Annotated in this window: 44 protein-coding genes and 4 tRNA genes (2 of these 48 cut by a window edge); 24 read left to right on the top strand and 24 right to left on the bottom strand. The window is 60.4% G+C overall.

The features are described from left to right. Positions 1-278: the 5' end (the start) of a Fe2+-dependent dioxygenase gene (locus tag KUV41_RS09490; RefSeq protein WP_222163741.1), read on the bottom strand. The gene continues 397 nt to the left of window position 1, outside the view; 278 of the gene's 675 nt are visible here — the first part of the coding sequence; it begins with the start codon at positions 276-278; its stop codon lies beyond the left edge, outside the window. Positions 279-408: 130 nt separating this feature from the next. Continuing rightward, complete coding sequence (locus tag KUV41_RS09495) at positions 409-951, bottom strand: hypothetical protein (protein WP_222485823.1); 543 nt, start codon at positions 949-951, stop codon at positions 409-411. Positions 952-957: 6 nt separating this feature from the next. Here KUV41_RS09495 and KUV41_RS09500 point away from each other — a divergent pair, with 6 nt between their 5' ends. Beyond that, positions 958-1,806: a hypothetical protein gene (locus KUV41_RS09500; RefSeq protein WP_222485825.1), complete on the top strand. Its 849-nt coding sequence runs from the start codon at positions 958-960 to the stop codon at positions 1,804-1,806. Positions 1,807-2,010: 204 nt separating this feature from the next. Here the strand turns inward: KUV41_RS09500 and KUV41_RS09505 are convergent, their stop codons facing one another. The 7 genes from KUV41_RS09505 to argF all read right to left on the bottom strand — a co-directional run bounded on the left by KUV41_RS09505 (position 2,011) and on the right by argF (position 9,211). Continuing rightward, the gene (locus KUV41_RS09505) at positions 2,011-3,384 is read right to left on the bottom strand and encodes a BCCT family transporter (RefSeq protein WP_261395992.1); all 1,374 of its coding nucleotides are present in this window, start codon (positions 3,382-3,384) and stop codon (positions 2,011-2,013) included. Between the two features lie 150 nt (positions 3,385-3,534). Further along, a complete protein-coding gene (locus KUV41_RS09510; protein WP_222485829.1) occupies positions 3,535-4,482 on the bottom strand; it encodes an alpha/beta hydrolase fold domain-containing protein in 948 nt (315 codons plus the stop codon). Between the two features lie 124 nt (positions 4,483-4,606). Beyond that, a complete protein-coding gene (locus KUV41_RS09515) occupies positions 4,607-5,059 on the bottom strand; it encodes a thioesterase family protein (protein ID WP_222485831.1) in 453 nt (150 codons plus the stop codon). Next, positions 5,059-6,012 (bottom strand): L-carnitine dehydrogenase, encoded by a 954-nt coding sequence (locus tag KUV41_RS09520; RefSeq protein WP_222485833.1) that lies wholly within the window; start codon positions 6,010-6,012, stop codon positions 5,059-5,061. The genes KUV41_RS09515 and KUV41_RS09520 overlap by 1 nt, the downstream gene beginning before the upstream one ends. Continuing rightward, the gene (locus tag KUV41_RS09525; RefSeq protein ID WP_222485835.1) at positions 6,009-6,917 is read right to left on the bottom strand and encodes a 3-keto-5-aminohexanoate cleavage protein; all 909 of its coding nucleotides are present in this window, start codon (positions 6,915-6,917) and stop codon (positions 6,009-6,011) included. Before KUV41_RS09525 ends, KUV41_RS09520 begins: the two co-directional genes overlap by 4 nt. 672 nt (positions 6,918-7,589) lie before the next feature. After that, positions 7,590-7,880 (bottom strand): hypothetical protein, encoded by a 291-nt coding sequence (locus KUV41_RS09530; RefSeq protein WP_206939376.1) that lies wholly within the window; start codon positions 7,878-7,880, stop codon positions 7,590-7,592. 410 nt (positions 7,881-8,290) lie between these two features. Next, entirely contained in the window at positions 8,291-9,211 is a 921-nt protein-coding gene (gene argF / locus KUV41_RS09535) for an ornithine carbamoyltransferase (RefSeq protein ID WP_206939374.1), read from the bottom strand. Between the two features lie 257 nt (positions 9,212-9,468). On the opposite strand from argF, the gene grxD reads away from it, so the two are divergent. Beyond that, the gene (gene grxD, locus KUV41_RS09540) at positions 9,469-9,819 is read left to right on the top strand and encodes a Grx4 family monothiol glutaredoxin (RefSeq protein WP_206939372.1); all 351 of its coding nucleotides are present in this window, start codon (positions 9,469-9,471) and stop codon (positions 9,817-9,819) included. Between the two features lie 221 nt (positions 9,820-10,040). Here the strand turns inward: grxD and rnt are convergent, their stop codons facing one another. Next, positions 10,041-10,706, bottom strand: a complete 666-nt coding sequence (gene rnt, locus KUV41_RS09545; protein ID WP_206939364.1) for a ribonuclease T — start codon at positions 10,704-10,706, stop codon at positions 10,041-10,043. A gap of 202 nt (positions 10,707-10,908) precedes the next feature. On the opposite strand from rnt, the gene KUV41_RS09550 reads away from it, so the two are divergent. The 6 genes from KUV41_RS09550 (at position 10,909) to KUV41_RS09575 (ending at position 15,967) form a co-directional block, all read left to right on the top strand. Then, positions 10,909-12,126 (top strand): argininosuccinate synthase, encoded by a 1,218-nt coding sequence (locus KUV41_RS09550; RefSeq protein WP_206939363.1) that lies wholly within the window; start codon positions 10,909-10,911, stop codon positions 12,124-12,126. A gap of 36 nt (positions 12,127-12,162) precedes the next feature. Continuing rightward, complete coding sequence (locus KUV41_RS09555) at positions 12,163-12,465, top strand: HlyU family transcriptional regulator (RefSeq protein ID WP_206939361.1); 303 nt, start codon at positions 12,163-12,165, stop codon at positions 12,463-12,465. 68 nt (positions 12,466-12,533) lie between these two features. Beyond that, a complete protein-coding gene (locus KUV41_RS09560; protein WP_222485837.1) occupies positions 12,534-13,208 on the top strand; it encodes a glutathione S-transferase in 675 nt (224 codons plus the stop codon). Between the two features lie 142 nt (positions 13,209-13,350). Continuing rightward, entirely contained in the window at positions 13,351-14,316 is a 966-nt protein-coding gene (locus tag KUV41_RS09565) for a sulfurtransferase (RefSeq protein WP_261395993.1), read from the top strand. A 278-nt stretch (positions 14,317-14,594) separates the two neighbouring features. Next, positions 14,595-15,758, top strand: coding sequence for a YeeE/YedE family protein (locus tag KUV41_RS09570; RefSeq protein ID WP_224852108.1), 1,164 nt, complete (start codon positions 14,595-14,597; stop codon positions 15,756-15,758). A gap of 14 nt (positions 15,759-15,772) precedes the next feature. Beyond that, complete coding sequence (locus KUV41_RS09575; RefSeq protein ID WP_206939357.1) at positions 15,773-15,967, top strand: hypothetical protein; 195 nt, start codon at positions 15,773-15,775, stop codon at positions 15,965-15,967. Between the two features lie 200 nt (positions 15,968-16,167). Here KUV41_RS09575 and KUV41_RS09580 read toward each other — a convergent pair whose 3' ends face one another. The 11 genes from KUV41_RS09580 to KUV41_RS09630 form a co-directional block, all read right to left on the bottom strand. Next, positions 16,168-16,458, bottom strand: a complete 291-nt coding sequence (locus KUV41_RS09580) for a hypothetical protein (protein ID WP_224907623.1) — start codon at positions 16,456-16,458, stop codon at positions 16,168-16,170. A 106-nt stretch (positions 16,459-16,564) separates the two neighbouring features. Further along, the gene (gene nth / locus KUV41_RS09585) at positions 16,565-17,200 is read right to left on the bottom strand and encodes an endonuclease III (protein WP_206939354.1); all 636 of its coding nucleotides are present in this window, start codon (positions 17,198-17,200) and stop codon (positions 16,565-16,567) included. 295 nt (positions 17,201-17,495) lie between these two features. Continuing rightward, positions 17,496-18,248 carry an electron transport complex subunit E gene (locus tag KUV41_RS09590; protein ID WP_222485839.1) on the bottom strand — a complete coding sequence of 251 codons (753 nt, stop codon included), beginning with the start codon at positions 18,246-18,248 and terminating at the stop codon, positions 17,496-17,498. Further along, positions 18,241-18,819: an RnfABCDGE type electron transport complex subunit G gene (locus KUV41_RS09595; RefSeq protein WP_222485841.1), complete on the bottom strand. Its 579-nt coding sequence runs from the start codon at positions 18,817-18,819 to the stop codon at positions 18,241-18,243. The genes KUV41_RS09590 and KUV41_RS09595 overlap by 8 nt, the downstream gene beginning before the upstream one ends. After that, entirely contained in the window at positions 18,816-19,808 is a 993-nt protein-coding gene (locus KUV41_RS09600; RefSeq protein WP_206939346.1) for an RnfABCDGE type electron transport complex subunit D, read from the bottom strand. Before KUV41_RS09600 ends, KUV41_RS09595 begins: the two co-directional genes overlap by 4 nt. Continuing rightward, positions 19,805-21,547, bottom strand: coding sequence for an electron transport complex subunit RsxC (rsxC, locus tag KUV41_RS09605; RefSeq protein ID WP_222485843.1), 1,743 nt, complete (start codon positions 21,545-21,547; stop codon positions 19,805-19,807). Before rsxC ends, KUV41_RS09600 begins: the two co-directional genes overlap by 4 nt. Continuing rightward, complete coding sequence (gene rsxB / locus KUV41_RS09610) at positions 21,534-22,100, bottom strand: electron transport complex subunit RsxB (RefSeq protein WP_222485845.1); 567 nt, start codon at positions 22,098-22,100, stop codon at positions 21,534-21,536. Before rsxB ends, rsxC begins: the two co-directional genes overlap by 14 nt. Continuing rightward, positions 22,097-22,687, bottom strand: a complete 591-nt coding sequence (rsxA, locus tag KUV41_RS09615) for an electron transport complex subunit RsxA (protein ID WP_222485847.1) — start codon at positions 22,685-22,687, stop codon at positions 22,097-22,099. Before rsxA ends, rsxB begins: the two co-directional genes overlap by 4 nt. A gap of 63 nt (positions 22,688-22,750) precedes the next feature. Beyond that, entirely contained in the window at positions 22,751-24,793 is a 2,043-nt protein-coding gene (gene metG / locus KUV41_RS09620; protein ID WP_222485849.1) for a methionine--tRNA ligase, read from the bottom strand. 129 nt (positions 24,794-24,922) lie between these two features. Then, positions 24,923-26,419, bottom strand: coding sequence for a tRNA uracil 4-sulfurtransferase ThiI (gene thiI, locus KUV41_RS09625; RefSeq protein ID WP_222485851.1), 1,497 nt, complete (start codon positions 26,417-26,419; stop codon positions 24,923-24,925). Positions 26,420-26,553: 134 nt separating this feature from the next. Beyond that, positions 26,554-26,835 (bottom strand): hypothetical protein, encoded by a 282-nt coding sequence (locus KUV41_RS09630; RefSeq protein WP_206939306.1) that lies wholly within the window; start codon positions 26,833-26,835, stop codon positions 26,554-26,556. A 389-nt stretch (positions 26,836-27,224) separates the two neighbouring features. Between KUV41_RS09630 and KUV41_RS09635 the strand changes: the two genes are divergently transcribed. From KUV41_RS09635 to KUV41_RS09655, 5 genes are all read left to right on the top strand, one after another. After that, positions 27,225-29,168 (top strand): TolC family outer membrane protein, encoded by a 1,944-nt coding sequence (locus KUV41_RS09635; protein ID WP_261395994.1) that lies wholly within the window; start codon positions 27,225-27,227, stop codon positions 29,166-29,168. A 183-nt stretch (positions 29,169-29,351) separates the two neighbouring features. Continuing rightward, positions 29,352-31,541 carry a type I secretion system permease/ATPase gene (locus KUV41_RS09640; protein WP_222163756.1) on the top strand — a complete coding sequence of 730 codons (2,190 nt, stop codon included), beginning with the start codon at positions 29,352-29,354 and terminating at the stop codon, positions 31,539-31,541. Continuing rightward, complete coding sequence (locus tag KUV41_RS09645) at positions 31,541-32,959, top strand: HlyD family type I secretion periplasmic adaptor subunit (protein WP_222163757.1); 1,419 nt, start codon at positions 31,541-31,543, stop codon at positions 32,957-32,959. The genes KUV41_RS09640 and KUV41_RS09645 overlap by 1 nt, the downstream gene beginning before the upstream one ends. Continuing rightward, positions 32,959-33,558 carry a response regulator transcription factor gene (locus KUV41_RS09650; RefSeq protein WP_222163758.1) on the top strand — a complete coding sequence of 200 codons (600 nt, stop codon included), beginning with the start codon at positions 32,959-32,961 and terminating at the stop codon, positions 33,556-33,558. The genes KUV41_RS09645 and KUV41_RS09650 overlap by 1 nt, the downstream gene beginning before the upstream one ends. Positions 33,559-33,946: 388 nt before the next feature. Beyond that, positions 33,947-44,218, top strand: coding sequence for a retention module-containing protein (locus KUV41_RS09655; RefSeq protein WP_222485853.1), 10,272 nt, complete (start codon positions 33,947-33,949; stop codon positions 44,216-44,218). A gap of 145 nt (positions 44,219-44,363) precedes the next feature. Here the strand turns inward: KUV41_RS09655 and mtnN are convergent, their stop codons facing one another. Both mtnN and folD read right to left on the bottom strand, forming a co-directional pair. Beyond that, positions 44,364-45,071: a 5'-methylthioadenosine/S-adenosylhomocysteine nucleosidase gene (mtnN, locus tag KUV41_RS09660; protein WP_222485855.1), complete on the bottom strand. Its 708-nt coding sequence runs from the start codon at positions 45,069-45,071 to the stop codon at positions 44,364-44,366. 179 nt (positions 45,072-45,250) lie between these two features. After that, on the bottom strand, positions 45,251-46,123 hold the full coding sequence (gene folD, locus KUV41_RS09665) for a bifunctional methylenetetrahydrofolate dehydrogenase/methenyltetrahydrofolate cyclohydrolase FolD (protein WP_206939061.1): 873 nt from the start codon (positions 46,121-46,123) through the stop codon (positions 45,251-45,253). Between the two features lie 202 nt (positions 46,124-46,325). Here folD and KUV41_RS09670 point away from each other — a divergent pair. The 11 genes from KUV41_RS09670 to KUV41_RS09720 all read left to right on the top strand — a co-directional run bounded on the left by KUV41_RS09670 (position 46,326) and on the right by KUV41_RS09720 (position 57,181). Then, positions 46,326-46,402 (top strand) — tRNA-Pro (locus KUV41_RS09670). A gap of 68 nt (positions 46,403-46,470) precedes the next feature. Beyond that, positions 46,471-46,547 (top strand) — tRNA-Arg (locus KUV41_RS09675). 53 nt (positions 46,548-46,600) lie between these two features. Beyond that, positions 46,601-46,675, top strand: a tRNA-His gene (locus KUV41_RS09680). A 236-nt stretch (positions 46,676-46,911) separates the two neighbouring features. Then, positions 46,912-46,986, top strand: a tRNA-His gene (locus tag KUV41_RS09685). 321 nt (positions 46,987-47,307) lie between these two features. Next, positions 47,308-48,648, top strand: a complete 1,341-nt coding sequence (tig, locus tag KUV41_RS09690; protein ID WP_206939052.1) for a trigger factor — start codon at positions 47,308-47,310, stop codon at positions 48,646-48,648. Positions 48,649-48,702: 54 nt separating this feature from the next. Then, entirely contained in the window at positions 48,703-49,341 is a 639-nt protein-coding gene (clpP, locus tag KUV41_RS09695) for an ATP-dependent Clp endopeptidase proteolytic subunit ClpP (protein WP_374107016.1), read from the top strand. An 84-nt stretch (positions 49,342-49,425) separates the two neighbouring features. Further along, positions 49,426-50,715 (top strand): ATP-dependent Clp protease ATP-binding subunit ClpX, encoded by a 1,290-nt coding sequence (gene clpX / locus KUV41_RS09700; RefSeq protein WP_206939049.1) that lies wholly within the window; start codon positions 49,426-49,428, stop codon positions 50,713-50,715. A gap of 302 nt (positions 50,716-51,017) precedes the next feature. Beyond that, positions 51,018-53,426: an endopeptidase La gene (gene lon / locus KUV41_RS09705; protein WP_222238555.1), complete on the top strand. Its 2,409-nt coding sequence runs from the start codon at positions 51,018-51,020 to the stop codon at positions 53,424-53,426. A gap of 176 nt (positions 53,427-53,602) precedes the next feature. Then, positions 53,603-53,875 (top strand): HU family DNA-binding protein, encoded by a 273-nt coding sequence (locus tag KUV41_RS09710; protein ID WP_206939045.1) that lies wholly within the window; start codon positions 53,603-53,605, stop codon positions 53,873-53,875. 184 nt (positions 53,876-54,059) lie between these two features. Next, a complete protein-coding gene (locus tag KUV41_RS09715) occupies positions 54,060-55,880 on the top strand; it encodes a SurA N-terminal domain-containing protein (protein ID WP_222485857.1) in 1,821 nt (606 codons plus the stop codon). 284 nt (positions 55,881-56,164) lie between these two features. Beyond that, positions 56,165-57,181, top strand: a complete 1,017-nt coding sequence (locus KUV41_RS09720; protein WP_222485859.1) for a CobW family GTP-binding protein — start codon at positions 56,165-56,167, stop codon at positions 57,179-57,181. A gap of 111 nt (positions 57,182-57,292) precedes the next feature. Here KUV41_RS09720 and KUV41_RS09725 read toward each other — a convergent pair whose 3' ends face one another. Beyond that, positions 57,293-57,671: the end of a UDP-2,3-diacylglucosamine diphosphatase gene (locus KUV41_RS09725; RefSeq protein ID WP_222485861.1), read on the bottom strand. It continues 401 nt past the right edge of the window; the window shows 379 of its 780 coding nt (coding positions 402-780); its start codon lies off the right edge, out of view; the stop codon is at positions 57,293-57,295.

Below are 57,671 nucleotides of genomic sequence, written 5' to 3' on the forward strand. Positions count from 1 at the left end.
TAGGTCATGCCCTGCTGATAACGACTGAACATCACCGGCTTCATGCGTCGGGGCCTGGCGGCGATCTGAAACAGCGTGTGGTTGGCCAACGTCTTCATGACATCGTCGCGCAGGCTGGCGATGGCAGGGTCCTGGCCGCTCGCCTGCTGATTCTGTTTCACCGTGCGTGCGTGCCAGCCCGCTGTTTCCTTGCCGTCGCGGAAACGGGCTTCGCCCAGGGTCTGGCGAATGCGTGCCAGCAGCTCGTTGGAGAGCACTTGGTCGATACATAGAATCATCGTTGCCCCTCGCAAATGGTGAATTGTACCCTAGTGTTAATCATTTGCATTACACTTGGTCACATGTCGCGTCCAGGATCGTCATGGACCATTGGCGGAACCTGCCGCCACCCTTAGCGCGCGTAGCCCCCTAGATGGCAACAGGCGCGTAAAACCGACAGCAGCCACAACGAGGATGTTCATCATGACCCAAGAGACCCGCACCAAACTGTGGATCGGTGTAGGCACCAGCCTTTTGCTCGGAACCGGCGCCGCCTGGGCCGATCATCATGGCGACGAGGAAATGACGCAAGACGGCGTTGTGCACGAAGCGGGGCAAGCTGGCCACGGCGGCGAAGGTGGTGAAGGCGGAGAGCACGGCCACGGCGGCGAAGGTGGTGAAGGCGGAGAGCACGGCCACGGCGGTGAAGGTGGCGAAGGTGGCGAAGGTGGAGAGCACGGCCACGGCGGTGAAGGTGGCGAACACGGCCACGGTGGTGAAGGTGGTGAAGGTGGCGAGCACGGCCACGGCGGCGAAGGTGGCGAAGGTGGCGAACACGGCCACGGTGGCGAAGGTGGTGAAGGCGGAGAACACGGCCACGGTGGTGAAGGTGGTGAAGGTGGCGAGCACGGCCACGGTGGTGAAGGCGGCGAAGGTGGAGAGCACGGCCACGGCGGCGAAGGCGGCGAGCACGGCTCCTTGGCTAGTGACCCCTACGCGGTATTTGCCTATTTAACTGCTACTGCCGGCGGTGAAGGCGGTGAAGGCGGTGAAGGCGGTGAAGGCGGTGAAGGTGGTGAAGGCGGTGAAGGCGGTGAAGGTGGTGAAGGTGGTGAAGGCGGTGAAGGCGGTGAAGGTGGTGAAGGCGGTGAGGGTGGTGAAGGTGGTGAAGGCGGCGAGCATGGCCACGTAGACGCGGCCAATCCTGGTATCTACACCACAGAACTCGCCCTGATGCTGGGGCACCTTCAGGTGGCCAAGGAGCTCTACACCGAAGGCGCAAAGACCGCTTCCTACCCGCATTTCGGTCATCCCTACCATGAGGTCTATCCGGGCATCGCCAAGGCGTTGGAGACCCGCGGAATCGAGGCCTTCGACGAGACCTTGGAAGACTTTTCTGGCCAGGTCCAGCAGGGCGGAGACTGGAGCGAATACGAGGCAGAGTATGAGTCGCTGCGCGCTACCATCGTGGCCGCCATGGGCGACGTGGACGATGAACTCGAGAAGGATGCTGGCTTCCAGGCCAAGGTCCAGCTGGCGCTGTTGCAGACTGCGCTGCACGAGTACGAAGAAGCGGTCGACGACGGTGAGTTCGTCAATGTAGTGGAGTATCAGGATGGCCGTGGATTTGTGCTGACGGCCCGTGAGTCGTTGGAGCGCCACGCCGAGCTGTTTCGCGAAGCAGGCGCTTATGCTGCCCTGGAGGAGGGCTACGAGGGCTTGCTGAAGGCCTGGCCGAGTGCCAAGGCGCCTGCGTCACCGGTTATGAGCGTGGGCGAGCTATCCGCCGCCATGTTCCCGCTCGAGGCTGAGCTGGGCAAGTTCTAATGGCGCTTTGCCGCTAGCGCCTGAGTGAAGGTGTTAGCCAGAGTGCTACAGGGCGCCATGGCACTCGCCATAGGCTGCAGACAGGGCCTGACATCAGGCCCTGTCTGCGTACACGCTGCTCTAACTTGTCACCTGGGCCTTGTAGACTTCGGGTTCCAGGTCCCGGGCTCCTCACGCCGTTCGGCTGATGACGTCAGCGCTTGCTTAGTCGTCGCCCTGAATGGGCAAGGGGGTGTGCTGGCCTCGAAGGCGTAGCAAGAAGGCCGCTACCAGCGCAAAGATGCCAAAGGCCACCGGAATGGCCGCGACGGAAATCAGGGTCAGGATGACCTTGAAGATGTCACCTTCCAGCCAGTTGATCACGATCGCCAGCAATGACATGGCCACGATCCAGAACGCTCTGGAGCGTTTGACGGTCAGCATTTCGCAGACCAGGCCAGCGGAATCCGCGCTGGTGACGAAGAACAGCAGGATGTTCAGGGCCAGAATGGCCGAAAGAATGCCATGGCTATCCAGGGTGGCCATCAGCGCAAAGACGTCCTCTGAGCCTGTTGCCAATCCGCCGAGGCCGAAGGTCGTAAACCACAGACACGAGAATAGGCTCGGCACCAGCATGACGCCTAGCACGAGTTGGCGGAGCGTACGCCCCTTGGAGATGCGGGCGATAAACACCCCGGTGAAGATGAACCAACCGTACCAGGCAGCCTCGAAGGCATATAGCCAATCCGCGAGCCAGGCCTTGCGCTCAGGATCTCCCAGGCCAATATCGGTCGCCATCAGCGGATATTTCACCAGGTATTCCGGCAACAGGCGCGCCAGGGTCGAAACGATGTCCCAGGGGGATGTCAGCAGTAACACGCTGGTCAACAGTATCAGCGCGAATAACGTGTTGTAGTTGCTTAGCCATTTGATGCCCCGCTTGAGCCCCGAGGCACTCGAGGCGATGGCAAAGATGGCCAGCACACTGATGATCAAGGTTGGACTGGCCTGGATGCCAAAGAACTGCTCCAGGCTTTGCTTGAGGGGATCGGTGGCATAGGAGAACGTCAGCGAAAGCCCGATCACGGTGGAAACGACCAGGCTCACCAGGTTCAACTTGCTGAGGAAACCGCCTCCCAGCAAGGTCTCGGCAGGTTTCTCGATCCTCAGGTTGTACATGCAGTGGGCAAAGATGACGCCGATGGCAAGATAGCCTGCCCAGGCCAGTAGCCCCCAGTGATTGAACGCATATAGCAGTGCTTGATCCGAACTGTTCCCGGCCTCGACGTGATAGCGAGGCTCCAGCACTCCCCAGGTGACCAATCCAATACCCATGCCGGTGGCGAAAAGCATGCCTAGCCAGGCGAGCGTCGAAAATTCAGGCGGCTCATCACCGAATTTCAAGCGGCCCAGTGGGGTAAACATCAGGACGACAAACACGATGGAGGCAATAAAGGCCGGGTAGGTGAAGATGAAGCCCAGGTTACCGATGACATTGACCTTGATGACATCAAGGATGGTCTGAAAGCTACCTGGGGCGATGGCAGCAAAGGCAATAAGCGTAATGACGGTGACCACGGTGGCCACCAATGTGGACATGTTCTGTTTCATTGGTGTCTCGTTGTCTTATTGAAAAAGGAGGGACGGCGATCGATCGGTGGGAACCTCGCTGGAGTGGAGTGATAACGTCGTGATTGTGCTGCTTCTAACCCGATAAATGCTTATGAATCAGAGGGGTAGAGAGGCACTTCAACGCAAAGAATAGTCTAGGTGTCGCTTGCCGAGGTGACACGCGAGAGCACGACAGAACCCACGCCAGGTGATCGACATCGGTGCAAGCTGCGCATGGGCGTGAAGCGCCCCGTGAAACATCCCCTCTGCCGTATGCAGGCCAACCTGCCGCCGCTGCTGACGCCATTGGTCCAGCGTCGCCAGTATCGCTGGGGTCAGGGGGTCGTGTTCCACGACCAGGCATTCCACTGTGCTGCTGACCGGGGGAGCGTCGCCCACGCGGGCAGCGTCGGAGGCAATCATCGCCCATGCGGCCTGGGCGTCCCGACGACTCAGCAAGGGCGCATCGGGTCCAAGAGATGTCTCGGACATGTCACCGAGAAGCGGATAGATCATGCCGAGCGGATGCGGGTCCTTGGCGGCACGAGCCACGTCCAGCACCAGGCGACCTCCTGCGCTGTCCCCCACCATGGCACAGGGCTGAAGCCAGCGGCGCACCCGATCGACGTCGTCGAGCTGGTCGCTGTAGCGTGTCTCGGGCATAAGTCGATACTGCACACTTACCACCTCTCGCCCGAGTGCTTCGGCAAGGCCTGCTGCGACGCCCTGGTGGCTGTCCAGCGAGCCGATGGTGAAGCCGCCACCATGGACGTAGAGCACGGTCTGCTGACCAGTATCGGCGTGGGCGTGGGCGTGGGCGTGGTCGTGGGCGTGAGAAAGAACGCTGTCTCTTCCTTCCACTCTCCCACTCGCTGTCCCTCTCTCCTTCCCTCTCACTCTCCCTGGCCGATATCGGCGCACGGGTACTCCAGCGATCCGCTCGTCGGTAATCCGCATGGTGGTGGGCAACGGCGTGGCGAAACTGGCGCAGAGCCGATCGTAGTCGCCTCTGGCCAGGGCGAGGGGCCTTGATGCCATGGCGTCGAGACCATGTTGGAAGCGCTTGGCAAAGTCGTCGATCGTCATCGCTACATCCGGATCCCGCCCGGCGTCGCCGAGCATTCCTGGTGGATGGCGCCCTGGCCCGAGCTGGTCTGGGCGGGCCTGAGCGGGTCTGGCTGGATATGGCCCGGCCAGGACGCCAAGCCTGTCAGCGTCGGCTGATACCGATCCGCCGTCCCAGCCCCTCGGGCGGGGGGGATGACAGGGGGGGCAATGTCGCCAAGGCATCAGAGAGCGCTGCGGGGAAGGCAGCAGGCTTGCCGCTGGTGGTGTCGATGCCCATCAGCATTTGCTCGCTGGTAGCCAGCAGGTCCACTCCACTGGTGAGTACAAACCACAGGTGCAGGCGCTTGGCATCTTGATCGACGACCTGAACATCGACCTGCAGGTCTTGCCCCTCGTGGGCTTCCTTCAGGTAGCGAAGATGGGTCTCGAGGGTATATAGGGTGTAGCCGAGCCGTTGTCGGCCCTCATCGTCCAGGCCAATGTTCTCCATCAGCCTGTCCACCGCCAGGGAGAATACCCTGGCGTACTCGGCATCGTTCATATGGCCGTTGTAGTCGACCCACTGTGACGCCACCTGGGTGTTGAGCAAGGCCATCAGATACGTCCCTCGAGGCCTTCTGCTTCCGGCCAGTACTTGTTCACCAGGCCCAGCAATTCGACCAGGAAGTCATCGCGACGACGATCCAGCTCGGCCACGCTGCGGCCGGCCGCCTGATGCTCGCAGCCCTCGACCACGCGGTCGATCAGCTCATCGGTAAGCTCGGGCGCTTCCAGCTTGGTCCAGGGAAGCTTCAGCGCGGGTCCGAACTGCTCCAGCATATGGCGCATGCCCTGTTCCCCACCGGCCAGGTGGAAGGTCAGGAAGGTGCCCATCAGCGACCAGCGCAGCCCACAGCCGTAGACCACCGCAGCGTCGATTTCCTCTGTAGTGGCTACGCCATCATTGACCAGGTGCAGTGACTCGCGCCACAGGGCTTCCATCAGACGGTCGGCAATATGCCCTTCGATTTCACGGCGGACTACCAGTGGACGCATGTCCAGCGCCTGATACAGGGCCTGCGCCTGCTGAGTCTGCTCGCTCGCCGTGGCTTGTCCTCCGACCAGCTCGACCAGCGGTAGCAGGTAGACCGGGTTGAAGGGGTGAGCGACGATGATGCGCCCGGGTGACTTGGCACAGTCCTGCTGCAGGTCGGTGGGCTTGAATCCCGACGTCGAGGAGCCCACCAGCACATCGGCAGGAGCCGCGGCGTCGATCTGGGCCAGGATGCTCTGCTTGAGCTCGAGTCTTTCCGGTACGTTCTCCTGGACCAGGTCGGCGCCGTCCACGGCGGCTTCCAGTGAGGAGGCAAAGCGCAGGTGGTCGATGCTGGCGCCGTCGGCCAGACCCAGGCGTTGTAGCGCAGGCCAGGCATTGTCCACAAACGCCCGGGTGCGCGCTTCGGCGGCGGGATCCGGATCAAAAGCGACCACGCTCCAACCGCTGGCCAGGGCGCGGGCGATCCAGCCGTTGCCGATCACACCGGTGCCGATGACAGATAGCTGTTTCATGCCTGCTCTCCCATGATGGTGCCGGTGTGTGGGTTGCGCAGCTTGAGGAAATCTCGAGTTTCCGCCGGTGTCATGACCTTGCCGCCCAGGTGATTGATCAGGCTGCCGGCTTTCTCGACCAGTTGAGCGTTGGAGGCCAGCACGCCCTTTTCGAGGTACAGGTTGTCCTCGAGGCCAACCCGGGCATGGCCACCGAGCATCACCGCTTGAGCGGCCATCGGCATCTGGTGCCGGCCAATGCCGAATGCCGCCCAGTTGGCGTTGGCCGGCAGCTTGTTGCGCATCGCCAGCATGGTCTCGGTATCGGCTTCGGCGCCCCACGGGATGCCAAGGCACAGCTGGTAGAGCGGGTCGCCGTCGATCAGGCCTTCAGCCTGCAGTTGGCGGGCGAACCACACATGGCCCAGATCGAAGCACTCCAGCTCAGGCTTGACCCCGGCAGCCTGCACCAGGCGGGCATGTTCACGCAGCCAGTCAGCCGAGTTGACGTAGATCATGTCGCCAAAGTTGAGGCTGCCGCAGTCCAGCGTGCACAGCTCGGGCAGCAGTTCGCCGACTGGCTCGTGGCGTTGGGCCGGCGTCTGAATGTCGGTGCCCGGTCCGCCCCGAGTGGGGTTCTGGCTGTCAGGGATCCAGTCGCCACCGCCACCAGCGGTAATGTTCATGACGATATCGGTGTCGGCCTCGCGCACCCGCTCCATGACTTCACGGAAGTGGTCGAGGGAGTGGCTGACGCCGCCAGTTTCCGGGTCGCGCACGTGGATGTGCGCAATGCTGGCACCGGCCTTGGCCGCCTCGATGCAGTCGTTGGCAATCTGCTTGGGGGTTACCGGCACCTTGGGACTCTTGCCGGTGGTATCGCCGGCACCGGTCACGGCGCAGGTCAGGATGACGTTACGGTTCATGGAGGGCTCCTCTCGATCTCGGATGACGGGACGTCGGCCGCGGCCCCCATGCCAAGTGGCTCGAAGGCGAGTTTACGCCGCCTGACAGGGCGGCGCCGTGGCGTAGACAGCGTCTCGTCGCTCCGCGGCTGAATGAATCGAGAGGTAGTGTGGCGAAGTGACGGCGGAGCGACTTGGCGTAAAGCGCCATAATTTTGTCTTCAGGCGCCTTTGAGGTAGGGCGGAGTCGGCCTAGGGCAATAGGCAGGGCATCGCCGCCGATAGCCAGCAAGATGATACGGACTCGGATGTTCTCCCCTTAGAGCGTGAATCAGCCTGCCCCGCGAAGCGTGAATCAGCCTGCCCCGCAAAGCGGGAATCAGATAGGAGAATAGAGGGATCGGTCGACGTCGCTGTGTCAGCGGACCAAGGGGGAAGGGCCCGTCATCGAGCCTTGGTGTGCGGCTGGTGTTGGCTCAGGCGAGACAGCTCGGGTGACGTTCAGCTGAGGAGGCGGAAAGCTGATTCGAGAGAGACAGAATCGAGAGAACCAGAATCGAGAGAACCAGAATCGAGAGAACCAGAATCGAGAGAGACAGAAATGGGAGGGACAGAAATGGGAGGGACAGAAATGGAGGGCAAAAACGGGAGAGCCAGCAACGGGAGTGCTAGCTACAACCGCTGAAACGGTACCTAGAGATCGGCAGCGCCCACGCCGTAAAGCTCAAATGCCAGCTTTCGGCCAGCCTGTGTCAGGATCAGCCTGCCGCGCGGATTGTGGACGACCAGCGATTGCCGCAGCAGACGACGCAGCCGGGACGCCTGGGAGCGGGTCCGGGTAAGGGCATCAAGGCGTGTGGCGCTAAGACCACGATCACTGTGGGTCAAGGCCTCAAGGACGTCGCCGTCGCGGTAGAGGTCCTCGATAAAGGCGGTCAGGTCGATACGCTGAGCGGTGTCATTATGTTCGGCGAGCAGTGCCATGCGGCGATCTCTGACAGAAATATGGCGCAAGTATACGACATTAGTCTGATTAGACCAAAGTCTATTCCTTGTCCGCTTGCAGCTACATGCCGTGGGTCATGGCCAGCCGTTGCAGGCGCTGTAGGTGTTTTGGTTCAAGCACTCGTTGACGTGGCGCCTGCTCAGGATGACTCGATGGGTATCCCTGGGAGCTGAAGCCCGCGTTGGTGTGGGCGGGGGGTAGCGAACGCTAGGTAACAAGAGAAAAGTAACAAGAGAAAGGTAACAAGAGAAAGGTCACGAGAGGAATGAAACGGGAGGCGTGGATAGATGGCAGTGATTCCAAGGGGGCGACAGGCTATACGCGTATCGCCAAGCCCTGCCGCGATACTGCGGCAGGGCCTTGCTGATAAGCAGCGAGTCGCCGGGTATCAGTGACTGACCTGACCCAGCATCAGGAACTCCAGCAGTGCCTTCTGGGCATGCAGGCGGTTGCCGGCTTCCTGCCAGACCACGGCGCGGGGGTCATCCAGCAAGGTTTCGCTGATTTCTTCGCCGCGGTGAGCGGGCAGGCAGTGCAGGAACAGCACGTCCTTGTCCGCCGCATCCAGCATGGCCTCAGTCACCTGGAAGCCGGCGAAGTCGGCTTCTCTGCGCGCCTGCTCCTCTTCCTGTCCCATGGAGGCCCATACATCGGTTGTCACCAGGTCGGCACCTGCGACGGCTGTCATGGGATCGCGGAGGATGGTCACTCGGTCTCCTGCGGCTGCCAGGATATCTTCGCGGGGCTCGTAACCTTCAGGGCAGCAGATGCGCAGGGAGAAGTCGAACTGGCGTGCGGCATTGATCCAGGAGTGGCACATGTTGTTGCCGTCCCCGATCCATACCGCCGTGCGGCCCTTGACGCTGCCCCGCAGCTCGGTCCAGGTCATCACGTCCGCCAGCAGCTGGCAGGGGTGGTAATCATCGGTCAGCGCATTGATGACCGGTACGTCGCTGGCAGCGGCGAACTCTTCAAGCCCCTGGTGGGAGAAGGTGCGGATCATCACCGCGTCAACCATCTCTGACAGCACCCGAGCCGTGTCTCCGATGGGCTCGCCACGTCCTAGTTGAGTGTCCCTAGGCGAGAGGAACAGCGCGTGACCACCGAACTGAGCCATGGCGGTCTCGAAGGAGACACGAGTCCGTGTTGACGACTTCTCGAAGATCATCGCCAGGGTGCGGTTGGTAAAGGGCGCGTAGGTCGGGCCCTGGGCCTTGAGCCCATTCTTGATCGTGATCGCGCGCTGGATGAGGTAGCGCAATTCATCCTGGCTCAGGTCCAGTAGGGTCAGGAAGTGGCGGGCGGCCATGGCGTCTCTCCAACGAGGTAAAAAACGACCATCCTAGCCAGCGCGGAGGGGATGCGCAACGCGCCGCTGGGCCGTACAATGCGTTCAAGGAAAGGCCGAGCGTGGCAATCAGGTATTGTCTCGAAAGGGGTATCGATCCCGACGCGCATTGAAAAGTGCGGATGTTGACCCCATCGTATCGGCCGAAAGCGAACCGTAAGGGCATGCATCGTACCGTGAGGACATGCCAGACAAGCCCGAATCATTGAGGAGCCGTGATGAGCACCACCGTCGAGAACATTCAGCGCCAGATCAGCGAAAACCCCATTCTCATTTACATGAAGGGGTCTCCGCAGCTGCCGCAGTGCGGCTTCTCTGCGCAGACCGTGCAGGCGCTGATGGCGTGTGGCGAGCGCTTTGCTTTCGTCAACGTACTGGACAACCCCGACATTCGTGCCGAACTGCCCAAGGTGGCCAACTGGCCGACCTTCCCGCAGCTGTGGGTGGAAGGTGAGCTGGTCGGCGGTTGCGATATCGTGGTCGAGATGCATAACAATGGCGAACTTGAGCCCCTGATCAAGCAAGCCGCTGAACGTGCTCGCCAGAATGAAGAGGGCGGCGCCGAGTAAGGTGCAGCCTAGCAGTCGATTGACCGGTCAGGACCGGCTAGCCGCTGGATCGCCGAGGTGGTGAGGGTGTTACCGCGCCCCCGCGCGACGGATCAAACACGGTCATCTGACGGATCAAACGCAAGGCCCCGCTGGTGTGGACACCAGCGGGGCCTTGTCGTATGTCGAGAGTCTCTGCAGTGAGCAGCATCCTGCCGCTCGTAAAAAGGCATGGACCTGTGTCAGTCCTCCTCCATTCCCTGTTCCTGCTGAGCCAGCCGCCAACCGCCCAGGTCCTTGTAGCGATTGACCATTGCACAGAACAGCTCGGCCGTGCGCTCGGTGTCGTAGCGGGCAGAGTGGGCGGCGTTGTTGTCGAAGTCGATGCCGGCGGCACGGCAAGCTCGGGCCAGCACGGTCTGGCCGTAGACCAGTCCTGCCAGGGAGGCGGTATCGAAGCTTGAGAACGGGTGGAAGGGGTTGCGCTTGATGTCGCAGCGGTTGGTTGCGGCATTGAGGAAGCCATGGTCAAAGGCAGCGTTGTGGCCTACCAGAATGGCTCTGGTACAGCCATGAGCCTTGATGGCCTTGCGCACTGGACGGAATATTTCACCCAGCGCCTCGGCTTCGCTGATGGCGACCTGCTGACGCAGGGGGTCGTCGAGACGAATGCCGGTGAAGTCCAGTGCCGACTGTTCGACGTTGGCGCCAGCAAACGGCTCGATGTGATAGGCAAAGGTAGCGTCGGGCAGCAGGTTGCCCTCCGGGTCCATGGTCAGGGTGACAGCGGCGATCTCCAGCAGGGCGTCGCTTTCGGGATTGAAGCCGCCGGTCTCGATATCCACCACCACCGGCAGAAAACTGCGAAAACGTTGCGCCATGAGTTCGCGGGCGATCAGCTCGCTCATGCACCTCTCCTTGTCGGGCCGTGGGGTAATGGGCCTGTGTGATGCAGGCCGAAACGGCGAAAGTCTAGCAGTTTGGCAGCGCGGCGTCCCGTAGCGGTATTCGACACCGGCCATGCGCGCTATACTCGGCCCTCTTCAAGCGCCATTCATGAAGGAATGCGCTGGTCACGTCATGTCTGTCATACAAGAAGGAGCCCCTAGCATGTCCGATGTCAAGAAGGTCGTGCTCGCCTATTCGGGCGGTCTGGACACATCCGTCATCGTCAAGTGGTTGCAGGAGACTTACCACTGCGAAGTGGTGACCTTTACCGCCGACATCGGTCAGGGTGAGGAAGTCGAGCCGGCCCGCGCCAAGGCTGAGGCCCTGGGCGTCAAGGAAATCTACATCGAGGACCTGCGTGAAGAGTTCGTGCGCGACTACGTCTACCCGATGTTCCGTGCCAACACCATTTACGAAGGTGAGTACCTGCTGGGTACCTCTATCGCGCGTCCGCTGATCGCTCGTCGTCTGATCGAGATTGCCAACCAGACCGGTGCCGATGCGATTTCCCACGGTGCCACCGGCAAGGGCAACGATCAGGTCCGTTTCGAACTGGGCGGCTACGCCCTGAAGCCTGGCGTCAAGGTCATTGCCCCGTGGCGCGAGTGGGATCTGAATTCCCGCGAGAAGCTGATGGCCTACTGCCAGCAGCACGATATTCCCGTCGACTTCAGCAAGAAAAAGAAGTCCCCTTACTCGATGGATGCCAACCTGCTGCATATCTCCTACGAGGGCGGCATTCTCGAAGATCCCTGGGCGGAAGCCGAAGAGGACATGTGGCGCTGGAGCGTGTCGCCGGAAGCGGCACCGGACACTCCGACCTACGTCGAGCTGACCTTTGAAAAGGGCGACATCGTGGCCATCGACGGCGTGCCGATGAAGCCCCACGAAGTGCTGGAGAAGCTGAACAAGCTGGGTGGTGACAACGGTATCGGCCGTCTCGATATCGTCGAGAACCGCTACGTCGGCATGAAATCTCGCGGCTGCTATGAAACCCCTGGCGGTACCATCATGCTGCGTGCTCACCGCGCCATCGAGTCGTTGACCCTCGACCGGGAAGAAGCCCATCTCAAGGATGAGCTGATGCCCAAGTATGCCGAGGTCATCTACAACGGCTACTGGTGGAGCCCGGAGCGTCGCATGCTGCAGGCCGCCATCGACGAGACCCAGAAGAATGTGTCCGGCGTTGTTCGCATGAAGCTGTACAAGGGCAATGCCATCGTGGCAGGCCGTCGCTCCGACGAGTCGCTGTTCGACGAGTCCATCGCGACCTTTGAAGACGACAAGGGCGCCTACGACCAGAAGGATGCGGAAGGCTTCATCAAGCTGAATGCGCTGCGTCTGCGTATCGCCGCAGGCAAGGGCCGTCGTCAGGACTAAGCGCTTGGCGTTCGACCATCAGATCCAGGAGGCGACATGTTCAAGAAGCTGATCGGCAGCCTTTTCAAGGGTGGAGGCGCCGCTGAATCGCGTTCCACGGAGGAGGCCGAGGCCGTGGAGTATCGCGGATTCCTGATCGTGTCTCGTCCGCAGGAGCAGGGCGGTCAGTATCGCGTCAGCGGCTTTATTCGCAAGCCCATCGAGGGTGGCGAGACGCTGGAACACGCTTTCGAGCGCTCTGACCTGGTGCCTGGGCGTGAGGCCTGTGATGCGCTGATGCGACAGAAGGCGGAACGCTACATCGATGAAGTCGGTGATGGCATGTTCTCGTCTGATTGAGACGAAGCGATGGAAACGGCGCCCCCTGGGCGCCGTTTCTGTTTCAGCCATGGGGTAAAGGAGACCACATGATCGTATTGCACCATCTCGAAAACTCCCGCTCTCTCAGAATGGTCTGGCTACTGGAAGAGCTTGGAGTCGACTATGACATTCAGCTCTATCGGCGTGATCCCAAGACCATGCTGGCCCCTGAATCCCTCAAGCAGGTTCACCCGCTCGGCAAGTCGCCGCTGATCACCGACCAGCATCAGGCGGGTAGGGTCGTGGCAGAAAGCGGTGCGATCATCGAGTATCTGCTGCGCCATTACGACAGGGAGCAGGCGCTGTCTCCCCCCGTCGACAGTGAAGCCTACGATGACTATGTGTTCTGGATGCACCATGCGGAGGCCTCGGCGATGCCCCCGCTGGTGATGAATCTGGTGTTTGGCAGGCTCAGCAAGCCCCCTGTGCCGGCTCTGGTGCGTCCTTTGGGCAAGATGTTCGCCAAGGGCGTGAAAGAGCAGTACCTCGGGCCAGAAATACGACGGCTGATAGGCTTTTGGGAGCAGCACCTGGCAGAGCACAGCTGGTTCGCGGGAGAGACGTTCAGCGCGGCGGATATCCAGATGAGTTTCCCGCTCCTGGCGCTGGAAGGTCGGGGCATGTTGTCTGACCATCCGGCGCTCACGCGCTTTCTCGAGCAGGCCCGGGCGCGACCCGCCTATGGCCGTGCCACAGAGAAGGGCGGTGAGCTCTCACTATAGACCGTCGTTATGGAAACAGGTCTGACCCGGTGGCTGATCAGTTTTGGTTATGAGCACGTGAATCATTATTCATGCCAAGCATATTGAGTTTGCAGCTGCGAGCAGGATAATGGGTTGATCTCCTACCCAAGAGGTCAACTTTATGCGCATCTTACTGACGCTTGCGGGGGCGCTGATGATGGCGAGCTCCGCGCATGCAGCCGATGTCGAGCCGCTGGTCAGTCCTGAGTGGCTTGAAGCGAACCTGGATAATGACGATGTGGTGGTGCTGGATATTCGCTCCAGCATCGACAATGGCGGTGACCGGTCAAGCTTCGAGGAAGCCCACATTCCCGGCAGTCTGTATTCGAGCTATACCGAGGACGGCTGGCGGGAAACCCGCGATGGTGTCACCGGAGTCATGCCCCCGGTGTCGAGTCTTGAGCGCTTGATCGGCGGCCTCGGAATCGATAATGACGATACCGTGGTGCTGGTGCCGGCGGGTACCGGCGCGACGGACTTTGGCAGCGCGGCACGGGTGTACTGGACCTTCAAGGTGCTGAGTCACGAGCAGGTGGCGATCCTCGACGGCGGCTTTGCCGGTTGGAAAGCGGCAGGCCTCGAACTGGCCAGTGGCTCGGCAGAGTACCCTGATCCGGTGCGCTTTGAAGGACGTCTGAATGAGGCTCTGCTGGCGACGACTGCAGAGGTAGAGGCGGCCCGCGAGTCCCAGGGGCAGCTGGTCGACGCCCGCCCAGAGGACTACTTCAAGGGCGACAACCAGTCTCCTGCAGCGGCTGCTCCAGGCACCATTCCTGGCGCACGTAACCTGCCTCATCAGACGCTGCTGGCCGATGACGACGGCGCCTGGCGGTTGAATACGGCGGAAGTGACCTCGCGTATCCAGGCGGCAGAGCTGGATGCGGATGCCAAGACCGTGGCGTTCTGCAACACCGGACACTGGGCAGCGACTGACTGGTTCGTGCTGAGTGAAATTGCCGGCTTCGACAACGTGGCGTTGTATGACGGTTCCATGGCTGAGTGGACCCAGGATGAGTCACGTCCGCTGGCCGTGGCGAAGCAGGGGCTTGGCAAGGTGCTGGACGCGCTCGGCTTCGGTGACGAGTGACCCTTGGGTCCGTGACCCCTCGATAGGTGTCGTTTAGATAGTGAGCTCCTAGATGGCTATTGGCGATGCCTAGATGACCGCCGCCAGGACGCCGTGAATCAGTGGCGGCACCGGCGGCGGTGATACTCCTTCCTTTGAACAGATGCACTTCCATGACTCAGATGTCTTCACAGGCCGCTTCGGCCACCGCTAGCGATGCTGCTGGCTCCGCGCACAGGGTTCGGCCACCTGGCGCTGAGCTAAGCGCTGGACAAACTCCTGGACAGGCCCCCCTCAAGGTGGATCGTTTCGTCGTCAGCCTGGCGCTGATCGGCATGGTCGTGCTGGGCGGTCTGGTATGGCTTGAGACCGCGCCTTTTCTGGTGGTGTTGTTCGCCATTGGTATCGCGCTCGGCGTGGCGCTTTACCACGGTGCCTTCGGCTTTACCGCCGGTTGGCGAAACCTGGTCACCAAACGCCGCGGGGCCGGTATGCGCGCGCAGCTGATGCTGTTTGCTCTGACCTCGGCATTGATGATTCCTTTGCTTGGCAGCGGCCAGCCCGGTCTGGTCGGCGCGGTTGCGCCCATTGGCACCTCGCTTATCGTTGGCTCGTTTGTGTTTGGTCTGGGCATGCAACTTGGCGGAGGGTGCGGTTCAGGCACCCTGTTTACGGTCGGCGCGGGCAATCTGCGCATGCTGGTGACGCTTGCATTCTTCATCATTGGCGCGGTGGTCGGCTCGATCCACCTGCCTTGGTGGCTGGACTTGCCCAGTCTTGATCCGGTCAGTCTGATCGATAGTGTGGGTGTGCCGGGAGCGATAGCGGTGCAGTGGGTCGGCCTGGGTTTGGTCGCGCTGTGGGTCAATCGCGTGGAGCGTCGCGCTCACGGTGAGCTTGAGCGTTCAGAGCTGCGCCTTCGTCCAGTAGAAGGGAGTGCGTTCAAGGCCCTCGTGCAGGGCCGCTGGCCATTCGTTTGGGCCATATTGGTGCTGGCAGTCGGCAACACCCTGACGCTGCTGGTGGGAGGCGCCCCCTGGGGCATTACCTTTGCTTTCAATCTGTGGGGAGCAAAGGCGCTGCAGGCCATCGGCGTGGACATGAGCCAGTTCGAGTTCTGGACCTGGGACTATCCGGCCATGGCCCTGGCCGACTCTGTGCTGGTCAATATCACCTCGGTAATGAACTTTGGTCTGCTGCTTGGGGCCATGCTGGCAGCGGGCCTGGCCAATCGCTTCAACGAAGCCAGCCGCAAGAAGGTAGAGGGCCGTCAATTTCTGGCCGCGGTGGTGGGTGGCCTGCTGCTGGGCTACGGCGCCAGGTTGGGATTTGGCTGTAACATCGGCGCGCTGTTTTCGGGCTTGGCTTCTGGAAGTCTGCATGCCTGGGTGTGGTTCGCCTGCGCCTTTGTTGGTTCGTTGGTGGGTATTCGCCTGCGGCCCTGGTTCCGTCTGCCCAATTGAACAAGGAGTGCGCCATGCAAGCCGCTTACCGCCGTAGCCGGATCATCGCCATGTTGCTGGCCATCCTGGTACTGATACTTGCGGATCATCTCAGCAGCCCAACCTTTGCCTTCAACATGGGAGACGGTCACGCCCGTACATCCCTGAATCAGCGGGATGCCAACGCCTGCGCGCCCTGCGGAGCGCCCTGTCCGTCGACTCGGGAATAGCCTGGGTAGGCGCTGTCGAACAGATGGCAGAGGTGGATGGCAACAACGGAGCAGTAGGTAGAAAAATAGGTAGAGACAGTAGGTAAAGAAAAGGCGCTCCTGCCGTGGCAGGAGCGCCTTTTTCATGGCGTGATCGGGAATGGTGGCTTGCAGGGTCTGGCAGGGTATCTACCGACAGCGCAGGGGGCTGCGATGGGCGTTCAGTCGCCAGGGGACTGACGCCGCGGCATCTTGGGTCCCAGCGGCCCCAGCCAGAGCCACACCTGCAGGACCACCAGTACCGGCAGGAGCCAGGTCGGGGCGCCGACGGTCCACACCAGCACCTGGTGGATCATGAACGCGGTGATACCGCCCAGCAGGCCCAGTACCGGGAACATCAGCGGACGTTCGGACCCGGGGCGGCGGCTCAAGCGGAACAGCGAGCCGGTAAAGGCGCCGAAGCTTGAGGCCATGGCCAGTGGTATCCAGAGTTCTCGCAGCACATCGTTCATGGTTGATCGCTCATATTGCAGCATAAAGCGTCAGCGTAACGTGTCCTGACGGTCTATGCGCTTCAACTTTGGCGTTAGCCGTGCCGTTGACGCGCCGGCTGTCAGGCTACAGATCGACCTTCTCCTTGAACTCGCACAGGTCCTCGATCACACAGCTGCCGCAGCGTGGCTTGCGCGCCACACAGGTGTAGCGCCCGTGCAGGATGAGCCAATGGTGTGCATCCTGGCGAAACTCCTTGGGCACATGCCGCATCAGCCGCTCCTCCACCTCGATCACGTTCTTGCCCTTGGCGATGCCGGTGCGGTTGGAGACTCGGAAGATATGGGTGTCCACCGCGATGGTAGGCTGGCCGAAAGCGGTATTGAGAATCACGTTGGCGGTCTTGCGGCCGACTCCCGGGAGTGCTTCTAGCTCAGGGCGAGTACGCGGCACGTCGCCGCCATGCTGCTGGACCAGCAGATGGCAGGTCTTCATCAGGTTTTCGGCTTTGGTGTTGAACAGGCCGATCGTCTTGATGTGGTCCTTGAGGGCGTCGATACCCAGATCAATGATGGCCTGGGGCGTGTTGGCGACGGGAAATAGCCTTGCCGTGGCCTTGTTGACGCCGACATCGGTTGCCTGGGCAGACAGCAGTACTGCTGCCAGCAGCTCGAACGGGGTCGACCAATGAAGCTCTGTGGTGGGCTCGGGATTATGGGCCCGCAGTCGAGTGAAGATCTCGTGGCGTTTGGCAGCGTTCATGGGACTCCTGTAGCGAGGGTTGCGGTCACGCTGAAGAGCGGCCTGGAAGGTTGGGACTTGAGTCAGTGATGGGTTGGTGCGCTGAACGGATTGACTGAACCCGGCGACTGAACTTGGTGACTGAGCATGGTGATCGATATCAGTGACTGGGCCTAGGCTTTGTCCGAAAAGTCGACGAGCGAAGGTTAGACAAGGCAAAAATCGGTGAGAAAGCGCAGTTTACGAGGTGTAAATGAGCATTTTGACCCGATTTTTAACGCCGTATCACCAAGCGCAGGCACTTTTCGTACAAGCCCTAGTGAATGGTCCCGGTGACTCTGACCCTTCGCTGCTCGGAAGGGGGCGGCGAGGCGGGGCGGCGGCGAGCGATGTGGTCGTCGATGGCGTTCTTGCCGGCAATCAGCAGGCCGGTTATCAGAAAGGCCCCAGGCGGCAGCGCCATAAACAGCATGTGGCGCTCCCCCGGTAGCTGGATCACCCAGTCAGCCGCGCCGCTACCCAGCAGTAGCTCCATGCCATCAAACAGTGTGCCCTGGCCGAGAGCCTCGCGCAGGGCGCCAATCACTATCAGCACCAGGGTGAAGCCTAGTCCATTCATCAGCGCGTCCAGCAGCGATGGAGCCAGCGGCTGGCGCGAGGCAAAGGCTTCTACTCGGGCAAGGATGGCGCAATTGGTCACGATCAGAGGCAGGAAGATGCCCAGCACCTGATAAAGCTCGTAGGCCATCGCGGCCATGGCGAGTTCTGTGCAGGTCACCAGCGCTGCAATGATCATGACAAAGGCAGGCAGCCGTATCTCGGGGCGGATGTGACCTCTTATCATCGATGCGCAGCCATTGGCGCCCAGCATGACCGCCAGCGTTGCAAGACCGAGCCCCAGGCCGTTGACGATGGTGCCGGATACCGCCAGCAATGGACATAGCCCCAATAGTTGTACCAGGGCAGGGTTGTTGCTCCACAGTCCGTTGGCGGCGATTTGGCGAGCCTGCTGGCGAGTCAGGGAGCTATTTGACGAGCTGTCCGACGAGCTATGCGAGTCGTCATTCATCAGGAGTCTCCCGCGGTGAGGTGGTGGCAGATGAGGCTGCTGGCGTGGCAGCCACGATAGCGCGAATCACGGCCTCTGAGGTTATGGTAGCGCCGGTCAGTGCCTCGATGGGACCTGATGGTGTCAACGCCAGGGCATCCTGATGGCGCCCCTCGAACTGATCTACCCAAGGACTCTTGCGTCGTTCGATCTTGTCCCCCAGACCCGGGGTTTCGTGATGCTCAAGCACGCGCACCGCGACGATCTTGCCTTCAGGGGTGAACGCGACCAACAGGCGTATCGCACCTCCGTATCCCATCGCCTTACCGGCGTGAACGGTGGCGAGTCGCTGGCCGTTGGGGCCGATGGCTTGCCAGGAGGTAGCTTCGTCGAGGGCAACGATCGATGCTGTCTGGGGCGGTACCAACTGCTTCAGCAGTTGCTGCTGATAGTGCTCGCGATTGGCCGCGATCGGGGCCTCACTCAGCCAGTGCGTTATCACGACGCTGGCTAACGTGACGACGGCAAGCAGGAGCAGCGTTGCGACCGCCCCCCGCGGGCTTGGTAAGGGTGACGCTGTCGGGGCTGTCATGAATTCCCCCTTGGCGCATCGGTGGCTGAGCGGTGCGTCCCTGAGCACAGCTGATCGAGCAGCGGGGCCGAGAGGTTCATCAGCAGCACGGCGAAGGCGATGGCGTCGGGGTAGCCCCCGTAGCCCCGGATGAGCATGACCAGTACGCCGATCGCGGCACCGAACACCCAGCGCGCGCGTCGATGGCCGGGAGCGCTGACCGGATCGGTGATGATAAAGAAGGCGCCCATGATGGTGGCACCATTGAACAGATGAAACGCCACGGAGCCAGTACCCGACACCTGGTTTAACAGCGCTGCCAGGACTGCCATGGTGCTCAGCATGGCCAGCGGCAGGCGCCAGTCGATGAGACGCTGGGCCAGTAGTACCAGCCCGCCAGCCAGCCAGGCCAGGGAAATGATGGCCCAAGGTGAAGAGAGGTTGGCATCGCCGATGACCGAGGCGCCGGCAGGCTGGCGCAGCGCATCGAGGGGAGTGGCGCCACTGACGGCGTCCAATGTGCTGGCGTCAAGTTGGCCGAGCCAGCCCTGCCACAGGTTCTGGACGTCGCCGGCGCCAAAGCCTGTGGCGTCCGGCCATAGACTCATCGGTACCGGGAAGGACACCAGCAGCATCGCGTAGCCGACCATGGCGGGGTTGAAGATGTTGTGCCCCAGCCCACCATAGAGGTGCTTGGCCACGGCGATGGCGGCCACAGCACCGATCAGAATGAGCCAGACACTGGTGCCAGCGGGCAGCGCCGCGCCGAGTAGAATGCCCGTCAGCATGGCGCTACCGTCGGCCAGTGTTGGGCGCAGTGGTCGTGATCTTGCGGCGAGCATCAGGGCTTCCACCAGACAGCAGCACAGGATGCCGGTCAGCACATTGGTGATGACACCGGCACCGAAGTACCAGGTCTGAGCGGCGATGCCGGGCAAGCAGGCCAACGAGACGCTGCGCATCACGCGGGCGCTGCTGGCGATAGGCGCTGTCTGGTGCAAGTAGCTCATGATGTCGGGGCTTCCTGGCGGGCGGCGTCCAGCTGCGCATTGGCAGCCTCTAGATGTTCGCGAGCAGTGCTCTGCTGAGACTCGAGGTCGGCCAGCACCTCGCTGGGTTGCTGCTGCTGGGCGGCACGCTCGAGCGCCTTCTCTGCCTTGCGCAGCGCCGCCTTGGCCGCCGCCTGGGCGATGCGCAGGCTGCGCAGATCGGCGGGAGTCGAGGAGGTGGGCGCGTGGTCATCCGCTGGGGTCTTGGGAGCGGGACGTCGCAGCGCCGCCTTGCGCGCCTGGCGTCTGGCTTCACGCTCATCGTGTTCGCGCTGCATGCGCTCCTTGCGGGCATCGAAGCGAGCTCGGGCCTGGTCCGCCCTGGCCCGTTCGGCGTCGGCAACCCGCAGGCGGCGCTTGGCATCGCTGAAGGATGCCGCCAGCGGGAGGTGGCTGGGGCACACATAGTCGCAAGCGCCGCACTCGATACAGGCAAGCAGGCCGTGGGCCTTGGCCCGTTCGTCATCTTCGACCCGGGTGTGCCACCACAGCTGCTGAGGCGCCAGGCCCGCAGGACAGGCGGGCACGCAGTCGTTGCAGCGAATGCAGGGCGACGGCGGGGGCGGGCTGGGCAGCTCTTGTTCGGTGGCCGCGATCAGACAGTGGGTCGTGGGGGTTGTCGCTGCGCTGTCAAGCGACCGCTGGTGCCCCATCAGCGGGCCTCCATCGATCAACTTGGCGAGTCTGGAGGTATCCAGCCCTGCGTCAGCCAACAGCGTGGCTGCCGGTGTGCCCACTCTGGCTTCGACGTTGCCCGGTGCGCTCAATGCCTGACCCGCCAGCGTCACGATGCGGGTGATGGCGGGTAGGCCGAGAATCACCGCGTCGTGGATGGCGGCCAGGGTGGCGGGGTTGTGACATAACACCCCGACGTCAACCGGCAGTTGCTGCGGAGTCATCTTGCGCGCCAGCAGGCGATCGATCAACTGACGCTCACCGCCGCTGGGGTAGCGGGTCGGGATGATCACGACGTCGGTCGGCAGTGCAGACATGGCGAGGGCGGCCGATAGCGCCTCGGCCGCCTCTGGCTTGTCATCTTCGATGCCGGCGATGATGCGGGTGGCACCGGTAGCGCGCGCGAGAATCAGCGCGCCGCTCACGACCCTTTCGGCGTCGTGACGCAGCAAGGCATCGTCAGCGGTGATGTAGGGTTCACATTCAGCGGCATTGATCAGCAGGGTGTCGATGCCGGCACGGTGGGCGGCTCTGGCTTTCAAGGCGGCCGGAAAGCCTGCGCCTCCCATGCCTGCAATACCCGCCTCTGCGATGCGTTCAAAAATCTGCTCTGGAGATGCCTGCTTGGCTGCCAGCGGCCGCATGGTGAGGATCTGCTGGCAGCCTTCGGCAACGATGATAATGCCTGGTGCACTGCTCACACGCTCCCGGGTGGAGGTGATGGCCGCGGCGCCAGGCAAACTGACCCGTCCGCTGATTGTGGCATGCATCGGCAGTGCCAAATGTCCCACCGGGCGGGCGATGCGCTGGCCCGCTCGAACCCAGTCACCGTCGTTCACTTCCAGCAGTGTTTCGGCCCACGGCTTGTGGCAGTTGTCATTGAGCGCCAGGGAGACCTGGGGTGGCAGCGGCGCGCGTCGAATGCCGAGATCACGGGTCTGGGCCTTGCGGGTGTCAGGGCGGATGCCTGGCGCACAGGAGCCGCCGAGGCCCAGCCAGCGCTGCAGTCGTTCAAGCGTTGACATGGTGTTCTCCTGGTGAGCGGTCCGACGCGATGAGACGAATGGATTCGCCCATCGCGGGAGGTCTCTCCAGCAGGTCGATGCAGTCAACCGGGCAGGGTGCGACGCACAGGTCGCAGCCGGTGCACTCGTCGGCAATCACCGTGTGCATCAGCTTCGACGCGCCCATAATGGCGTCCACGGGGCAGGCCTGGATGCATTTGGTACAGCCGATGCACTCATCTTCCCGAATAAAGGCCACCATGGTGGCGCTGGTCGCTTCGCCATCCAGGGGAACGGGATCACGTCCCAGTAAGGCGGCGAGTTCGGCAATGGTGGTGTCGCCCCCTGGAGGACACTTGTTGATCGCTTCGCCTTGCTCCACTGCCTCGGCATAGGGGCGGCAGCCAGGGTAGCCACACTGGCCACACTGGGTCTGAGGCAGCAGCGCGTCGATCTGCTGGACCAGGCCGTCCTCGCCGGCGTCGAAACGTCGGTGCAGCCATCCAAGCAACAAGCCGCAGCTGCCGATCAGGCTTACCAGCAGCAGCAGACCGAGCAGTGAAGGGGCGGTCACTGGATTGCCCCCCCCGCCAGGCCGGCAAAGCCCATAAAGGCAAGCGACATCAGGCTGGCGGTGACCATGGCGATGGCAGGGCCTCGAAACGGGCGTGGTACGTCTGCCGCAGACAGGCGTTCGCGCATGGCGGCGAGCATGATCAGCACCAGGGAGAAACCCAGCGCTGCACTGAAGCCGTACAGCACAGCATCGAAGAAGCCGCTGTCACGCTGGAGGCTGAGCAGGGCGACACCGAGTACGGCACAGTTGGTCGTGATCAGCGGCAGGAAAATGCCCAGCACCCGGTGAAGCAGGGGGCTGGTGTGCCTGACCATGATGTCCGTGGCCTGAACCACCACGGCGATCACCACGATAAAGGCAATGGTACGCAGGTACTCCAGTCCAAAGGGGACGAGCAGGTAGCGGTACAGCAGATGGCTGGCGGCGGCCGCCAAGGTCAGCACGAAGGTGGTCGCCAGGGCCATACCCAGGGCGGACTCCAGCTTGGAGGAGACCCCTAGAAAAGGGCATAGTCCGAGGAACTGCACCAAAACGAAGTTGTTGACCAGGGCGGTACTGACGAGAACGAGGAAAACGTCGGTCATGGCATGCACAGTATAGCGGCCGGCGGGCTAGAGCCCGCCGGCAGGGAGTAGCAGAGCACGAGCTTAGCTGACGCGCTGGCCCGGCTCGGCTCCACTGTGGGGTTCCAGCAGGTAGATGCCATCGTCATTGCCGGCGGCCAGCACCATACCCTCAGAGATGCCGAAGCGCATCTTGCGAGGCGCCAGGTTGGCCACCATGACCGTCAGCTTGCCTTCCAGGGCTTCCGGGGAGTAGGCGCGACGAATGCCGGCGAACACCTGGCGGCTCTCGCCGCCCAGGTCCAGGGACAGCTTGAGCAGCTTGTCCGCGCCGTCCACGTATTCTGCCTTGGCAATACGCGCAATGCGCAGATCCACCTTGGCGAAGACGTCGAAGCTGATCTCGTCGGCGATCGGTGTTTCGGCTAGCGGGCCCTTAGGGGCTTCCTTGAGCTTCTGTTCCTCCACCAGGTCCTCCTTGGAGGCTTCGATCATGGACTGGATACGGTCGCCGTCGACGCGGGTCATCAGCGGCTTGAACTTGTTGATCGGGTGATCGCCCAACCAGGTTTCGCGGCTGTTCCAGTCAAGGCTGTGAAGGTTCATGAACGTCGCTGCCTGCTCGGCCATGGCGGGGACGACGGGCGCCAGATACACCATCAGCTGCCGGAACAGGTTGATGCCCATGGAGCAGATGTCCAAGACTTCCTGCTCGCGTCCCGCTTCCTTCGCCAGGGCCCAGGGGGCCTTGTCGGCGATGTAGGTGTTGGCGTCATCGGCCAGCTCCATCACCTTGCGCATGGCACGACCGAATTCACGCTGCTCGTAGTAGCTGGCGATGTCGTCTCCCGCTGCGATGAAACGCGCCAGCATATCCGGCTCCGCGCAGTGGGACGACAGCCGTCCGTCGCCAAGTTTCTTGACGAAGCCGGCGCAGCGGCTGGCGATGTTCACGACCTTGCCGACCAGGTCGGCATTCACGCGCAGGGCAAAGTCCTCGAGATTGAGGTCAAGATCGTCGACCCGTGACGTCAGCTTCGCAGCGAAGTAGTAGCGCAAGTACTCAGGATTGAGGTGCTCGGCGTAGGTCGCCGCCTTGATAAAGGTGCCACGAGATTTTGACATCTTGGCGCCATTGACGGTGACGAACCCATGGCAATTGACTGCCGTCGGGGTGCGCATTTCAGCGCCGTGCAGCATGGCCGGCCAGAACAGGGCGTGGAAGTAGACGATGTCCTTGCCGATGAAGTGATAGACCTCTGCCTGGGAATCCGGCTGCCAGTAGCTGTCGAAGTCCAGGCCCTCGCGGTCGCACAGGTTCTTGAAGCTGGCCAGGTAACCGATGGGCGCGTCGAGCCAGACGTAGAAGTACTTGCCGGGCGCGTCGGGAATTTCGAAACCGAAGTAGGGCGCGTCGCGGGAGATGTCCCACTCGTTGAAGCCCGACTCGAACCACTCCATCAGCTTGTTGCGGATCTGGGGTTGGACGTGATCGTCCTTGATCCAGGCATTCAGGAAGTCCGCGAAATCCGGCAGCTTGAAGAAGTAGTGGGTTGAGCTGCGAACTTCCGGTGTGGCTCCCGAGATGGCCGACACCGGATCGATGAGTTCGGCAGGGGTGTAGGTCGCCCCGCAGGCCTCACAGTTGTCACCATACTGATCCGCCGTATGGCACTTGGGACAGGTGCCCTTGATGAAGCGGTCGGCCAGGAACAGCCCCTTGACCGGATCATACATCTGTTCGATGTCTCGGGTCGCGATGTGCCCCTTGTCACGCAGGCGTGTGTAGATGAGCTCGCTGAAGCTGCGATTTTCCTCGGAATGGGTCGAATGATAGTTGTCGAAGGCCACTCCAAAGCGGGCAAAGTCCTGCTGGTGCTCGCGGGACACGCGATCGATCAGGGCCTCGGCGCTGATGCCTTCCTGCTCGGCGCGCAGCATGATTGCGGTGCCGTGGGCGTCATCCGCGCAGACATAATGGCACTGGTGCCCCCGACTCTTCTGGAACCGCACCCAGATGTCCGTCTGGATGTACTCCAGCAGGTGACCCAGGTGGATGGCTCCATTGGCGTAGGGCAAGGCACTGGTAACCAGGATCTGGCGCTTGTCGGGTGCGGAAGTGGACATGATGTGACGTGATATCCCGTTGAAAATCAGGCGTCGATTGTAGCCATGATCGAGCGCTAGTGCATCCGCTATCGTGTGTGAACGCCTGAGTTCAGGCAAATGCTGATGGGATGTCGTAAGCGCGCCAGTTTATGCCGCGTCGTGCTTGCTTCGAGCCAGCAGCACGCCTACTCGCGGCAGACCTTGATCCTTGAGGGATAGCGCCTGCAGGCGGCTCATGATGCCCTGGTCGCAGTACAGCAGATAGCGGGAGTCTCGGGACAGCTCAGCCGCTCGGGTCGCCAATTCGTAAAAAGGAACGTGCTCGACCTCGTGGCCCGCAATGGTCAGTGGCCGTCGAGCTGCTTCATCCGGCGAGCGCACGTCGAGGACGCGGATAGTGGCGTCAGCTGCGGCGGTGAGCTCTGCGATGGTGAGTTCATCGAGGGGCTGGCATGGCGTTAGCTCAGCCTTACCAGGGTCATCTGCGGAAAACTGGCGCATCCGGCTCAGGGCGTCGTCAAGCAGGTCAGCTGGCAGCCTGGCTTCGGCTTCTTCCAGCGCTGCCAGGGACGTCTTCACCAGTGGTCGAGCTGACATACCCCCACAGTACTCCGGCATCTGGCTTGACGCTTGTGCGGTGCCAATACGCCTGGCTTCGTCGATGATGGACTGTTTGTCTTCTGTCAGCAGGGGGCGCAGCACGGGCAAGTGGCTGGCGTTGTCAATCAGCCCCAGGTTGCTCAAGGTTTGACTGGACACCTGGGCGATCACCTCGCCCGTGACCAGCGCGGGAATCCGGGCGCGCTGGGCCACCCGAGCAGCGGCAGCCACCATGTGGCGTTTCAGTACCAGGGACACCAGGCCGTCGGGCACCTCCTGGGTGAGCTGGTCGACGACTTTTTCAAAGGGCACGCTGGTGAAGCTGACCTTGTGTGACGCGCTGAAGCGTCGCCAGAGGTCATGGGTCAGCTGTCTGACGGCCTGTTCCTGTGCCTCTCCGCCGAAGCGAAACAGAATGAAGTGGCACTTTATCCCGCGCCTGAGCATCCGGTAGGCGGCGACGGGCGAGTCGAAGCCACCGGACATCAGCATCAGTGCCTGATCCTGGGTGCCCAGAGGGAAACCGCCGATGCCCGCCGTAGTAGCCACTTCGTCAATCAATTCAGCGCCGTCGAGCCTCAGTGAAATGGTGAGGTCGGGATGCGTGAGATTGACTTTGGCGTGGCGGGTGTGGCGCAGCAGCTCGGCGCCCAGGAAACGCTCGGCATCGACGGAGTTGAAGGCGTGGCTTCCCTTGCGCCTGACCTTGATTCTGAAGGCTCGTCCCTCTACCTGCTCGGCCTTCTCCAGGGCGAGCCTGGCCAGGGTCACTTGCCAGTCCCCCAGCTCACGCCGCTGAATGTGGGCAATCTTCTGAATGCCGGGTGTGTTAGCCAAAGTGTCGAGTGCCCATGTGTGCTGGGCGTCATCCACATGGGACGGGAGTCGTACGACTAGATGGTCATGTGCAGTGACCACCTTTGACGTTGGCAGCTCTCGCCGCAGCGCGTTGCGGACGTTGGTGGCCAGGCAGCGCCCCATATGGCGTCTGACAGAGGCTGACTTGGTAGAAACGTCAGCGGAGAGCGTAAGACGAAATTCCATGGTGTGAAGTTCGGTACGTGAGTGTAAGAATGGTAATAGTGATCTGGATCAATATTTGCGTGGATAGTGGAAAAAAACGCTGACCACCAGAGGGGGAGGTCAGCGATGGTGACTGCTATGCCGTAATGTGTCTGTCAATACAGCGCTTTTTCTTCTTGCACTACCTCTTTGAGGAGTTCGAGGAACAAGCGATCGGCCTCGGAGTGCTCGTCAGCGCTGTCAGGAATGTGAATGCTGGTGGTATCAGAGATTTCGTTGGCGATGTCTGCCATGACGCCGCTGTCACTGCCTTTTTCCAGATGACGCCGTGCGATCTCCAGGGAGGTTTCCAGGATCTTGGGGTCCTGCAGCAGTTTCTTGATGAACCCCGTCAATTCATTGATGACGCGGGTTTTTTGGATTTCGGATGAGGCCATCGGAGACTCCTGAAATGGGTACGTGATGCAGGCTTCTACGATAGCATGTTTGCGTCAGGGAGCGGGATTGGCGACGTTTAGGTGCATCTCATTTGTCTTTGTCAAGCATTCAATCGCCCTTGGGATGAGTGTTTGCGACTTTCGGTGTTACAGAATGTGATCGTTTGTGCGAGTATTGTAGCGGGTGATGGGGTGGGGCGAGCGCCAACAAGGGTTGCTGGACGCTTGGCGTCTAAGGAAAAAAAGCTGGCCACCCATACCGGGGATAATGAATCTGGTAGCGCCGAGGCAGCATGACGGGTTCAACGGTGAATTGGGTTGTTGAGCTAGTTCGTTGGTACTAGATTCACTTGTACTGGCTGCGGCCATTGATAATTAAGGGAACACAGATGAACAGTTACAGCCGAGAAGCTCGCTCCGCTCTGTTGCGGCCTTTGGTGCGAGCCATTGCGCTGACCACGTCAGCGATGATGGTGGCGCCTGTTGTACTGGCGCAGGATGCACAGTCATTGCCAGCAGGTACGTCTTCACCGGGCGCTGCGACGTTGCGCGATGTGGTGGAGCAAACGATCAATACCAATCCTGAGGTACTGGCAGCATGGAATGGCTTCCAGGCCGCGGGACACGACGAGCGAGTCGCCTTCGGTGGCTATCTGCCTCAGATCGACGTCAATGCTGGCGTTGGCCTTGAAGACCGGCAGAACGACCAGCAGGGGAGCTACGACACTGATTACGTCGAGATGACGCTGAATCAGATGATTTATGACGGCTTCGCCACGGCCAGTGAGGTGGAACGCCTCAGCCGTGCTGAGCTGGTGCGTTACTACGAACTGCTGGGCGCGAGTCAGGACGCCGCACTTGACGCAACTAATGCCTATCTTGACGTGCAGCGCTACCGCCGTCTGGTCGGACTGGCCCAGGATAACTACCAGAAGCACCTGGAAGTGTACCAGCAGATTGAAGCGAGGGCGCTATCCGGTGCCGGTCGCCGCGTTGACCTGGAGCAGATCAGCGGTCGTTTGGCGCTTGCCGAGTCCAACTTGATCACCGAGGCGTCGAACCTGCACGACGTATCTGCGCGCTTCCAGCGGCTGGTGGGCGAGCTTCCTCCGGAGTCTCTGGCCCCGGCGCCCACCTTTGCCGAGCTGCTCCCGGCTGATGTCGCCCAGGCGCTGCAGCTGGCCTATGACGGCAACCCCGATTTTCACGCGGCCATCGAGAACATTGAGGCTTCCAGGGCTGAGCGTGAAGGCACCAAGGCACCGTTCCATCCTCGGTTGGACCTGGTGGGCCGTACTGGCACCTATAAAGGTAGCGATACGGACGGCGACTTCATCTCGGACAATGAACATGAAGACCGTCACAGCATCGAGCTGGTAGGTAGCATCAACCTCTATCGTGGTGGCAGTGATCTGGCATCGTTCCGTGCCGCCAGCGACCGCGTTGAACAGGCTATCAACCTGCGTGACAAGGCCTGTGTGGACATTCGCCAGACGACAACGATTGCGTTCAACGACACCCGCCGTCTGCGTGACCAGCTGGCTTACCTGAACGAGCACCGTCAGACCACTGATCGCGTGCGTGGCGCCTACAAGCAACAGTTCGACATTGGTCAGCGCTCGCTGCTCGACCTGCTGGATATCGAAAACGAATATTTCGAGGCAAGTCGTGCTTACGTGAACGCCCAGTTCGATGTGGCGCTGGCGGATGCGCGTACGCTGCGAGCCACCGGTGAGCTGCTCGAAGTACTTGAGGTTCGGAAGGATGGACTACCTACCCTGGCCGACCTGGACAGCAACGGCGTTGCGGTGACTCCCGATATCGTGTGCCCCGCGGTGGGACCGCGTGCCTACACCATCGATGAGCTGACCGGTACGACCCGTGCGCCAGATGTCGTGATGTCTGCCGATGCGCTGTTCGAAGTCAACAGCTACGTGCTCAGCGAGCGAGCCCGCCGCGAGCTGGGACAGCTGGCTGCGCAGCTACGCGAGCGCAACGATCTGGTGCGCATCTTTGTTGCCGGGCATGCTGACAGTACCGGCAATGACGGAATCAATGATCCGCTGTCGCGTAATCGTGCCGCTGCCGTGGGCGACTACCTGATCAGCGAAGGGGTGAACCCTTCACTGATCCAGACGCAGGGTTTCGGCTCTCACCGCCCGGTACAGTCAAACGATACGGTTGAGGGGCGGCGTCAAAATCGACGTGTGGAAATCACCCTTGAGCGCAGCGGCGAGAACCTGGACCTGGGTTCCATTCATTCTGCAGCGGGCAACGATATGGTGTCTCTTGCCTGGGCGAAAGGCCATCGTGCAGGTAGCGTAGAGGGCTGATACGGGTTGCGGTGAGCGCGCGGGTGTCATTGTCGTGTTCACCGCTTGGATGTAGAACGCCGTTGGGTGCTGATTCGTTGTTGGTGCTCGGCACAGGGATGATGTGCGTTGCGTGCCTGCTCGACGGCAGGCACGCTACGTTTCAGTTATCGGCAATGCTATCGGCCTACAGAAGAGGTACATGTGGACGATTCTCGAGTCGCAGCGGATGCTGCACCGTCTGAACCGGAAACGCAGGAAGGGAGTGGTTCCCCCGTCAAGGATGAACTTCTGGAAGTGCTGCTGGCGGTAGCTCATTACCATGACCACGACGTCAACGCAGATTCGTTGACCGCTGGTCTGCCCCTGGAAGACGGGGCCCTGACGCCAGGGATCTTTCCCAGGGCCGCAGAGCGTGCCGGCCTGACGGCGAGAATTATCAAGAGCCGCCTTGTGCAATTGAATCCGGCACTATTTCCGGTGGTCTTGTTGCTTGAGCCGGGGCGTGCTTGCGCTCTGGTTGATATGAATGTGAAAGCGCGCACGGCAACGGTCGTGTACCCCGAGCTGGGTCAGTCCGCCGTCGAGATTGGCCTGGATGAGCTGCACGAGCGCTATAGCGGGACGGCCATCTATGTTCGCCCCAGATTTCGCTTTGACGCTCGCACCAAGGACGTCAACGAAAAGCGTTCGGGGCACTGGTTCTGGGGCGTCATCAAGGAGAATCGTCGCCTCTACAGGGATGTCATCCTGGGTTCCATCGCCATTAACATCTTTGCGCTGGCGATGCCGCTGTTTGTGCTCAACGTTTATGACCGTGTGGTGCCAAACCATGCCACCGAAACGCTGTGGGTGCTGTCGGTTGGGGTGCTGATCGTGCTGGCGTTTGATCTGACGCTACGCTTGATGCGATCGAGCTTTGTCGACCTGGCGGCGAGCAGGGCCGATGTCAAGCTATCGTCCCGCATCATGGCACGGGTGATGGGTATGCGCATGGAGGCGAAGCCGGCTTCCACAGGCTCCTTCGTGGCCATGTTGCAGTCCTTCGAGTCCGTGCGCAGCTTTATCGGGTCTGCCACTGTCATTGCCATGGTCGATCTGCCGTTTGTGATCATGTTTATTGCGATCATCGGTCTTATCGGTCCGGCGCTGGTCATCCCCATTGTTGCCGGGGTGATCTTTATTTTGCTGTACGCCCTTGGTGCTCAGGGCAAGTTACATGACCTTTCTGACACCACGCTCAAGGTCGGCGCTCAGCGCAATGCGACCCTGGTTGAGTCGGTGTCCCAGCTGGAGACCGTCAAGTCGCTGCGTGGCGAAAGCCGGATTCAGGGGCAGTGGGAGCAGGCCAGTGCGTTTCTGTCTCGCACAGGCGCACAGCTGAAATTTCTGGGAACATCGGTAACCAGTATTGCCCAGTGGACGCAGAACACGGTCGGCATCTGCGTCATCTTGATCGGCGTGTATCTGATCATCGAGGGCGATCTGTCCCAGGGCGGCCTCATCGCTGCCTACATGCTGTCGTCGCGGGCTCTGGCTCCGGTCAGTCAGGCAGCAGCGCTGCTGGCTCAGTACCACCAGTCTGCCACGGCGCTCGAATCGCTGGATCGTGTGATGGAGATGCCGGTCGAGCGTGAGGACAAGAGTTATATCGATCGGCCTGCCGTCAAGGGGCTGGTGAAGTTCGACAAGGTGACGTTTCGCTATCCCCAGGCCGAGAATGACAGTCTGCGCGACATCAGTCTGTCTATCGCTCCGGGCCAGAAAGTCGCGTTGCTGGGGCGCGTAGGCTGTGGCAAGACCACGCTGCAGAAGCTGTTGCTGGGGTTGTACCAACCAACGGCGGGGTCGGTGCTGATCGATGACGTTGATATTCGCCAGCTGGATCCTCTTCAGCTCAGGCGGCATATCGGCTATGTCCCGCAGGACGTGCGTCTGTTCTTTGGTTCATTGAAGGAAAATATCGTTGCCGGCGCCGGTAGCGAGGGCGTCGACGACGACCTGCTGCTCAAGGCGATTCGGATCAGTGGCCTGGACAGCCTGGTCAGCACGCACCCCCAAGGGGTGGAGCTGCAGGTCGGAGAAGGTGGCCAGATGCTCTCGGGGGGGCAAAAGCAGGCCGTGGCGATTGCACGGGCTATCGTGCACGACCCCTCGATTCTCCTGCTTGATGAACCGACGAGTGCCATGGACCATGCCAGCGAGGAGGCGTTCAAGCGCAACCTCAAGGAGTTCGCAAGTGGCAAGACCCTGATGGTCGTGACGCATCGTACCTCGCTGCTGTCGCTGGTGGATCGAATCGTGGTTATTGATTCCGGTAAGGTCGTGGCGGATGGAGAGCGTGACAGCGTCATGGATGCGTTGCGCAAGGGCCAGATCGGGAGGGCCAGCTGATGTCTGCCAAGAGCGCTGAGCAGAAAGGATTCGAAGGCGTCGGTCGGGTGTCCCGTTCGGGAGGAAAAGTCTTTCGCCCCTTTATTGATCGCCTGTTCGCCCGTCGGGTCAGTGCCTCGCACTTGAATCGCGATTGGGCCAGCGACGCTGATTGGGCGCGCATGCAGCAGGACCCGCTGCGGGCGCGGCTAATGCTGTATATGGTCGTGGTGGCGATCATCTGCGTGGTGGTATGGGCGTGTTTTGCTCCCATCGACGAGGTGACTCGGGGTAGCGGCAGGGTCATACCCTCCAGTCAGTTGCAGCGAGTGCAGAGCTTCGACGGCGGCGTGGTTCAGGAAATTCAAGTGGCCGAGGGTGACTTCGTGGAGGCCGGTGATCTGTTGATGCGCATCGACCCCACCCGATTCCTCTCCAATTTCAATGAGAACCGTGCCAAGGCGGAAACGCTGCAGGCCAAGGCGGAACGTTTGCGTGCGCTGGCGACGGGGTCCTCTTTTGATCCCTCCGAGGAGTTGATCGAGCAGGCGCCTAACATCGTGTCGAGGGAGCGAGAGCTGTATCAGAGTAGCCTTGAGACCTTGGACGAGCAGAAACAGATTCTGCAGCAGCGCTTGGAGCAGCGCAGGGCAGAACTGAATGAGGCGGCGGCACGCCGCAACGCCGCTAGTCGGGAGCTCAACCTGGCCAGCCAGGAGCTCAATATGACCCGTCCACTGCTGTCGAGTGGCGCGGTATCCGAGGTAGAGGTGCTGAGATTGCAGCGCGAAGTCTCCCGCGCGAGCGGTGAACGCAATCAGGCTGCGGCACAGGTGTCTCGACTCGAGGCCGCCATCGTGGAGGCGCAGGGCGAGCTGCGGGAAGTGGATGCCAAGGCGCGGACGGAATGGCGCCAGGAGCTCTCGGCGACCTTGGGCGAGCTTTCTGCGCTGAATGAATCCAGTGAGGGCCTGCAGGACCGTGTCCGCCTGTCCGAGATTCGTTCACCGGTGGACGGTGTCGTGCAGCGTCTTGCGATCAACACCATCGGCGGGGTCGCCCAGCCTGGCCAGGAAGTGGTGGACATCGTGCCGACCGATGATGCGTTGGTGGTCGAAGCCAAGATTGCGCCTCAGGATATTGCCTTCCTGCGGCCAGGACTGCCGGCGACCATCAAGCTGACAGCCTATGACTTCTCGATATACGGGGGGTTGGACGCAGAACTTGAGCACATTAGCGCCGACACCACGACGGACGAGGAAGGCAATACCTACTATCGAGTTCGTGTTCGCACTCAGGATGAAGAGGCGGCGAGTGAGGTGGAGGTTATCCCGGGCATGACCGCTCAGGTGGATATCTTGACGGGTAAGCGCACCGTCATGCAGTTCTTGCTGAAGCCGGTGCTGCGGGCGTGGGGTAACGCGATGGGAGAGCGGTGATGACGCGATACTTGGTCTATCAAGGAAGTAGTGAGGTGCCGCGTTGGAGCGATACCTTCAGTGATCTGGAGGTCGTGGCGCCCCATAGTGTATTGGATTATGCGACCAAGGGAGATGTCGCCTGGATCGTTGTCGAGGCCGGTGACTGGACGGGACTTTGCTCTCGCCTGACGGCCAAGGGAGTGTTGGTGGCGGTACTGTCGTTCAATCCTTACTCCGCAGAGGCCTATCAGGCCTTCAACGCCGGTGCCAGGGGCTATGTGCACGCGCTGTCCACACCAGAAGTGCTGCGGCAGGTTGATATCGTGGTCCGTCACCGTGGAATTTGGTTATGGCCTGAACTGATGGATAGCCTGGTCGGAGGGGTGTTCAAAGCGATGGGCGGGGCTCCAGCGGTTCATCAAGATGTGCTGGAAGGGCTTACTGAACGCGAGAAGGATGTGGCCCTGGCGGTGGCTGAAGGTCAGAGCAATAAGTTGGTGGCTAGAGAGCTCGGCATCACCGAGCGGACGGTAAAGGCCCATCTTGGTGCCGTTTTCCGTAAGCTTGGGGTCAAGGACCGCATGCAGTTGATTTTGAGGATGTCCCGAGACCGTTGAACTCACGCCTGTGAGATTTCCATGAGGCCCGAAGACCGCGAGGTGTTCGGGCTTTTCTTTGCGATAGTGTAAATATTGCTGCAGCAACGCCTTCCGTAAAAGCGGTTCCAGTCACCACTAAGTTTGACAATCCCGCAGCCATTAATACAAGTGTTTTACACGCTTTAATGAGCGTCGCTGTTCGCTATTGAGCGATGCGTTATTAGCTATCTTACAGCTATCTTATTTCGCCTTCGTTATGTGGCTAATGGACTACCAATTGTGCTTGAAGAGCTTTCTGGTGTCGTATTTGCCTGCCACTGACCATCTAGACACTACCGTCACAAAGCCGCGCGCCCTAGTTTGCTCCTTGAATGACTAATCAACAGCAAGACGCAGGGTAGAAACCATGAATATCACTTCTGTTGAAGGTACGGTCTGGATTATCGATGTGACCGGGGAGCGTACACTCGCACGGTCGGGGGACATCCTGTTGCCGGGACAACGGCTCATGGCCGGGGAAAATGGGCATGCGACAGTGACGAGCCCAGATGGCCAGGGGTCGCTGGACCTGGCTGCAGGTCAGTCGCTGGAATTTCCGCAGAATGTGGCAGGAGAGGACCTGGTTGTCGAGTTTGATGAAATCCTCCGCTCGCAGGTATCCGCCGACCTTGCCCAGGAAAGCGTCCTCGGTGACAGCCAGCTTGAGGCCTTGCTGACGGCACTCGATGCTGGCGAGGATCCCTTCGATGTCCTTGAAGATCCTGCCGCAGGGCTGGGCGGCGGAGCGGGAACGAACAACGGGCATTCCTTCGTCCGTTTGCTACGTGTCCTCGAGCAGGTATCCCCCCTGGCATACGACTACGGCCTCAACAGTGGTGATAATCAGGAATTCCCTTTGTTTGTCGGTGATATCGTTGACGGCGATACGGATGAAATTCCTGACAATGGGGTGGCGTTGGGTGGTCTGGATGGAGGGCCCGACGGAAGCGGGCTTGGCGGTGGGCTTGAAGACACCGACGGCTTGCCGCCTGGCATCGATAGTGCCGAGTTGCTGGTGCGTGAGTCAGGTTTGACGGGCGGCAGCGATTCGTCCAGTGGTACTGCCCAGCAGGCCAGTAGCTTCACCTTCAGCAGTGTGGATGGGTTGGGTACGCTTGTGGTCGCCGATGTGACCCTGACGCTAGCGGACTTGCTGGCCCTATCGTCTGGGCCTCAGACCATCGAGACTCCCCATGGCGCTCTCTGGTTGGACGGATTTGCGGGTGATGCAACAGGCGGAACCGTCTTCTATCACTACGAGCTGTTGACAGCGGTGGACAACGATACCGCCCCAGGGGCGACCGATGCTGGCCTGATCGAGAGCTTTGTGGTCACGGTCACGGATGCGGATGGAGATACCACCGCAGCAAGCCTGGACGTGCTGATCCTGGATGATGTGCCTGACGTTAGCGTGACAGGCCCCTCCATCGTATCGGAAAGTGACGAGGTGTCAGGGGTCTGGCAAGAGGTAGAAGGCGCCGATGCCATCGTATCGACACAGGTGGTGGTAGCGGGGGTCGCTGGTACCTTTGCGCTGGGTGACGAGATCTCGCTGCCGGATGGCGTGCTTGTCGTTAATGCCGACGGCACCTGGACGTTTACGGCCACAGGGGGGCGTGATCAGACGCTTGAGCGCGCCGTAGAGTTCTCGATCGTGGCAACGGATGGCGATGGTGATCAGGCCGCGGCAGACCACCGTATCGTGATTCAGGACGCCGCGGTGCCGACCACGCCTGGCGATGGCGGGGATCCTGCATCGGCCCCTGGAGAAGTGGTGCTTGATGAAGAAGGTCTGCCTGGTGGCGTGATCGGTGGTCCTGGGGACGTCGCCGGGGAAGTCGTCAGTGTCAGTGGACAGCTGGGATACGACTTCGGCGAGGATGGGCCCGCCGCCGGTGGTGGCTTCACATGGTCACTGGAGGGGTTGCCCCAGCTGACGTCACAAGGCGAGCCATTGATCTATCGGCTGGATAGTGACGGCCAAGTGCTGCTGGCGGAGACGCCGAATGGCGAAGAAGTGCTGCGCGTTGCGGTGACAGATGTGGCGAGCGGTACTTTTGAGGTGGTCCTGTCGGGACCACTGGACCATCCGCTCGGCGACACAGAGGACGATATCGTCCTGGCGGAGGGGTATACCGTTACTGACATCGATGGCAGCACCGCAGACGGACAGCTGGATCTGCGTCTGGACGATGATTCACCTGTCGTGAATGTCACGGTTGATGAAGGCGCGACGGTGGTGGATGGTCAGGTGCTTGCCAGTGAAGGCGAGACCGTCACCGGTTCATGGTCGATTGAGCCGGGCGCCGACGGCGTTGGTGTGATCGAGGTGATGGTCAATGATACGCCGCTGACGTTTATCAGCCTGCCGAATACCAGCGATGAAGTGACGGTAGCGCTGCCCCAAGGTGATCTCACCCTGCGAGGCGATGGCAGCTGGTCCTTTACCGCTGCCACGGGGCTCGACAACTCCCAGGAGCAGGCCGTCAATGTGGTGCTGCGGGTCACCGATGGTGATGGCGACGTCAGCGAAGTCGATATCAGCGCGTCGATTCTCGACGCGTCGACACCGACCACGCCGACTGACGGTGGCGATCCTGGCGCTGGGCCTGGTGAAGTGGTGCTTGATGAAGATGGTCTTGCGGGTGGCAATGCTGGCGGCGTGGGAGATGTCGCTGGCGAGCCCATTCGGGTCAGTGGGCAACTGGGTTATGACTTTGGTGATGACGGCCCCGCTGCCACCGGCGCTTTCGCTTGGTCGTTGAGCGGGCTGCCTGCATTGACGTCGATGGGCCAGGAGTTGGTGTATCGCCTGGCCGATGACGGCCAATTGCTTGTGGCTGCCACCGATGCAGGAGTTGAGGTACTGCGTGTGGCGTTGACGGACCTGACAAGCGGGGCCTTTGAGGTGCTCCTCTCCGGCCCCCTGGATCATCCGCAAAACTCTGCGGAAGACGATCTGTCCATGCGCCTCGGCTACACCTTGACCGACATCGATGGCAGTCAGGCAACGGGTGGCCTGGATATCCGTATCGACGACGACACACCGGTCGCGACGGTCGCACCCGAAACTGGCACAACGGTTGTGAACGGCGTGGTGCAGGTAATAGAGGGTGAGGAGGTCTCGGGCATCTGGAGTATCCAGCCTGGTGCCGATGGTCTTGCCAGTATCGAGGTGTTGGTCAATGGCACGCCGTTGCTGTTTGACCGTATTCCCGACGTCAGTGAGCAGGCGAGCCTGACCCTGCCGCAGGGCGAGTTGACCCTGCGAGGTGATGGCAGCTGGGCGTTTACTGCGGCCGAGGGGCTCGATAACTCGGTAGATCAGGTGGTTGACGTGGTGCTACGCGTGACCGATGGCGACGGTGACGTCGTCGAGGTAGATATCAGCGCTGCTGTGCGCGATGCCGCACGCCCAACGACGCCAACGGATGGTGGTGATCCTGACGCTGCACCCGCTGAAGTGGTGTTGGATGAAGACGGCCTGACGGGAGGTATCGCCGGGGGAGCCGGTGACGTAGCGGGGGAGACCACCTCGGTGACAGGCCAGCTCGGCTACGACTTTGGTGATGATGGCCCCGCCTCATCCGGCGCTTTTGCCTGGTCGCCGAGCGGCTTGCCGGCGTTGACGTCCATGGGGCAAGCCGTCGCCTTTGCCGTGTCCAACGACGGCCAGACGCTGGTGGCCGCCACCCAGGCTGGGGACGAGGTGCTACGCGTCACGCTGACAGACTTGGCGGCGGGCGCCTTTGAGGTACGCCTGTCAGCCCCGGTCGATCACCCTGAAAATTCGGTCGAAGATGATGTATCGCTGAGCCTCGCCTATACCCTGACCGATGTGGATGGCAGTCAGGCGACCGGCGGCCTGGACATTCGTATTGACGATGATATGCCGGTGGCAACGGTGGCGCCTGATACGGGTACCACGGTGATAGACGGTGTGATTCAGGCGGACGAGGGTGAAACGGTCACCGGTCAATGGAGCATTCAGCCGGGTGCCGATGGGCTCGGTAGCATCGACGTACTGATCAATGGTTCGCCGCTATCCTTTGACCGTTTACCCGCTACCAGTGATGAGGTTTCGCTGTCGTTGCCCCAGGGTGAGTTGACGCTGAAAGGGGACGGCAGCTGGTCATTTACGGCAGCTGAAGGGCTCGACAACTCTGTTGATCAGACTGTCGATGTGGTGCTGCGAGTGACTGACGCCGATGGCGATGTGGTGGAGATCGACGTCAGCGGTGCCATTAATGATGCTGCGTCTCCCACCACGCCCACTGACGGTGGCGACCCGAATGCGGCACCTGCCGAGGTCGTGCTGGACGAGGATGGGCTGGCGGGTGGCGTAGCGGGCGGTGATGGTGACGTGCCAGGTGCGGCTACGCTGGTGAGTGGGAAGCTAGGCTACGACTTTGGTGACGATGGCCCTGCTGCCAGCGGGGCCTTTGCGTGGTCATTGACAGGGCTGCCGGCGTTGGTATCCCAGGGGCAGGCGCTGACCTATCAACTGGCCGATGATGGACAGACATTGGTGGCCGCCACCCAGGCGGGAACTGAAGTACTTCGAGTGTCGGTGACGGACCTGGCACTGGGGACCTTTGAAGTCAGCCTGTCGGCTCCCCTGGATCATCCGGAAAACTCGGTCGAGGACGACCTGTCGCTAAGTCTCGGCTATACCCTGACCGACCTTGATGGCAGTCAGGCGACCGGAGGACTGGATATCCGCATTGATGATGACACGCCTGTCGTTTCTGTGGTCGCTGACGACGGTGTGGACGTGGTCGATGGGGTCATCCAGGCGGATGAGGGCGAGACCGTCTCAGGCCAGTGGAGCATTCAGCCGGGTGCGGATGGCCTTGCAGGGATTGAGGTGGTGATCAATGGGTCACCGTTGGCGTTCGATCGCCTGCCTGAAAGTAGTGACAGCGAAACGCTGTCCTTGCCACAAGGGCAATTGACGTTGAAGGGGGACGGCAGTTGGACGTTCACGGCGGCCACAGAGCTCGATAACGCGGTGGACCAGGTGGTTGATGTTGTGCTTCGGGTCACCGATGGCGATGGCGATGTGACGGAAGTCGATATCTCTGCGCAAGTGCTTGATGCCGCTAGGCCGACGACACCGACTGACGGTGGTGATCCAGCGGATGGTCCCGGCCAGGTAGTAGTGGATGAGGATGGACTGGCAGGCGGTATTGCCGGGGGCGATGGTGATGTTGCTGGAGAAGCCACCCAGATTTCCGGGCAGTTGGGCTATGACTTTGGCGATGATGGCCCTGCTCGGGATGGTGCGTTCACCTGGTCTCTTGATGGGTTGCCGGTGCTCACCTCCTTGGGTGAAGCGGTGGCGTATCGCCTGGCGGATAACGGCCTGACCGTTATTGCCGAGACAGCGTCTGGAGATGAGGTGCTCCGCATAGCGCTGACGGACATGACGACGGGAGACTTCGAGGTCACGCTGTCCGCCGTTGTCGATCATCCTGAGAACTCGATCGAAGATAGCCTCTCGCTTGCGGTCGGCTATACGTTGACCGACCTGGATGGCAGTACGGCGACGGGAATGCTCGAGGTAGTGGTCAATGACGATACTCCCACAGCGTCCGTCACGACGTCCGATGGCACAGAGGTTTCCGGGGCGATTGAGATCGATGAAGGTGCGACCATTTCTGGCCAGTGGGCTATCGCGGGTGGCGCTGATGGCGTCGCAGCCGTCGATGTTGTGGTGAATGGTACGTCCTTGCCGGTCACGGCTCTTCCTGGTCCAGCTGACGAGGAGGTATTGACGTTACCTCAAGGTAACTTGACGCTCAGGGGGGATGGCAGCTGGTCCTTTACCGCGGCCACAGGATTGGATAATTCCACTCCGCAGGAGGTCAATGTCGTATTGAACGTCACCGACAGCGATGGTGATGTGGTGATGATCGACATTGCTGGACAGATTCGCGATGTGGCTACGCCGACAACGCCGACTGATGGGGGCGACCCTGAAGCGGCTCCCGCCGAGGTGGTCCTGGATGAGGATGGCTTGGTCGGTGGCATCGCTGGTGGTGATGGCGATGTGTCGGGTGAAGCGACGTTGGTCAGCGGCCTGCTCGGGTACGATTTTGGTGATGACGGCCCAGCAACCAGCGGAGCCTTTAGCTGGTCAGTGAGCGGTCTGCCGGAGCTGATGTCTGGCGGCGAAACCCTGGCCTACCGTCTGGATGATGATGGCCAGACGTTGTTCGGGGAATTGCCCAGTGGCGATGCAATCTTGCGCGTCGCGCTGACGGATGTGGCCACAGGAGCCTTCGAGGTCACCCTATCTGGTCCTCTGGACCACCCTGAAACATCGACCGAGGATGATCTGGCCTTTACGGTGAACTACACCGTGACCGATATCGATGGCAGTACAGCGGATGGGCAGCTGGATATTCGTGTTGACGACGATACGCCGGTCGCGTCGGTGACGCCGGGCGCCGGCACGACAGTAGATAATGGCGTCATTCAGACTGAAGAAGGCGACACTGTCACCGGTGTCTGGTCCATCCAGCCGGGTAGTGATGGTCTCGGCGCTATCGAACTGATGGTCAACGGCTCACCGCTCACCGGGGTCACCCTGCCAGGGCCTGGTGAGTCCACGACATTGACCTTGGAGCAGGGTGAACTCACCGTCAATGGTGACGGAGGATGGTCGTTCACCGCCGCGAAGGGGCTCGATAACTCGCTGGATCAGCGTATTGATGTCGTTCTGCGGGTCATCGATGGTGACGGTGATGTGGTGGAAGTCGATATCAGTGCTGACATAGGTGACGCGGTGGCACCGACGACACCTACGGACGGTGGAGACCCAGATGCGGCACCAGCGGAAGTGGTGCTGGATGAGGAGGGGCTTCCCGGCGGCATCGCCGGTGGTCCAGAGGATGTGGCGGGAGAGAGTACCCATTCTTCAGGGCTCCTCGGTTACGACTTTGGTGAGGATGGCCCGGCCACCAGCGGTGCCTTCACCTGGTCACTGTCGGATTTGCCGTCACTGACCTCGGGGGGGCAGGCATTGACCTACCGCCTTGCCGACGGCGGACAGACATTGGTTGCAGAGACCTCTGCGGGAGAGGTGGTTCTCAGTGTTGCATTGACAGACCTTGCCACGGGTGCCTTTGAGGTCACGCTGACAGGCCCGCTGGATCATTCGTTGAGTTCGGTGGAGGATGATCTTGTCTTTACGGTGGGCTACACGCTCACGGATCTGGATGGTAGTACGGCAACCGGCGAGCTCGATCTGCGTATTGATGATGACTCACCAGTGGCATCGGTCACCCCGGATGACGATGTCTCCGTGGTGGACGACGTGATTCAGATGGCTGAGGGCGGCGCCGTCACAGGTAGCTGGAGCATCGATGCTGGAGCGGATGGTCTTGGTGCCATCGAGGTGGTGATAAACGGTTCACTGTCGACATTTACTCGGCTGCCTGCCAGCGATGAAACGACGACGATCAGCTTGCCCGAAGGCGAACTGGTGATCGCTGGTGATGGCCAGTGGACGTTCACGGCCGCCACAGGCCTGGACAATTCAAGCGATCAGGGGATTGATGTCGTATTGCGGGTGATTGACGGCGATGGCGACGTCACCGAAATCGATATTAGCGCAGATATTGCGGATGCGGCTGCGCCGACGACGCCCACGGATGGAGGCGACCCTGCAGCCGGGCCGGGAGAAGTTGTCCTCGATGAGGATGGCCTGGAGGGGGGCATCGCTGGCGGAGACGGTGATGTACCTGGCAGGGTCACCTTGGTAAGTGGCGTCCTGGGCTACGATTTTGGTGATGATGGCGCCGCCAGCACTGGGGCATTCAGTTGGTCGACCTCGGGGCTTCCTGCGTGGACGTCAGAAGGAGAAGCTCTTAGCTATTCACTGGCCGACGGTGAACTGGTACTCCTGGGCTCAACCGCTTCTGGCAGCGAAGTGTTGCGCATCGCCCTGGTAGATCTGGCGACTGGCGCTTTTGAGGTGACCCTCTCAGGGCCGCTCGATCATCCAGTCAATTCGACGGAGGATGATCTTGCTCTGTCCGTCGGCTATGTTGTGACCGATCTGGATGGCAGCACGGCTAGTGGCGAGCTGGAGGTGCGTATCGACGACGATACTCCAGGGCCTATCGTCGCTGAATCCGGCGTTATCAGTGAAGATACCCGTGGGTCACTGGGCCTGGATGGCGGATATGGAGCAGATGGCTCTGGTGAGTCTATCGGTTTTCAGGAAGGGATCGATGGTACGCCCGTTCTCGATATCCAAGGTAACATCATCCTGTTCAATGGCGACGCCTTAGGCTGGCAGCTGTCTGCTGATGGGAAAGAACTGGTTGCCATCACCAGCGGTGGCGCTATCGGCTTCCGTGTGGTGCTGGATGAGGTCAACGATAGATACCTCTTGCAGACCGAGGATGGGGAGCGCTCATTCTTCACGCGTCTGGCTGTGCCTATCGACGGAGTCGACACGATCACGGGGGGCACTGAGGCTATTCTCGATCTTGGAGACCCCGATCTGGACTCTCAGGTGGTGTACTCCGCCACCAACGGTGTGTCTGTGCTGGATGGTGGTCTGGTCGTGGGAACCGGTCAGATCAACGACGGCGATGTGGTTCGCATTGACATGGTGGAGGGTGCCTCACGTGGCTCTTCCGGTGTCTCTTGGGACAGCGCTATCCGTGTCGGCGCGTTCAGTCAGACGATCTATGTCGATGGGGTTGCCAATGCCCGAGCCACGTTGATTCTGACGGCTGAGGAGTTCACTCCCGGCGGCGGAACCCCCAATGATCTCGCGCTGGGATCCGACGATCTACGGATTTTGGATAGCCGCGGGATTGATGTGTCCAATGAGGTTCGTGTGACAGAGACCGCTGAAGGTCTTAGGGTTGAAGGTATCCAAGATGGTTGGACCTTTGTGTTGGTTCGTCTCGAGGGCATGCAGTCGGTCACGATCAAGGAGGGCAACGGTGAGCCCTTCCGGTTGGGAGACGTCGAGGTTGTTCGTGGTGCTGCACCTGGCGATGCCTACCTCAATCTGGGGCTAACGGCCACTGATGGTGATGGAGATCAGACGTCTGGTGAGCTGGCGCTGGTCGTGCCAGGCGCAGGTGAATTCGTGGTGGCCAGCAATGCCAACAACACCATTACCACCAGTGGTGGGGATGATGTGGTCATTGCCGATACTGGCGGCTCCTTTGTCATTGTGAACCCTGCGGGAAATTACAACCTGTCTTTCATACTTGATTCCTCAGACAGTATGCTTGAAGAGGTTGAGACATTGCGTCCTGATGGAGCGGGTAACTATACACGTCTGGAACTGTTGCAGGCTGCCATGGTACGCCAGCTTGAGACCCTTGCTGACTTCGAGGGTATCGTCAATCTGCAGTTGATTGACTTCGACGGTCGTGTTCGTAATCCTATGATATTTGAGGATTTTGATCGCGATGATCTGCAAGATGCAGTCAGTTATGTGATGGGGATGCAAGCCTCGGGTACTACGAACTTTGAGGCTGGGCTGCGCGCTGGGACAGGATTTCTGGAAGATATGTCGCTGGTGAATAGTTATGAATCCACTGCCATTTTCGTGACTGACGGGCGTCCAGTGGCGTGGGTGGATGATGACGGCGAAATCGTTATTCCCAGCCCGGTCCAGGAGGGATCCCTTACAGCTATGCAGGAGGCTGTGGATGCCTACAAAGACCTCCTTCAATATGCGGATTCCGTCCACGGGATAGGTATTGGCGAAGGCAGCCTTGTCGACTACATACAGTATTTCGATAGTACCGACGTTTCAGGCGAGGATGTCGAGATCACCCTACTGGATGGCAATACTTTCTCCGGTACGGTTGGTGAAGTGGATATCGTGAATACGGAGGAAGGGCTCAATCTAGCATTGGATACCGGTTCCAGTTTTTCTGGGCTGGAGCCTCTTGGCAACGACCGGGTCTTTGCAGGAGCAGGTGATGACCTCGTCATTGGCGACACGGTGAATTCCGACCAGCTGTCTTGGACAGACGGTGATACCGGAGAGGTCTTCCAGGCCGGTGAGCACGACGGAATGGGGTATCTAGGCCTTTATGAGTTCTTGAAATGGTCCCCGGATCATGGCAACGGTGAACCTCTTAACCAGGATGAGATAAAGCGTTATGTCCTGGATAATGTCGACGACCTGATGAACTTGAGTCGGCAGGATGGTGGTAACGACATTCTGTATGGGCAAGGTGGAGACGATGTCTTGATTGGGGCCGCGGGGGAGGATGTCCTTGTCGGAGGCCGGGGCGACGATGTGATGGTGGGCGGCTTGGGGCAGGACAGTTTCGTGTGGGAGGAGGGTGACATTGTCCCCGATGTTCCCGAAGTGGACCGTATCGAAGACTTCGTGCTTGGCTCGGGTGACGAGGCCGATAGCCTTGATCTAAGTGGCATTCTAAGCGATGGTGCGGCAGCGGACATTTCGAGCTACCTTGTCGCCATTAACGAAGGAGATACGCTTGTCCTGAAGGTGAAGTCTGATGGTGGCATTGACGCTTCGGGCAGTAATGCCGACCTGACGATTGAGCTGGCAGGACTGGGTGGAAGCGGCTCCGGTGCAGATGTCCTTCAGCAGATGCTGGATGATGGGCAGTTGATTGTCGACTGATCGTCACTAGCTAGTCAGCGTTAAGTAAATAAGGGCCTGATATCGATCAGGCCCTTTTTTTACCATTAACACCTTGGCCGGTGTGAGACCTGCCCCTACAGGAGGGACGTGATGAAATGGCCGACGCCGGTCCCAGGTGGTACTGTCAAGCTACAGATAGACGTTGAATCATATGCGACACCATCCGGCTTGAGTGATCGGCTGCCTGGATCAGGAACTCCTCGAACGACAGGTGATTGTCTCCTTGTCCGGCAATGTCCGACAGCGCGCGAATCACGACGAAGGGGCACTGGTAGAGGTGGCAGGTTTGGGCGATGGCAGCGGCTTCCATCTCGGCTGCCAGCATGGCAGGGAAGCGAGCGCGGGTCCGGGCGACCAGATCGGGGCATGCCATGAACACATCCCCGGTGGCGATCAGCCCTTCAGTGACGTTGACTTCACCCATGGCTTCAATGGACTCTCTGGCGACAGTGACCAACTGCGCGTCGGGAAGGTAAGCCGCTGGCATGCCTGGTACCTGGCCCGCTTCATAGCCAAACACCATCGCATCGACGTCGTGGTGCCTGACTTCACGTGAAATCACGATATCGCCAATCGACAGGCCCTCTCCAAAGCCGCCGGCGGATCCGGTGTTGATGACGGCCTCGGGCGCGTACTGTTCCAGCAGTTGGGTAGTACCCACCGCAGCATTGACCTTGCCAATTCCAGATTGCAGCAGGACAACGTTCATACCGTGCAGGCGACCCGTGTGAAAGGTAGAGCCCGCATGCGACCTGGTCTCCCTGTCCTCCAGTTGAGAGGCAAGCTGCGCGACCTCTTGAGCCATGGCCCCGATGATTCCGATGCGTTGCATGGTAGTCCTTAGTCGTTTGTTCCAATAAAAGGGGATGCGTTGCCAGGAAGTCGGGGCCTGCGTATTCAGCTCATGCAGCACAGTCCTTGCTATCGAGCGCTGGGCGAGGGGGCACGACACCTGCTCCCCAAGCCCTTGAGCGAGTCTGCGGTCTCTTCCTGGGCCCGTAAAAGGTGCGCTCAGCCGTCGTTAGCGGTCTGGCCGTCGTGGATATCGGCTGCCATTAACGTATTTTCCAGCAAGCTTGCCACGGTCATAGGGCCAACGCCGCCGGGCACGGGGGTGATGTGAGCGGCTCTGCGTGCCGCCTCCTCGAAGTCAACGTCTCCGACAAGACTGCCGTCATCCTGACGATTGATACCCACGTCGATGACGATGGCGTCGTCGCGAACCCATTCGCCTTTCACCAGTCCCGGCTTGCCAACGGCGACCACCAGCAGCTCAGCGCTTCGAACGTGCTGCTCCAGGTCACGGGTGAAACGATGGCAGACGGTCGTGGTGCAGCCTGCCAGCATGAGTTCCAGCGCCATGGGGCGTCCGACGATGTTGGACGCGCCAACAACGGTGGCATTGAGACCGCGTACCGACAGGCCGCTATGATGAAGGAGGGTCATCACCCCCTTGGGTGTGCAGGGGCGCAGAAGCGGCAGTCGTTGAGCCAGTCTGCCCAGATTGTAGGGATGAAAGCCGTCCACGTCCTTGCTGGGCAAGATGCGCTCCAGAATGGGCCTGGCGTCGAGGTGTTCGGGGAGCGGAAGTTGAACGAGGATGCCGTCGATGGAGCGATCCGCGTTGAGCTGGTCCACCAGGGACTCCAGCTCCTGTTGGCTGGTGGATGCAGGCAACGCGTGCTGAACGGAGGAGATGCCAGCCTGCTCGCAGGCACGATGTTTATTGCGCACATACACATGGGAGGCGGGATCATCGCCGACCAGAACCACTGCAAGGCCTGGCGTCCGCCCGCCGGCTTGGCGGCGTGTCTCGACTTGGCGAGCAACCTGCTGGCGGACGGTGGCGGCAATGGACTTGCCATCGATGAGCTGGGCGGACATTGGCTTCCCTCAAAGTACGAATGAATGGGCGGTGGAAGGAGTGGGCACGGATTTTCGCATGCCGGGGCGGTCAGGCAAAGCAGAAGCCCGTTGGTGGAAAGGAAAGTTCAACTAGCGTGTTGACTTGTCAGGAAAGTTCCGTAGAATACGCATCGCTCGCCGGGACAGCTGAAACGGTTTCGGTGGCATTGCAACAGGTCGTCGGGGTGTAGCGCAGTCTGGTAGCGCGCCTGCTTTGGGAGCAGGATGTCGGGGGTTCGAATCCCTCCACCCCGACCACAAGCGATTGTTTAGAAAAGGTTTTTCTTGGCTTTCGGGTTGTGGTTAAGATTTCGGTTGTGTAGAATGCGCCCATAGCTCAACCGGATAGAGCAACGGCCTTCTAAGCCGTAGGTTGCAGGTTCGAGTCCTGCTGGGCGTGCCAGCAAAGCGTGGCGCCTGGTTAGGCTTGGGTTTGATCTGTAGTGCTTGTATGTGGTGGATGTAGCTCAGTGGTAGAGCCCCGGATTGTGGCTCCGGTGGTCGTGGGTTCGATCCCCATCATCCACCCCACTCCATGCATTGCGGTGAGCTTTGAATCTGTCGTCTAGCGGGAAGGTTGCTGGTTGCTGGTTGCTGGTTGCTGGTTGCTGGTTGCTGGTTGCTGGTTGCTGGTTGCTGGTTGCTGGTTGCTGGTTGCTGGTTGCTGGTTGCTGGTTGCTGGTTGCTGGTTGCTGGTTGCTGGTTGCTGGTTGCTGGTTGCTGGTTGCGCTGGTGTCTGGTTGTAGATGTGAAGCGTTCAGGTTGTGGTGGATGTAGCTCAGTGGTAGAGCCCCGGATTGTGGCTCCGGTGGTCGTGGGTTCGATCCCCATCATCCACCCCACTCCCTGAAGCGCGCAGAGTGGTCTCTAGAATATGTCGTTATCGCATCAGCTGACTGCCAAAGGGTAGGTCGGCTTTTTTTGTTGTTGCCTTCTTTGCTCTTTCCTTCCTTGAACATCGACCATCTAGCTCTCTTGCGAGCTCGGCCTTCTGTGGTTTAGGGGGCTGCCGCGAGGAGGGATTGCGCGATTGCCCTTGTAAATTGTCCGAAAAGCCCCATCTAAAGGGCGTTGGCGCTTGCCAGTGCCCTGCGGGATTCTTAGAATCTCCCTTTTGACGTTTTCACAGTTTCAGTACGCCCCCAGTCGGTAGAGGATTTTTCATGCAAGTTTCCGTCGATACGACCTCCCAGATCGAACGCCGCATCAACGTCCAGGTGCCGGCCGCCGAGATTGACGAGGCCGTCGCCGCCCGTCTTAAAGACGCTGCCAAGAACGTTCGTCTCGACGGTTTCCGTAAAGGCAAAGTGCCGATGTCCGTCATCCGCCAGCGTTACGGCAGCGATGTTCGTAACGAAGTGGTGGGCGAAGTGATGCGCGAGCGCTATGTCCGCGCCATCACGGATGAGAAGCTCAATCCGGCAGGCTTCCCGCAGATCGAGGCCAAGGTCAACGAAGCCGGCAAGGATCTCGAGTTTACCGCAGTGCTCGAGGTGTACCCGGAGTTCGAGCTGTCCACCATTGAAGGTACCGAGGTAGAGCGTCCGGTCGTTGAAGTGACCGACGCTGACGTGGACGAGATGATTGAAACTCTGCGCAAGCAGAACGCGTCCTGGGAAGAAGTGGAACGCGCTGCTGAAGACGGCGACCAGGTGAATATTGATTTCCAGGGCTTCCTGGGTGACGAGCCCTTCGAAGGCGGCAGTGCAGAGGGCCACGATCTCGTGTTGGGGTCAGGCAGCTTCATTCCTGGCTTCGAAGACCAGCTGCAGGGTGCCAAGGCGGGAGAGGACAAGGTCATCAACGTGACCTTCCCGGAGGACTACCAGGCCGAGCAGCTGGCAGGCCAGGAAGCTACCTTCAAGGTCAAGGTCAATGCCATCAAGGGCCAGGCGCTGCCTGAAGTGGATGCTGCCTTCATCGAAAAGTTCGGAGTCGAAGGCGACGACGTCGATGCCTTCCGCGCCGAGGTCAAGAAGAATATGACGCGTGAAGCTGGCCAGGCGGTGGAGAACCGCGTGAAGCAGCAGGTGCTCGAGTCGCTGAAGCAGGCCAACGACATTCCTGTTCCCGATGCCCTGGTGCAGCAGGAAGTGGACGGCCTGAAGCGTCAGGCAGCCCAGCAGTTCGGCCTTGGCGAAGACTTTGATGTCAGCCAGCTGCCGAACGAGCTGTTTGCTGATCAGGCGCGCAGCCGTGTTCAGGTCGGACTGTTGCTGGCTGAGGTGATCAAGGTCAACGAGCTCGAAGCCTCTGATGATGAGATCAAGGCCAAGGTTGAAGAGCTCGCTCAGCAGTACCAGGATCCGGAGCAGGTCGTCGAGTACTACATGGGCAATGAGCAGATGAAGACCCAGGTCAAGTCTGCACTGCTGGAAGAGAAGGCGGTCGACAAGCTGCTCGATCAGGCGACGGTCAAGGACGTGGAAATGTCCTACCAGCAGGCTCTCGCTGCGGCACAGCAGCAGCCGGGCGAAGAGGCAGAAGAGGGCGAGGACGCCTAAGCGTCTTGCCGAGCCGGCCCGATCGGGCCGGCTTTGTCGTTTTGCCACACACGGATGCGAGGACACATCTCCATGAACACCGAGTTCGATATACATGCTGCTGGCGGCCTAGTGCCCATGGTGGTCGAGCAGAGCGCTCGCGGCGAGCGCGCCTACGACATCTACTCGCGCTTGCTCAAGGAACGGGTGATCTTCCTTGTGGGGCCTGTAGAAGACTACATGGCCAACCTGCTGGTGGCGCAGCTGCTGTTCCTTGAGTCCGAGAATCCCGACAAGGACATCCACCTCTACATCAATTCTCCGGGTGGATCGGTTACCGCCGGGATGTCGATCTACGACACGATGCAGTTCATCAAGCCCGACGTGTCGACTGTGTGCATCGGACAGGCCGCCAGCATGGGTGCTCTGTTGCTGGCCGGTGGTGCCGCAGGTAAGCGCTACTGCTTGCCCAACTCGCGCATGATGATTCATCAGCCGCTGGGTGGCTATCAGGGGCAGGCGTCGGACATCGAGATCCACACCCGTGAAATTTTGGGGATCCGCGAGCGACTGAATCAGATCCTGGCACACCATACGGGCCAGGATATCGAGACCATCGCCAAGGATACCGATCGCGACAACTTCATGAACGGAGCACAGGCTGCCGAGTACGGCCTGATCGACGCAGTGCTGGATAAGCGTCCTGCATCCTGATAGCGTGATAGCGTGATAGCTTGCGCGATGACTACGTGATTACCGGTGGCCCTGCGGGGCTGCCGCTGCCAGAGAGGTACGCGAATGGCCGACGGCAAAGGCAAGGACGACAACGGTAAGCTTCTGTATTGTTCATTCTGTGGCAAGAACCAGAATGAAGTGCGCAAGCTGATTGCCGGTCCGTCTGTATATATCTGCGATGAGTGTGTCGATCTGTGTAACGACATCATTCGCGAGGAAGTTCTCGATGCCGATGCCGAGAGCGACGAGGAGCGTCTGCCCGTTCCACGCGAAATTCGACATACTCTCGATGACTACGTGATCGGTCAGGACCGCGCCAAGACGGTGCTGTCCGTGGCCGTCTATAACCACTACAAGCGTCTTCGTCATAGCGGCAAGGACGACGTGGAACTCGGTAAGTCGAACATTCTGCTGATTGGTCCTACCGGCAGCGGCAAGACGCTATTGGCCGAGACGTTGGCGCGCCTGCTCAACGTGCCGTTCACCATCGCCGACGCCACCACCTTGACCGAGGCTGGCTACGTCGGTGAAGACGTCGAGAACATCATTCAGAAGCTTCTGCAGAAGTGTGATTATGATGTCGACAAGGCTGAGCGCGGTATCGTCTACATCGATGAGATCGACAAGATTTCTCGAAAGTCCGATAACCCGTCCATCACTCGCGATGTCTCCGGTGAAGGTGTCCAGCAGGCCTTGTTGAAGCTGATCGAGGGCACTACGGCCTCGGTGCCACCCCAGGGTGGTCGGAAGCATCCGCAGCAGGAATTTCTCCAGGTGGATACCGGTAACATCCTGTTCATTGTTGGCGGCGCGTTCGCCGGTCTGGACAAGGTGATACGTGATCGCGCCGAGACCGGTGGCATCGGCTTCAACGCTGAGGTCAAGAGCAAGGACGAGTCCAAGGGAGTGGGTGACCTGCTGCTCGAGGTCGAGCCCGAGGATCTGGTCAAGTTTGGTCTGATTCCCGAGTTCGTCGGACGTTTGCCGGTGATTGCCACCCTGACCGAGCTGACCGAGGATGCGCTGATACAGATCCTCACGGAGCCCAAGAACTCTCTGGTCAAGCAGTATGCTCGCCTGTTCGATATGGAAGGCGTCGAGCTGGACTTCAGAGAGGACGCCCTGCGCGCAGTGGCGCACAAGGCGATGGCTCGCAAGACCGGAGCACGTGGACTGCGCTCTATCCTCGAGTCCGTATTGCTTGACACGATGTATGAGATTCCCTCCCTTGAGGGCGTCAGCAAGGTGGTCATAGACGCGTCTGTCATTAGTGGCGAGAGCGATCCGCTGCTGATCTACAGCCAGAGCGAAGATACCGAGGAAGCCGCGCGGGTGGATGGTACCGACGGCTAACCTGCCGCTGTCGACTCGCGACGCCGACAAAGGGGCCGCTGATGCGGCCCCTTTGTCTGCCGGGCTTGATATCCGGGCATAGTCCCCGGGCATTGCCTTAAGGAGACTGTCTCAAGGGCATGGTCTTAAGGGCATTGTCTCAAGAGATGTGTCCTGCGAGCCTAGTCTTTCGCTTTCTGGTCGACGGGCTTCGACTGCCGGTGGCAGGTATCACAGCATTCCGGCAGGTGTTTCCCCTTGCAATCCCTTGGGGGTGCCCCCATCCCTCAGGTTTCACCCGCTAAGTTTGAGGAACGTCTGCGATGCAGCAGAACGCCGAACAGACTATGAGTCTGCCCCTTTTGCCACTGCGTGACGTAGTGGTATACCCGCAGATGGTCATCCCGTTGTTTGTCGGCAGAGAAAAGTCGATCCAGGCACTGGAAGCTGCCATGGCGGATGACAAGCGGGTCCTGCTGGTTGCTCAGCGCGAAGCCAGCAAGGACGATCCAGACAACGAAGACCTGTTCGCCATTGGTACCGTTGCCGAGATCATGCAGCTGTTGAAGCTGCCCGACGGTACTGTGAAGGTCCTGATCGAGGGTGAGTCTCGCGCAGACATTCGCGACATCTCCCTTGCCGAGGACGGCCACTCTCGGGCCGAGGTCGTGTTGCGCTCCAGCGAGCCACTGAGCGAGCGTGAGCAGGAATCGCTGGTACGCGTGCTGCTCAATCAGTTCGAGCAGTACGTCAAGATGTCGAAGAAGGTACCCAACGAGGTGCTGAATTCGCTGTCTGGCATCGAAGATCCCAGCCGGCTTGTGGACACCATCTGTGCCCACCTGTCGTTGAAGATCGGTGATAAGCAGGAGCTGCTCGAAATGGATCGCGTGCGCGATCGTATCGAGCACCTGATGGCGCTGATCGAGGCGGAAATCGATCTGCTGCAGGTCGAGAAGCGTATTCGCTCGCGCGTCAAGGACCAGATGGAGAAGTCTCAGCGCGAGTATTATCTGAATGAGCAGATGAAGGCCATTCAGAAGGAGATGGGCGAGCTCGAGAACGCGCCGAACGAGGCGGACAAGTACGAGCAGGCCATCAAGGATTCCGGTATGCCGAAAGAGGCTGCCGACAAGGCCAACCAGGAGCTGGGCAAGTTGCGCATGATGTCGCCGTCCTCCGCCGAGGCGACGGTGGTGCGCTCCTATCTCGACTGGCTGGTCTCAGTGCCCTGGAAGAAGCGTACGCGGGTCAAGCACGATCTGCTGAACGCGCAGAAGGTTCTGGATGAAGACCACTATGGTCTTGATGAAGTGAAGGAACGCATTCTTGAGTACCTCGCGGTGCACAAGCGTGTGAAGAAGCTGAAGGGACCGGTGCTATGTCTGGTTGGGCCGCCCGGTGTGGGCAAGACCTCCCTTGGCAAGTCGATCGCTCGAGCCACCAATCGTAAATACGTGCGCTTGGCGCTGGGCGGCGTGCGTGACGAGTCCGAGATTCGTGGCCACCGCCGTACCTATATTGGCTCGCTGCCTGGCAAGCCCATTCAGCGTATGGCCAAGGCAGGGGTTAAGAACCCGCTGTTCTTGCTTGACGAGGTCGACAAGGTCGGTATGGATCACCGCGGTGACCCGGCGTCGGCATTGCTCGAAGTGCTTGATCCCGAGCAGAACAACGCTTTCAGCGATCACTACCTCGAGCTCGACTACGACCTCTCTGAGACCCTGTTCATCTGTACCGCGAATTCGATGAACATCCCCGGGCCGCTGCTCGATCGGATGGAGGTGATTCGCCTGCCGGGCTACACCGAGGACGAGAAGCTGGCGATTGCCACCCGTTATCTGGTGCCCAAGCAACTTGCTGCCAATGGCTTCAAGGAAGACGAGCTGGTGTACAGTGAAGCGTCGCTCCTTGAGTTGATCCGCTACTACACCCGCGAGGCAGGTGTTCGTGAGCTGGAACGGCAGATTGCCAAGGTCAGCCGCAAGGTGCTGCGTGAGCGTCTCGAGAAAGAAGGCAAGGAAGGGGCGCTGGGCTCTCAGACGCTGGCGGCAGAGGATATCGAGACTTACGCTGGCGTGCGACGCTACAGCTACGGTCTGGCCGACAAGCAGGATCAAGTGGGGCGGGTGACCGGCCTTGCCTGGACATCGGTCGGCGGCGAGCTGCTCAACATCGAGTCGGTAGTAACGCCTGGCAAGGGGCGCATCAACAAGACGGGCTCCCTTGGCGATGTGATGAAAGAGTCCGTCAGTGCTGCCCAGACGGTCGTCAGGGCCCGTGCTGAAGCGCTGGGGATCGATCCGGAGCGTTTCGAGAAGGAAGATCTGCATATCCACGTGCCTGAGGGAGCGACTCCCAAGGACGGTCCCAGTGCTGGCATCGCCATGGTCACCGCGATGGTGTCCGCCTTCTGTAATCGTCCTGTGCGCTGTGATGTGGCCATGACGGGCGAAGTCAATCTCCGTGGCGAAGTCATGCCTATCGGTGGGTTGAAGGAGAAATTGCTGGCCGCCAGGCGTGGTGGTATAAAGACGGTGCTAATACCGGAAGAGAACCGCAGAGATCTCAAGGAAGTCCCTGATAACATCAAGGACGCCCTGACGATTCATCCGGTTCGCTGGATTGATGAGGTGTTGGAGGTCGCGCTGTCGAAAAACACGGATCATAATTCCGATGATTCGGTTTCGACGGATTCGACTGCAACTCACTCAATGGTCAGTACACACTAGTGACATTTTTTCCATGATTCCGGCCTGGAAATGCCGGAATCATGCGGATTGGCAAGGAAGGTTGCTTGACAGGTCTTTCGTCGCATTGCTATAAATTGTCGCCATGCTGCGATCGTGCCTGTCGGCCAAAAAATCGCCGTTTTGTATCTTTTTCTGTAATAGTCAAGGGGTGAAGTGTGAACAAGTCCGAGCTGATTGATGCCATTGCCGCGTCTGCCGATATTCCGAAGGCTGCTGCTTCCCGTGCGCTGGATGCCATGGTCGAGTCCGTGACCGAAACCCTGAAGAAGGGCGACAGCGTTTCACTGGTTGGCTTCGGCACCTTTTCCGTCAAGGATCGTGCCGCACGCACCGGTCGTAACCCGCAGACGGGTCAGCCGATCGAAATCAGCGCTGCCAAGGTGCCTAGCTTCAAGGCCGGCAAGGCTCTGAAGGATTCCGTCAACTGATTGACGAGTGACTGGCCCTGGGCCAATCCTCGCAACGTTGACACGAGCGTAGTGTCATCCGCTGACACTTCTCTCGCCAAGGGCGCATCGCTATCGCGGTGCGCCTTTTTCATGAGTTTGGGTGTGGTACCTTGACCGTTGTTGCCAGGCCAAGCGTAACCCCCAACCTTTCGCAGAGGCTTTCATGCTGCAGAGTATTCGCGACCGATCCCAAAGTTGGATCGCAAAGATCATTATCGGGGCCGTGGTCGTTACCATGGCGCTGTTCGGCGTAGAGTCGCTGATCGGTTTGTTTGGCCAGTCCGGTGACGAAGTGGCCAAGGTCAACGGCCAGCCAATCAATCGCCAGCAGGTCGAGGTTAACGTTCAGCGTGCCATGCGGGCCAACCAGGTGCCGGCTGACCAGGAGAGAGCGCTGCGTCGTGAGGTGCTTGAAGGGTTGATCAGCGATCGCCTGATGATCAGCTACGCGGAGTCCGGTGGTCTTGCGGTGTCCGACAATCAGCTGGATCAGCTGATCGTCAGTCGCCCCGAGTTTCACAATGCCGATGGTCAATTCGACCAGGAGCTGTTCCGTCAGCGCCTTGCCAGTGTTGGGTACACACCGCTGTCGTTCCGCGAGCAGCTGAGCCGAGACGTGATGCGTGGCCATATTCAGCAGGGGTTGATCGCCAGCGACTTCACCTTGCCCGCTGAGCAGCAGCGTCTTGCCCAGTTGCAGCGTCAGACGCGTACCTTCCGCTATCACACCATGGATGCCAGTGAACTGGACCAGCCGGTCAGCGTCAGTGACGCTGAGATGTCTGCCTATTACAGTGAGCATCAGCAGGACTTCCTGCGCCCTGAGCAAGTCCAGCTTGCCTATGTGCTGCTTGATCAGGAGGCCATGGCGGCGGACGTGGAGGTCTCCGAAAACGAGCTCCGCGCGGCATGGGAAGCCAGCGCCGAAAACGCGGACCGTCGCGTGTCTCACATCATGGTGACGTTTGGTGACGAGCGCACTCGGGATGAAGCCGAAGCGAGAATCGCCGACGTGCAGTCGCGTCTGGCTCAGGGAGAGGATTTCGAGACCCTGGCCGCAGAGTTTTCCGATGACACCACGACCAGCGATGCCGGCGGTGACCTGGGTGTCATCACCCGCGGCATTTTTGGTGATGACTTCGAGCAGGCGGCCTTTGCCCTTCAGCAGGGCCAGGTATCTGACGTGGTGGAAACGGACAATGGTCTGCACCTGATCAAGGTGACGGATCTGGACCGCCCTGACTTCGAGCAAGAGCGTGATCGACTCCGTGATCGCTTGGCTCAAGAGCAGGTCAGGGACGACTTCAACGACAAGGCTCAGCAGCTGATCGACGAGAGTTTTGCCGCAGATGATCTGCAAAGCGTCGCGGACGCCATCGGGGTGGATCTGGTCACCACGGACTGGGTCAGCCGCGATAGCGCCGAGGGCGTGTTGGCGGAGCCCGGCGTCATGGATCAGGCGTTTTCCGAGGAAGTGCTGGATGAAGGCTTCAATAGTGAAGTCATCGAGTTGGACGGCTCGCGTCGCCTGGTTCTGCGGGCGCTGGATCACCGCGATGCCACCACGCTGCCGCTGGAAGAGGTCAGCAGCGACGTCGAGGCGGCCGTTCGTGGTGCCAAGACTCGTGATGCGCTGATCGAGTTGGCCTCCGAGCGTGTTGCTCAACTGCAGGGCGGGCAGTCGCTGGAACTTGATTGGCAGCAGGCTGATGCGATCAGCCGGCAGGACGCGCCCAGCGTGCCGGACGCCGTGCTGACGACGGCCTTCAAACTGCCTCATCCCCAAGAAGGTGGTGTCGTTTACGGTCGTGCAGTGGAGGGTGATCAGGTCACCCTGATAGCGCTGGATGCCATCGGCGAAGCACAGGGCAATCCGCAGATGGAGCAGTTTGTCTCCAGCATGGCCGAGCGCCTTCGCGCCCAGGCGATTCTTGATGGGCTGCTTAGCCACCTCGAGGAGGTGGGCGATATAGAGCGCTATTAAGCCAAGGTGGTGGGAGACGGGTGATACGGCCCCCGCCACAACGGAGAACAAGGAGCACCCTAGGGTGCTCCTTTTCTATGGAGGGTTGCTCCATAGAAGAGCATCATCGCCCCGGTGTTTAATCCGTGTGACAGTGGATGGTCACGGCGGGCTGTCACCTCGTGGCGGTGGTGTGCGAGCGCGGTGGGCCGTGACATGGTGACAGTCGTGAGAGGGCTCTGGCCATGTTTTATACCGTTATCTTCGCTAGCTGCCCATGGGCTTGAGGAGACCTTGTGTTAACCATGAAACCACTGAAAAGCGTGCCGACACACGTTGTCACGGGCTTTCTTGGCAGTGGCAAGAGTCAATTGATTCGGCATTGGATCGAGCAGAAGCCCGAGCATGAGCGCTGGACCATTCTGGTCAATGAGTTTGGTCAGGTCGGGGTCGATCAGGCGCTGCTTGGGAAGATGCCCGGTGTACATGTCCAGGCAGTACCTGGAGGCTGTCTGTGCTGCCAGGTCGCCACGGTGTTTCGCTCGGTGCTGGTTCAGGCACTCCGGCGTGAGCGTCCAGATCGACTGTTGATCGAGCCGTCCGGCCTGGGTCACCCCGCGGGGTTGCTCGAGGTATTGAGATCCGGTGACTTGGCGGACGCGCTAACGCTGCAGGCAGTGGTGGCGGTCCTAGACCCCCGTCGGGTCGCTGACGCTCGGGTGGTGGCACATGACACCTTCAAGCAGCAGCTAAGCGTGGCCGATGCCTGGGTGCTGTCAATGACGGATCTTGTCCGTTCAGACGATCGTGCGGTCTTTGAGCGTTGGCGAGAATGCCAGTCCCAGGTGCCAGGCGTCGTCACCCAGAGTGACCACCACGGGTTGCCGTTGAGTTGGTTGCTGGATCTTGCGCCACGCACTCCGCTTGCGGGTGCGCGTGGGGGAGCGAGGCCCGCTGAACACGCGCTGGTGGCGCGGTTGCCAAGCGAGGATGTCGAGTCCGTCTTGCCCTTGGCGGGTCCTGGGACTCGCCGTGAGGGGCAGGGGCTAGGCTATCGTTCGATCAGTTGGTGCTGGCACCCTGATGAATCTTTTGAGGAGCAAGGTCTGCATGACTGGTGGCAGGGCTTGCCATCGCCATGTCGTGGCAAGGGGGTCATGCGTACCCTCGCTGGCTGGCTGGTGTTGCCAGCAGGGGAGCAGCGAGAGCGCTGGGGGCAATGGCAGCAAGACTCGCGGCTAGAGCTCATCTGGCCCGTTGATCTGCCGATGGATGTCGACGCCTTGAGCTCGGCGCTTGAGGCCTGTCGTGTGACGAAGTAAGGGTGGGCGTCAGCGTTTCCTGCCCATGGGAGCCGCTGGCGGCGTGTTGGTGCCGCCAGTGGTGTCTCGCCAGTGCAGACAGGCGGGGCCTGCGCACGATCGGTGTCTTGCTCAGAAGGTGAAGCGATTGAGAGCAGGAGCGCTATCGCCGTCGATGCGTACTTCCCACCCTTCGTTGCTCGACCAGTCGCCGATTACCATGCGTTGGCCCTGCGTCTTGCTGCCATCCGCCGCGGTGAGCGTCAGTGGGTGCACGTCGGGCCTGTGCGTGTGGCCGTGGATCAGGCGCTTTACATCATGCTGCTGCATCGCCGACAGGACTTCGTCAGGTGTCACGTCCATGATGTCGGCGGCCTTCGTGCTATTGGCTTCACCGGATTGTTGGCGGAGTTGGCTGGCCAGCGCCAATCGCTCGGGAATCGGCATCGCAAGGATGGAAGCCTGCCACTGGGGATCCCTTGCCTTGGCCCGGAAGGCCATGTAGGCCTCA

The organism is Halomonas sp. DP8Y7-1 (assembly GCF_019801685.1).
Lineage (GTDB): Bacteria > Pseudomonadota > Gammaproteobacteria > Pseudomonadales > Halomonadaceae > Halomonas > Halomonas litopenaei_A.

Bases quoted from the DNA above. Each gene is read 5' to 3' on its own strand.
- KUV41_RS09590 (WP_222485839.1), bottom strand. From the start codon at position 18,248: ATGAATGACGACTCGCATAGCTCGTCGGACAGCTCGTCAAATAGCTCC.
- KUV41_RS09715 (WP_222485857.1), top strand. From the start codon at position 54,060: ATGCTGCAGAGTATTCGCGACCGATCCCAAAGTTGGATCGCAAAGATC.
- KUV41_RS09635 (WP_261395994.1), top strand. From the start codon at position 27,225: ATGAACAGTTACAGCCGAGAAGCTCGCTCCGCTCTGTTGCGGCCTTTG.
- thiI (WP_222485851.1), bottom strand. From the start codon at position 26,419: ATGGAATTTCGTCTTACGCTCTCCGCTGACGTTTCTACCAAGTCAGCC.
- KUV41_RS09655 (WP_222485853.1), top strand. From the start codon at position 33,947: ATGAATATCACTTCTGTTGAAGGTACGGTCTGGATTATCGATGTGACC.
- KUV41_RS09530 (WP_206939376.1), bottom strand. From the start codon at position 7,880: ATGGCACTGCTCGCCGAACATAATGACACCGCTCAGCGTATCGACCTG.
- clpP (WP_374107016.1), top strand. From the start codon at position 48,703: ATGCGAGGACACATCTCCATGAACACCGAGTTCGATATACATGCTGCT.
- folD (WP_206939061.1), bottom strand. From the start codon at position 46,123: ATGTCCGCCCAGCTCATCGATGGCAAGTCCATTGCCGCCACCGTCCGC.
- rnt (WP_206939364.1), bottom strand. From the start codon at position 10,706: ATGAGCGAGCTGATCGCCCGCGAACTCATGGCGCAACGTTTTCGCAGT.
- KUV41_RS09505 (WP_261395992.1), bottom strand. From the start codon at position 3,384: ATGTCCACATTGGTGGCCACCGTGGTCACCGTCATTACGCTTATTGCC.
- KUV41_RS09720 (WP_222485859.1), top strand. From the start codon at position 56,165: ATGAAACCACTGAAAAGCGTGCCGACACACGTTGTCACGGGCTTTCTT.
- KUV41_RS09565 (WP_261395993.1), top strand. From the start codon at position 13,351: ATGCGCATCTTACTGACGCTTGCGGGGGCGCTGATGATGGCGAGCTCC.
- metG (WP_222485849.1), bottom strand. From the start codon at position 24,793: ATGTCCACTTCCGCACCCGACAAGCGCCAGATCCTGGTTACCAGTGCC.
- argF (WP_206939374.1), bottom strand. From the start codon at position 9,211: ATGGCCGCCCGCCACTTCCTGACCCTACTGGACCTGAGCCAGGATGAA.
- KUV41_RS09555 (WP_206939361.1), top strand. From the start codon at position 12,163: ATGTTCAAGAAGCTGATCGGCAGCCTTTTCAAGGGTGGAGGCGCCGCT.
- rsxC (WP_222485843.1), bottom strand. From the start codon at position 21,547: ATGTCAACGCTTGAACGACTGCAGCGCTGGCTGGGCCTCGGCGGCTCC.
- KUV41_RS09595 (WP_222485841.1), bottom strand. From the start codon at position 18,819: ATGACAGCCCCGACAGCGTCACCCTTACCAAGCCCGCGGGGGGCGGTC.
- KUV41_RS09550 (WP_206939363.1), top strand. From the start codon at position 10,909: ATGTCCGATGTCAAGAAGGTCGTGCTCGCCTATTCGGGCGGTCTGGAC.
- grxD (WP_206939372.1), top strand. From the start codon at position 9,469: ATGAGCACCACCGTCGAGAACATTCAGCGCCAGATCAGCGAAAACCCC.
- KUV41_RS09515 (WP_222485831.1), bottom strand. From the start codon at position 5,059: ATGGCCTTGCTCAACACCCAGGTGGCGTCACAGTGGGTCGACTACAAC.
- tig (WP_206939052.1), top strand. From the start codon at position 47,308: ATGCAAGTTTCCGTCGATACGACCTCCCAGATCGAACGCCGCATCAAC.
- KUV41_RS09580 (WP_224907623.1), bottom strand. From the start codon at position 16,458: ATGAACGATGTGCTGCGAGAACTCTGGATACCACTGGCCATGGCCTCA.
- KUV41_RS09560 (WP_222485837.1), top strand. From the start codon at position 12,534: ATGATCGTATTGCACCATCTCGAAAACTCCCGCTCTCTCAGAATGGTC.
- KUV41_RS09525 (WP_222485835.1), bottom strand. From the start codon at position 6,917: ATGAACCGTAACGTCATCCTGACCTGCGCCGTGACCGGTGCCGGCGAT.
- KUV41_RS09520 (WP_222485833.1), bottom strand. From the start codon at position 6,012: ATGAAACAGCTATCTGTCATCGGCACCGGTGTGATCGGCAACGGCTGG.
- KUV41_RS09650 (WP_222163758.1), top strand. From the start codon at position 32,959: ATGACGCGATACTTGGTCTATCAAGGAAGTAGTGAGGTGCCGCGTTGG.
- KUV41_RS09510 (WP_222485829.1), bottom strand. From the start codon at position 4,482: ATGACGATCGACGACTTTGCCAAGCGCTTCCAACATGGTCTCGACGCC.
- KUV41_RS09600 (WP_206939346.1), bottom strand. From the start codon at position 19,808: ATGAGCTACTTGCACCAGACAGCGCCTATCGCCAGCAGCGCCCGCGTG.
- KUV41_RS09575 (WP_206939357.1), top strand. From the start codon at position 15,773: ATGCAAGCCGCTTACCGCCGTAGCCGGATCATCGCCATGTTGCTGGCC.
- clpX (WP_206939049.1), top strand. From the start codon at position 49,426: ATGGCCGACGGCAAAGGCAAGGACGACAACGGTAAGCTTCTGTATTGT.
- nth (WP_206939354.1), bottom strand. From the start codon at position 17,200: ATGAACGCTGCCAAACGCCACGAGATCTTCACTCGACTGCGGGCCCAT.
- lon (WP_222238555.1), top strand. From the start codon at position 51,018: ATGCAGCAGAACGCCGAACAGACTATGAGTCTGCCCCTTTTGCCACTG.
- KUV41_RS09645 (WP_222163757.1), top strand. From the start codon at position 31,541: ATGTCTGCCAAGAGCGCTGAGCAGAAAGGATTCGAAGGCGTCGGTCGG.
- rsxA (WP_222485847.1), bottom strand. From the start codon at position 22,687: ATGACCGACGTTTTCCTCGTTCTCGTCAGTACCGCCCTGGTCAACAAC.
- KUV41_RS09630 (WP_206939306.1), bottom strand. From the start codon at position 26,835: ATGGCCTCATCCGAAATCCAAAAAACCCGCGTCATCAATGAATTGACG.
- mtnN (WP_222485855.1), bottom strand. From the start codon at position 45,071: ATGCAACGCATCGGAATCATCGGGGCCATGGCTCAAGAGGTCGCGCAG.